Here is a 48,336-nt window from a genome sequence, read left to right on the forward strand (position 1 = left end):
GCGCTGCCCGGCGCCGGCAGATACTCGGCGCCCAACAGTTCGAGACCCAACGATTGCACCGTCGGCGTCAGCAAAGTCGAGATTTGGGTTGCTTTGTCCGTCATCTCTTACCGTGGAAAATCTGCACTCGGGCTGCGTAACGCCCGAAAACAACAAGGGGCCCTTCGGGCCCCTTGTCCGATACCACTGGATTTCGGCGCCGAAGCATGAAGCCTGCTTCGGCAAAGCCCGACTTTTCACTATCAAAAAAGCCTCTTGCAGAGGCTTTTCGTCGACCGCGAAAAGCTGGTAGCGGGGGTAGGATTTGAACCTACGACCTTCGGGTTATGAGCCCGACGAGCTGCCAGACTGCTCCACCCCGCAGCAGAAGCGGAATTATGGTGACTGGGGCCAATGATTGCAAGCCCATGTCTGAATCGCGGCCAGTGCGTGTGGGCGTGCGCGTCGATCGCCGCGGGTGTATCCGAGCAGGCGTTCCGACTGAACGATCCCGCAAACCGCCGCCCTTTCGTCAGGCGGCGAACGCCTTCTGGCACCAATCCATGACCGGGTTCCAGGCCAGTCCCAGCACCAGCAGCGCCAGCGCGTTGACGGCGAACATCGCGCGCAGCGGCCGGTTCGAACGCACCTGCAGCGGCTCGCCGGCCGGCTCGTCGAAATACATGACCTTGATCACGCGCAGGTAGTAGTACGCGCCGATCACCGCGAACACGATCGCGACGATGGCCAGCCAGAGCAGATCGCCCTGCAACGCCGCGCGCAGCACCGCCAGCTTGGCCCAGAAACCGAGGAACGGCGGCACGCCGGCCAGCGAGGCCATGATGCACAGCACCAGCCCCGCCATCCACGGGTTGCGCGCGTTCAAGCCCTTGAAATCGTCGATGCGATCGGCTTCGAAACCGCGACGCGACAGCAGCACGATGGCACCGAATCCAGCCGCCGACATGATCGCGTAGCTGATCGCATAGAACATCGCCGACGCGTAGCCCTGCGCGGTGCCGCTGGCAAGGCCGAGGAACAGGAAGCCGACGTGCGACACCGTCGAGTACGCCAGCATGCGCTTCAGATTGGTCTGCGCGATCGCCAGCAGGTTGCCGATGCCCAGCGACAGCGCCGCGAGACCGGCCAGCAGCAGATGCCATTGCTCGCCCAGCGGGCCGATGCCCGATTCCAGCAGACGATAGGTCATGCCGAACGCCGCCAGCTTGGGCGCGGAACCGATGAACAGCGTGATCGGCGTCGGGGCGCCGTGATAGGTATCCGGCAGCCACATGTGGAATGGCGCGGCGCCGAACTTGAACGCGATGCCGACGACCAGGAACACGGTGCCCGTGAGCAGCAGCAGGCGATCCGCGCCTTCAACGGTACCGGCGGCCACGTTGATGCCGCCCAGATCGAGCGTGTGGCTCGCGCCATACACCAGCGACATGCCGTAGAGCAGCATGCCCGAGGCCAATGCGCCGAGCACGAAGTACTTCATCGCCGCTTCCGACGACAGCGGGCTGTCGCGGTCGATCGCGACCAGCGCGTACGAACTCAGCGCCAGCAATTCGAGGCCGAGGTAGACCGTGGTGAGGTTGCCGGCCGAGACCAGCAGCATCATGCCGGAGGCGGCGAACAAGGTGAGGATCGGCACCTCGCCCTTGTACAACCCGCGCTCGCGCAGGAAGGTCCAGCCGTAGCCGAGCGACAGTGCGCTGGTCAGCAGGATGACGATCTTGAGCACGTCGGCCGCGGTGTCGCGGACGAACATGCCGTCCATCACACTGATTGAAGCCGCCGTGCCCTGCCCGCCCGTGCCGGTGACGATCAACGCCGCGGCGGCCAGCAGCACACCGATGGCGAGGGTCTGGGTGATGATGCGGCGGCGCTCGTCCAGGAACAGATCGAGCATCAGCAGCGCGAACGCGCCGAGGATCACTATCAATTCGGGCGCCAGCGGCGCCACGTCGGCGAGGGTACGGACTTGCGGGGTCATGGCTTCCACGGTCATCGCGACGCGTCCTTCAAAGCTTGCTTGCGGCGAGCTGGCTCGCCAGTTGCGCGATGGCCGGCTCCATCAGATCGGTCAGCGGCTTCGGCCAGACGCCGATCAGCAGCACGCCGGCCGCGAACACACCGAGCACCAGCGACTCGCGCCAGTTGATGTCCTGCAGTTCGGCCACGTGCGCGTTGCCGACCTCGCCGAACATCACACGCTTGACCAGCCACAGCGTGTAGGCCGCGCCGATGATCAGGGTGAAGGCAGCCGCGAAGGCGATCAGCGGACTGTGCTGGAAGCTGGCCAGGATCACCATGAACTCGCCGACGAAACCCGACGTACCCGGCAGACCCGAGTTCGCCATCGCGAACAGCACCATGAAGAAGGCGAACCACGGCATCACATTGGCCACGCCGCCGTAGTCCTTGATCATGCGCGTGTGCATGCGGTCGTAGAGCACGCCGACGCAGGAGAACATCGCGCCGGAGATGAAGCCGTGCGAGACCATCTGCACCATCGCGCCCTGCAGGCCCAGTCGCGCTGCATCGGTATTGCCCCCATCCCGCACCAGCGCGAAGGCGATGAAGGTACCGAGCGTGACGAAGCCCATGTGCGAGACCGACGAATAGGCGATTAGCTTCTTCATGTCGTCCTGCACCAGCGCCACCAGACCAACGTAGATCACCGCGATCAGGCTGAGCGCAATCACCAGCCAGGCCCATTCGTGGCCGGCATCCGGCAGGATCGGCAGGCTGAAGCGCAGGAAGCCGTATCCGCCGATCTTCAGCATGATCGCGGCCAGGATCACCGAACCGCCGGTCGGCGCCTCCACGTGCGCATCCGGCAACCAGGTGTGCACCGGGAACATCGGCACCTTGACCGCGAAGGCGACCAGGAAGGCGAAGAACAACCACATCTGTTCGGTGGCCGTCAGCGGCAGCTGGTACAGGTCCGGCAGCTGCCAGCTGCCGCCCTTCAAATACAGGTAGATCAACCCGACGAGCATGAACACCGACCCGAGGAAGGTGTACAGGAAGAACTTCACCGACGCATATACGCGGCGCGGTCCACCCCAGACGCCGATGATGATGAACATCGGGATCAGCATGCCTTCGAAGAAGACATAGAACAGCATCGCGTCGACGGCCGAGAACACGCCGATCATCAGGCCTTCGAGGAACAGGAACGCGGCGTAGTACTGGCTGACGCGCTTCTCCACCGAGGCCCAGGCACCGATCAGCACCAGCACCGTGGTCAGCGTGGTCAGCACGATCAGCGCCACCGAGATGCCATCGGCACCGAGGTGATACTGGATGTCGTAGGACGGAATCCACTCGCGGCGTTCGAGGAACTGCAGGCCCGCGTTCGCGTAATCGAATCCGGTGAAGAGCGGAATGCTCAACACGAACACGACCAGGGCGATGAGCAGCGACAACCAGCGGGCGGCACCCGGACGCGCGTTTCCGAGCGCGAGCACAAGCGCGCCGCCGATGATCGGCAGCCAGATCAGGAGACTGAGAAGAGGCCAGCTCTGCATAGGGTCGTGTTCTTATCCGTTCTGATCAGCGCCAATACCGGATGAGCACGGCCAACAGCACGATCAGGCCGAGAATCATCGCGAACGCATAGTGGTAGAGGTATCCGGACTGGATGCGGCGCAGCACTCCGGCGAAAAGGTCTGTGACGCGCGCGCTGCCGTTGACGAAGGCACCGTCGATCACCTTCTCGTCGCCCTTGCGCGACAGCTTGCCGAGCAGGACGCCGCCGCCGGCGAAGCCCTTGATCCACAAGTCGTCCATGCCGTACTTGTTGTTGAGGATGCGGATCGGCAGCGCTAGGACTTTCGCGACCTTGGCGGGCAGGTCCGGCTTGATCAAGTACATCAACGTGGCCAGCGCGAAGCCAGCGAGCACCAGCCAGAACGCCGGCGCCGTGAAGCCGTGCAGCGCGAACGCGACCGGCCCGTGGAATTCCTCGGCCAGCTTGCCCATCACGTCATGACCTGCCAGCACGTCGATCGCGCCGGAGAAGAACGACATCGGCAGCTTTTCGTGCCCCATCACATCCGTGCCGAACAGCATCGGGCCGACGGTAAAGAAGCCGACCAGCACCGACGGGATCGCCAGCAGGATCAACGGCAACGTCACCACCCACGGCGACTCATGCGGCTCGACCGGGCCGTGATGACCGTGGTCGTCGTGCGCGTGCTCTTCGTGGACGTGCTCTTCGTGGGCATGCTCTTCGTGCGCATGATCGTCGTGACCGTGCCCATGATCATCGTGGGCATGACGGAAGCGCTCTTCGCCGAAGTACGTCAGATACAGCAGGCGGAAGCTGTAGAACGAGGTCACGAAGGCACCGAGCAGCACCGCCCAATACCCGTAGGTCGCGATCCAGCTGTGCGCCTCGTGCGCGTGCTCGGCCGCGGCCTCGATGATCGTGTCCTTGGAGTAGAACCCGCTGAAGAACGGCGTGCCGATCAGCGCCAGCGTACCGATCACGCTGGTCCAGAAGGTGATCGGCATGTACTTGCGCAGGCCGCCCATCTTGCGCATGTCCTGCTCGTGGTGCATGCCAATGATCACGCTGCCGGCCGCCAGGAACAGCAGCGCCTTGAAGAAGGCGTGCGTCATCAGGTGATAGACCGCGGCCGAATAGGCCGACACGCCCAACGCCACCGTCATGTAACCCAGCTGCGACAGCGTGGAGTACGCCACCACGCGCTTGATGTCGTTCTGCACCATGCCGATCAGGCCGGTGAAGAAGGCCGTGGTCGCGCCGATGAAGAGGATGAAGTTCAGCGCCGTCTCCGACAGCTCGAACAGCGGCGACATGCGCGCCACCATGAAGATGCCGGCGGTCACCATCGTCGCGGCGTGGATCAGCGCCGAGATCGGGGTCGGGCCTTCCATCGAATCCGGCAGCCAGACGTGCAGCGGCACCTGCGCCGACTTGCCCATCGCGCCGATGAACAGGCAGATGCAGATCACCGTCGCGATCGACCAGGAATGGCCGGCAAGGATCTCCACCGTCTGCCCGCCCCCGATCTTGTCGGCGGCGTTGGCGAACACGGTGGCGTAGTCGAGCGTGCCGAACCAGGTCAGCACAGCGGCGATGCCGAGTAGGAAGCCGAAGTCGCCGACACGGTTGACCAGGAAGGCCTTCAGGTTGGCGAAGATCGCCGTCGGCCGCTTGAACCAGAAACCGATCAGCAGGTACGAGACCAGACCCACCGCTTCCCAACCGAAGAACAGTTGCAGGAAGTTGTTGGACATCACCAGCATCAGCATCGAGAACGTGAACAGGCTGATGTAGCTGAAGAAGCGCTGGTAGCCGTCGTCGTCGGCCATGTAGCCGATGGTGTAGATATGCACCAGCAGCGACACGAAGGTCACCACCACCATCATCATGGCGGTGAGCTTGTCGATCATGAAACCGATGTGCGCCTCGAAACCGCCGACCTGGAAGAAGGTGTAGACATTCTCGTTGAACGGCGCGGCACCCTGCCCGGCCAGCTGCCACAGCACGTAGATAGACAGTGCGCAGCTGATCGCCACGCCGAGGATCGTGACGCTGTGCGCGCCGACCCGCCCGACCTGCTTGCGGAACAGGCCGGCGACGATGGCACCGATCAACGGCGCCAGCACGATGGCCAGCAGCACGGACTTGGAGATGGCGTGTTCCATACCCGGCATCGCGTCAGCCCTTCAAAGTATCGATTTCGGCGACGTTGATCGTGCGCCGGTTGCGGAACAGCGTGACCAGGATCGCGAGACCGATCGCGGCCTCGGCCGCAGCCACGGTGAGAATGAAGAACACGAAGATCTGCCCGGCGGCGTCGCCGAACTCGCGCGAGAACGCGACGAAGTTGATGTTGACGGCGAGCAGCATCAGCTCGATCGACATCAGCAGGATGATCACGTTCTTTCGATTGAGAAAGATGCCGGCGACGCTGATGCAGAACAGCACGGCGCCGAGCGCGAGGTAGTGGCCGAGGGCGAGGCCCTGTCCGAAGACTTCCATCACTTCACCTCCGCCTTCGTTTCGGCTTCCGCCGCGGGTGCCTCGTCGACCACGGCCTTCTCCGAGATCATCTGCACCATGCGGAAACGGTCTGACGCCTTCACTCGCGCCTGTTCGCTCGGGTTCTGGTGCTTGGTGTTCTCACGCTTGCGCAAAGTCAGCGTCACCGCCGCAATCACGGCCACGGTCAGGATCAGCGCGGCGACCTCGAACGGCAGCAGGAATTCGGTGAACAGACGGCGCGCCAGCCAGGTGGAATTGGCGATGCCCGCCTCCGCCGCCGGATCGGCGCCGAACGGCGTCGTGCGCGACTTGATGCCGATCAGGGTGAGCATCTCGACCAGCATCACCACCGCGACCAGCAACCCGACCGGCAGATAGCGCACGTAGCCTTCGCGCAGCGGCGCCACGTCGATGTCGAGCATCATCACTACGAACAGGAACAGCACCATCACCGCGCCGACGTACACCAGGATCAGCGCGATGCCGAGGAACTCGGCGCCGGCCAGCAGCCAGGTACAGGCGACCGTGAAGAAGGTCAGCACCAGGAACAACGCGGCGTGCACCGGGTTCCTGACGCTGATCACCGCGACACCGGCAATCACGGTGACGGCGGCGAAGACGAGGAAAGCCAGCAACGAATAATCCATGCAGTCCTCAGCGATATGCGGAATCAGCGGTGCGGCGTTCGGCGATCTCGGCCTCGAGCCGATCGCCCAGCGCCAGCAGCTGCGGCTTGGTGACGATGTTCTCGCCGCGGTGCTCGAAGTGGTATTCGTGGACGTGCGTCTCCACGATCGAGTCCACCGGGCAGGATTCCTCGCAGAATCCGCAGTAGATGCACTTGAACAGATCGATGTCGTAGCGCGTGGTACGGCGGGTACCGTCGGCGCGCTGCTCCGAATCGATGGTGATGGCCAGTGCCGGACACACCGCCTCACACAGCTTGCAGGCGATGCAGCGCTCCTCGCCGTTCGGATAGCGGCGCAGCGCATGCAGGCCACGGAAGCGCGGCGACTGCGGCGTCTTCTCCATCGGGTACATCAGCGTGTACTTCGGGCGCCACAGATATTTGAAGGTCAGCCACAAGCCGCCCATCAGCTCGAGCAGCAGCAGACTCTTGAACCAGTGCACCCCGTTTGAAAGCCGTATCTTGCCCATCACGCGCCCTTCTCGAATACGCCGTAGTACGCCATCAGCGCGGTCACGACGATCCAGGCGATGCTGAGCGGAATGAACACCTTCCAGCCCAGACGCATGATCTGGTCGTAGCGATAGCGCGGGAACGACGCGCGGAACCAGATGAAGCAGCTGGCGAAGAAGAACACCTTGGCGAACAGCCACCACCAGCCGTCGACCGACAGCAGCGGAATGCCCATGCCATGCAACGGCGACAGCCAGCCGCCCATGAAGAAGATCGCGGCCAGGAAGCTGACCAGGATCATGTTGGCGTATTCGGCCAGGAAGAACAGCGCGAACGCCGAGCCCGAATACTCCACCATGTGGCCGGCGACGATTTCCGATTCGCCTTCCACCACGTCGAACGGTGCGCGGTTCGTTTCGGCGACGCCGGACACGAAGTACACGACGAACAGCGGCAGCATCGGCAACCAGAACCACTCGAACAGACCGGCATCGCCCGCCTGCGCCATCACGATGTCGCTGAGATTGAGGCTGCCCGCGCCGACCATCACGCCGACCAGGGCGAAGCCCATCGCGATTTCGTAGCTCACCACCTGCGCGGCCGAACGCATCGCACCGAGGAAGGCGTACTTCGAGTTGGAAGCCCAGCCGGCAAGGATGATGCCGTACACGCCGAGCGAGGTCATCGCCAACAGATACAACAAGCCGGCATTGGCGTTCGACAGCACCAGCTGCGCGTCGAATGGAACCACCGCCCAGGCCGCAAATGCCGGCGCCAACGTCAGCAACGGCGCCAGGATATACAGCGAGCGCTGCGCGCTGCTGGGCTGGATCACTTCCTTGAACAGCAGTTTGAACACGTCAGCGAAGGCCTGGAAGATGCCCATGCCGACATACATCGGCCCGTGGCGCACATGCATCCAGCCGATCAGCTTGCGTTCCCACACCACGTAGAAGGCCACGGCCAGGATCACCGGCACGGCGATCACGAGGATCTTCAGCACGATCCAGAGCACCAGGCCGATCGCGCCCAGCGACAACAGCCAGTCGTGCAGCGGCGCGGTCAGATCGGATAGCAGGTTGGCGGTGTTCATGCGGCCACCACCTTGACGCGGCCTGCACCGAGCGCAGCGGTGGCGCCATAACCGGATTCGATCCAGGCCGCGCCTTTGGCGACGCGATCGCTAATCGCAACCTGCAAGGTGGCCGTACCGACGGCATTGGACACCTTCGCCATCGCATCGGCGCTTACGCCCGCGGCCTTGGCATCATCGGGATGCAGCGTCACGCGCGGACCCACCGTCAGCGGATGCGCCTGCAGCGCTTCGGCACGGCGCGTTACCGCATCGGTGCGATAAATCGCCTGCGAGGCAGCCAGTTCGAAGCCTTCGCCATCCACTGCCACGGCCTCCGACTTCGCCGGCGTGACGACGCGTGCTGCGATACCGCCGCGCAAGCCGCCAAGATCGGTGAACTCGAAACCAGGCAAACCCAGTTCGCCACCCAGCGCGCGCAGCACGCGCCAGCCGGCACGCGCCTCGCCCGGCAGCTTGCCGGCAGGCACGGCGCGCTGGTCGCGACCGTCGAGATTGGTGAGCGTGGCATCAATTTCAGGCAATGCGCCGATCGGCAAGATCACGTCGGCGACCGCGCGCGTGGACTGGCAGGCGAAGTGACTGAACGCCACCACCTGCGCGCCAGCCAGCGCCTTCAACGCCGTCGCCTGATCGGCGAAATCCAGACCCGGCTCGATGCCGTAGATCACATAGCCACTGCGTGGCTGCGCGAGCATCGCCTGCGCATCACGCGAAGCCGGCAGCACGCCGAGACGCGCCAGGCCGAGCGCGTTGGCGCCCTGCGGGATGCGGCACAGCGCGGCGTTGTTCGCCTTGGCGAAATCGGCCGCGGCCTTGCGGATCGCGGCGGCATGCACGCCGTTCTCGGCGACCGCGCCGACGATGACGACGGCGTGCGTCGCGCCCTGCAGCGCCTTGGCGAGTTCGCCCGACGCCAGCGCGCCGGCGATCTGTGATGGGGTCACTATCGCTTGGGACGCCACGTCGAACGCGAATTCGAAATCGACCGGATTGACGACGTGCACCTTGGCGCCGCGATTCCACGCCTTGCGCACGCGCTGATGCAGCAGCGGCACTTCATGGCGCAGATGGCTGCCGACGATCACGATCGCATCGGCCTTCTCGATCTCGGCAACCGGCATCGCGAACGCTTCGGCGACCGCGCCATCGGAAAGATCGCGCTGCGCGATGCGGTAATCGAGATTGCCGGTGCCCAGACCTTCGGCGAAGCGTGCCAGCAAAGCGCCCTCCTCGTTCGAGGTGGCCGGATGCACGAGGATGCCAAGATCATCGGCGGCGTTGTCGCGCAGGATCTTCGCGGCTTTCGCCAGCGCTTCTTCCCACGAAGCTTCACGCCACTCGCTGCCGTCCTTCACCAAAGGCTTGATCGCGCGGTCTTGCGCGTACAGCCCCTGATGCGAATAACGGTCGCGATCCGACAGCCAGCATTCGTTGACGGCTTCGTTGTCGCGCGGCACTGCGCGCAGCACGTCGCCGCGGCGCGCATGCAGGAACAGGTTGCTGCCCAATGCATCGTGATAGCCGAGCGATTCCTTGGCGATCAATTCCCAGGGACGCGCACGGAAACGGAACACCTTGTTGGTCAGCGCACCGACCGGGCACACGTCGATGACGTTGCCGGACAGTTCGGTCGTCAGCGGCTTGCCGTCGTAGGTGCCGATCTGCAGATTCTCGCCGCGCTGCATGCCGCCGAGCTCGTAGGTACCGGCGACTTCAGCGGTGAAGCGCACGCAGCGCGTGCACTGGATGCAGCGCGTCATCTCGGTCGCGACCAACGGACCGAGGTCCTCGTCGGCGATCACGCGCTTGCGCTCCTGGAAGCGGCTCACCGAGCGGCCGTAGCCGAGCGAGAGATCCTGCAGTTCGCACTCGCCGCCCTGATCACAGATCGGGCAGTCGAGCGGATGGTTGATCAGCAGGAACTCCATCACGTTGCGCTGCGCCTTCAGTGCCTTCTCGTTGCGCGTGAAGACTTTCAGGCCATCCATCACTGGCGTGGCGCAGGCGGGCGACGGCTTCGGCGCGGAACGTCCGCCGACTTCGGTGTCGACCAGGCACATGCGGCAGTTCGCCGCGATCGCCAGCTTGTCGTGATAGCAGAAGCGCGGGATCGGAATGCCGGCCTTGTCGGCGGCATGGATGATCATCGACCCCTTGGGCGCGGCCAGCTCGACGCCATCGATGAAGATCGTGACGTGATCCGGTGGCAGGTTGGGATTGACCGGCTGCGCACTCATGCCGCAACTCCGAGTTTCTCGTCGACGATCGAACGCCCGTTGCAGATGAAGTATTCGAACTCATCCCAGTAATGGCGCAGGAAACCTTGCACCGGCCAGGCCGCGGCTTCGCCGAAGGCGCAGATGGTGTGGCCTTCGATCTGGCCAGCAGCGGCCTTGAGCATGTTGAGATCGTCGAGCGTGGCCTGCCCTTCGACGATGCGGGTCAGCACGCGGTACATCCAGCCGGTGCCTTCGCGGCACGGCGTGCACTGGCCGCAGCTTTCCTTGAAATAGAAGCGCGCGATGCGCTGACAGGCGCGCACCATGCAAGTAGTTTCGTCCATCACGATCACGGCGCCGGAGCCGAGGCCGGAACCGGCCTTCTGGATCGCGTCGTAGTCCATCGTCAGGCTCATCATCGTCTCCGCCGGCAGCACCGGCATCGACGAACCGCCCGGGATCACGCCCTTGAGCTTGTGCCCGTTGCGCACGCCGCCGGCCATTTCCAGCAGCTCTGCGAACGTGGTGCCAAGACGAACTTCGTAATTGCCCGGCTTATTGACGTGCCCGGACACCGAGAAGATCTTGCAACCGCCGTTATTCGGCTTGCCAAGTTCCAGGAACCACTGCGCGCCGTTGCGCACGATCGCCGGCACCGAAGCATAGGTTTCGGTGTTGTTGATCGTGGTCGGCTTGCCGAACAGGCCGAAATTGGCCGGGAACGGCGGCTTGAAGCGCGGCTGGCCCTTCTTGCCTTCCAGCGACTCCATCAGCGCGGTTTCTTCGCCGCAGATGTAGGCGCCGGCGCCGAGCGCGTTGTAGAGATCAATGTCCACGCCGCTGCCGAGGATGTTCTTGCCCAGCCAGCCATGCTTGTAGGCTTCGGCGGTGGCTTCCTCGAGATGCTCGAACGGCTCGTGGTGGAACTCGCCACGCAGATAGTTGTAACCAACCGTGCTGCCGGTGGCGTAGCAGGCGATCGCCATGCCCTCGATCACCGCGTGCGGGTTGTAGCGCAGGATGTCGCGATCCTTGGCGGTACCCGGCTCGGACTCGTCCGAGTTGCAGAGGATGTACTTCTGCATGTCACCCTTGGGCATGAAGCTCCACTTCAAGCCAGTCGGGAAGCCCGCGCCGCCGCGGCCGCGCAGGCCGGACTGCTTCACCATCTCGACGACATCGGCCGGCGGGATCTTCTCTTCGAGGATCTTGCGCAGCGCGGCGTAGCCGCCGGTCTTCAGATAATTCTCGTACGACCACGGCTTGTCGAAATGCAGCGTGGTGTACACGGCCTGGTGCGCCTGCGGCGCGGGGCCGACGGGACCATAACCTTCAGAGTGGGACGTGTGATGTGCCATGTGGGGGTCCGGCCTCACTTCCTGCTGTCTAGCGTCAAGCTGTCGAGCAACTCGTCGACCTTCGCGGCGTCGAGCTTCTCGTGGTAATGGCCATTGATGACGACCACCGGCGCGCCACAGCAGCCGGCGACGCATTCTTCCTCGCGCTTGAGGTAGATGCGGCCGTCGGCGGTGGATTCGCCGAGCTTGCAGCCGAGCTTCTTCTCGGCGTGCTTGACCAGATCCTCGGCGCCGTTGAGCCAGCAACTGATGTTCGTGCAGAACGCGACATTGTGGCGGCCGACCTTCTGCGTCTCGAACATCGAGTAGAACGTGGCCACTTCGTACGCCCACACCGGCGGGAGGTCGAGGTACTTGGCGACGCCCGCGATTAGTTCGTCGGTCAGCCAACCGCCATTCTGCTCCTGCGCCGCGTGCAGGCCCTGCAGCACGGCCGAGCGCTTGCGATCCGGCGGAAACTTGGTCAGCCAGTGGTCGATGTGCGCACGCGTCTCGTCGCTCAGCACGACCATCGGGTCGACGTTGCGCGCGTTTTCGAAATTGCCTGTCGCCCTCATCGGTCAATCTCTCCGAACACGATGTCGTACGTGCCGATCATCGCTACCACGTCGGCCAGCATGTGGCCTTTCACGATCTCATCCATCGACGACAAGTGCGCGAAGCCCGGCGCGCGCAGATGCACGCGGAACGGTTTGTTGGCGCCGTCGGAGACGAGGTAGCAGCCGAATTCGCCCTTCGGCGCCTCGACCGCGCTGTACGTCTCGCCCGCCGGCACGCAATAGCCTTCGGAGAACAGCTTGAAGTGATGGATCAGTGCTTCCATGTCGTCCTTCATCTCCTCGCGGGAGGGAGGCGACACTTTGTAGTTGTCGAGCATCACCGGGCCTGGGTTGGCCTTCAGCCACTTCACGCACTGCTCGATGATGCGGGTGGATTGGCGCATCTCGGCGATACGCACCAGATAACGGTCGTAGCAGTCGCCCTTCACGCCCACCGGAATGTCGAAATCGACTTCGGCGTACTTCGCGTACGGCTGCTTCTTGCGCAGATCCCAGGCCACGCCGGAACCGCGCAGCATCGGGCCGGTCATGCCCCAGGCCAGCGCCTGTTCGGGCGGGATCACGCCGATGCCGACGGTGCGCTGTTTCCAGATGCGGTTGTCGGTGAGCAGCGTTTCGTATTCGTCGATGCGATGCACGAAATCCTGGGAGAAGGCCTCCAGGTAATCCAGCATCGAACCTTCGCGCCAGGCGTTGAAGCGCTTGAGCTTGGCGCCCTTCTTCCACGGCGATTCGCGGTACTGCGGCATGCGCTCCGGCAGATCGCGGTAGACGCCGCCGGGGCGGTAGTACGTGGCGTGCATGCGCGCGCCACTCACCGCCTCGTACACGTCCATCAATTCCTCGCGTTCACGGAAGGCGTACAGGAACACCGCCATCGCGCCGAGGTCGAGCGCGTTCGAACCCACCCACATCAGGTGGTTCAGGATGCGCGTGATTTCGTCGAACAGCGTGCGGATCCACTGCGCGCGTTCCGGCGCCTCGATGCCCATCAGCGATTCGATCGCACGCACGTAGGCGTGCTCGTTGCACATCATCGAGACGTAATCCAGGCGATCCATGTAGCCGATCGACTGGTTGAAGGGCTTGGATTCGGCGAGCTTCTCGGTGCCGCGATGCAGCAGGCCGATGTGCGGATCGGCACGCTGCACCACTTCGCCGTCCATTTCCAGGATCAGGCGCAGCACGCCGTGCGCGGCCGGATGCTGCGGGCCGAAGTTCAGCGTGTAGTTGCGGATTTCCTGCTTCGCCTCGCCTTCATTGCTGGCGAAGGCAAGGTGCGAGGGATGCGGATGGTCTTCGGGTTGCGCGCTCATTTCGCGCCCTCCGCCTTGCGTGACATCTGTTCGCCGGCCGCGGTCGCGTAGCGTGCGTCGTCGCGTATCACGCGCGGGACAGCGACGCGCGGCTCGACGGAGGTCACAGGTTCGTACACGACACGCTTCTTCTCGGCGTCGTAACGCACTTCGACATTGCCGATCAACGGGAAGTCCTTGCGGAAGGGATGCCCGACGAAGCCGTAATCGGTGAGAATGCGGCGCAGATCGGGATGGCCCTGGAAAATGATGCCGATCAGATCGAACGCCTCGCGCTCGAACCAATTGGCAACCGGCCAAAGATCGGTGACCGAAGCAACGATCGGAAGATCATCATTAGGCGCATACGCTTTCACGCGCACGCGGCGATTGTTCTGCACGGACAGCAATTGCAGCACCGCGGCGAAGCGGCGCTGCGGCGTCGGCATCGAGGCCTCGCCTTGCGGTTCTGCGACCTGGCGGCTCGGCGTCTCGCCGAACTTGAAGCGGCCGACGTTGCGTCCCTCGACGCCACGGCTGAACCCTTCCGAGGAGACATCGGTGTCCCACTCGTCGCTGCCGTAACCGAGGTAGTCGACGCCGCAGACATCGATCAGCTGCTCGAAACCGAACTCGTCGCGCAGCGCCTTGCAGCCGTCGTGCCAGGCTTCGCTGGAGAACACGATGCCGACCTCGCCGCGCGGTTGCGCGACCGTGACCTCGGCATCGGGGAAGCGCGTGCGCAGGCGCTGGGCGAAAGTGGATGCAGACTCAGCCGTCATACCATCAACCTTCCCGCAGTCCTGTCTTGTTGTCGCCGAAGTTGGTGCTGCGGCGGATCTTCTTCTGCAATTGCAGGATGCCGTACACCAGCGCCTCGGCCGTGGGCGGACAGCCCGGCACGTAGATATCAACCGGCACGATGCGATCGCAGCCGCGCACCACCGAATAGGAATAGTGATAGTAGCCGCCGCCGTTGGCGCAGCTGCCCATCGAGATCACCCACTTCGGGTCGGGCATCTGGTCGTAGACCTTGCGCAGCGCCGGAGCCATCTTGTTGACCAGGGTGCCGGCCACGATCATCACGTCGGATTGACGCGGCGACGGGCGGAACACCACACCGTAGCGATCGAGATCGAGACGCGCGGCGCCCGCGTGCATCATCTCCACCGCGCAGCACGCCAGGCCGAAGGTCATCGGCCACATCGAACCGGTGCGCGCCCAATTCAGCAGCACGTCGGAACTGGTGGTGACGAAACCGCGCTCGAGCAGCGGATTCTCGCCCTGGGGACGCAGGATGTCGTCGACCCGACCTTCCGGCAGCGGGTTGTTCATCAGGCGCGCGACGGTTTGACTCACTCCCATTCGAGCGCCCCTTTCTTCCAGACGTAGATAAAGCCGAGCAGCAGCATGCCGGCGAAGATGCCCATCTCGATCAGGCCGAGCGTGCCGAGGTCGCGGAACACGGTGGCCCAGGGCACGATGAAGATGATTTCCAGATCGAAAATGATGAACTGGATCGCGATCAGGTAATAGCGCACGTCGAACTGCATGCGCGCGTCCTCGAACGCGGCGAAGCCGCATTCGTACGGCGACAGTTTCTCGGGCGTCGGGCGCTTGGGCCCCAGCATGTTGCCAATGATCAGCAATGCAATGCCGATACCGGTGGCAACGAACAGGAACAGTAGGGTCGGCAGGTATTCGGCCAGCACTCTGTGTTCTCTCGGCTTGAGAACGGCAACGAATCAAAGAGGAGTCGGAGTGGAGTCAGGACGCGACCGCTTGCCCTTCCCTCGTATCCAAACTCCTCTTCAGTTCATTTCCGCTCTGTGGCTACGCGTGGAATGAAGCCGGGAAAAGGTAGTCGGGCGAACCTGCTTGCCTGACCTCTTTTCCTGCGGCTCACTCCCGCATTACGTGGTGCCCAAGGGGGGACTCGAACCCCCACGACCTAAGCCGCTACCACCTCAAGGTAGTGCGTCTACCAATTCCGCCACCTGGGCAATTTTTTTCGCTCCGCGCGATACCTCGTACGGAACTTGTCTATTGTAAAGGAACCGCTGAACTTTGTTCAGGCCCTTCGCGATTACTTCTTGTCCTGCGGAGCGGGCTGCGACGGCGCCTGCTGCTGGGACTGCGGCTGCGCATTGGCCGGCTGCGCGCCGGCTTGCGGCACCGGCGCGGATTGCGCGGGAACCTGCGACGGAGCGTTCTGCGCAGGCGCCGAAGGAATTTTGGGCGCGGTGTCGGGCGCCGGCGGGACGACCTGCCCCATCACGCCGAGGTCCTGCTGGCCCGGAGCAACGGGCCTGGCGCTGTGGGTGGCGCTCCACGCCATGTACAGCGTGATCGCGAAGAACGCGATCGCCAGCCACTTGGTGGCCTTGGACAGGAAGTTGGACGAACCGCGCGCGCCGAAGACGGTCGCGGACGCGCCGCCGCCGAAGCCGGAACCGGCCTGCGCGCCGGCGCCACGCTGCATGAGGATCAGCGCGATCATCGCGATGGCGATGAGCACGAATATCACGTTGAGGATCAGCAACAACATCGAGTGGGACTCTCGTCAGAATTCAGTTCGCGGCGGCCGAGACGATGGCCAGGAAATCGGCGGCCACCAGCGACGCACCGCCGATCAGCCCGCCGTCCACGTCCGGCTGAGCGAACAGCGCGGCGGCGTTCTCAGGCTTCACGCTCCCGCCGTACAGCAGCGGCAGCGAATCCGCGATTGTAGCATCGCGGGAAGCGGCCTCGCCACGGATGAAAGCGTGCATGGCCTGGGCCTGCTCCGGGCTGGCGGTGCGGCCGGTTCCGATCGCCCAGACCGGCTCGTAGGCCACCACGGCGCCGTCGAAGGCCTGGGCGCCGGCCAGTTCGAAGACCGGGGCGAGCTGGGCGGCGATCACCGCCTCGGTCTGGCCGGCTTCGCGCTGCTCCAGGGTCTCGCCGACGCACAGGATCGGGGTCAGGCCGGCGTGTTTGGCGGCCAGGAACTTCTGCGCGACCAATTCGTTGCTCTCCTGGTGGTACTGCCGGCGCTCGGAATGGCCGACCAGCCCGTAACGGGCGCCGACATCCACCAGCATCCCCGCCGAGACCTCGCCGGTGTAGGCGCCCTTCTCGTTCTTGCTGACGTCCTGGGCACCGAAGGCCACGGCATGGCCCTGGAAATCGCGGATCAGCTCGCCGAGGTACGGCAACGGCGGCAGCAGCACCGCCTCCACACCCGCCACCGGCAGGCCGACCACCAGTTCTGCCACCAGTTGGGTGGCGAAATCGCGGCTACCGTGCAGCTTCCAGTTCCCGGCGACGATCCTGCGGCGCATCAGCGACTCCTGAACGTTGAAAGGAACAGAATAGCTGATCCCCTCCCACGGCCCGGAACCAAACGATGACGACAGCCCCCTCCGCCGGCTACGCCCTGATTACTGGCGCCTCCAGCGGTATCGGTGAAGCCATCGCCCGTGAATACGCGCGCCGGGGCGTGCCGTTGATCCTGACCGCGCGCCGCTTCGAGCGGCTGCAGACCCTGGCCGACGAGCTGCGCGCCCTGGTGCCGGTGGTGGTGATCGCCGCCGACCTCGCCGACCCGGCCACGCCACGCGCGCTGGTGGCGGAAATCCAGCAGCGCGAGCTGCCGGTGCGCATCCTGGTCAACAACGCCGGTTACGGTGTGCCGGGCCGCTACCTGAGCAAGGACTGGGCGACGCACGCGCATTTCCTGCAGGTAATGATCGGCGCGGTGTGCGAACTGACCTGGCGCCTGCTGCCATCGATCCGCGCACAGGGCGGCCGCATCCTCAACGTCGCCTCGTTCGCGGCGCTGGTGCCGTCGGCGGACGGGCAGACGCTCTATGCGCCGGTGAAGAGTTTCCTGGTCAAGTTCAGCGAGGCTTTGTCGCTGGAGAACGCCGACGCCGGCGTGCATGCCACGGCGCTCTGCCCCGGCTTCACTTGGTCCGAGTTCCACGACGTGACCGGCACGCGCGCGATGATGTCGAAGCTGCCGAAATGGATGTGGTTGAAATCGGAGGACGTGGCCCGCGCCGGCATCGATGCGGCCGAACGCGGGCAGGTCGTGGCGGTGCCGGGGCTGGTTTACAAGCTGATCCGCGGCCTGACCTGGCTGCTGCCCGATGGCCTGCTGCTCAAGCTGATGGCGCGCAATTCGCGCAAGATTCGCCCGATCGACTGACCCATCGCGCTCACGCCGGCCGAACCTGGGACATGGCGCCCGCCACAGAACGGCATGCCCGTTCTATAGTGCGGAGATGCTCGGACAACGCCCCCAACCGCAGCGCCGCCTGCCGATCCTGCCCTACCAGAAGCCGACGCTCGGCCGCGACTATTGGCTGCTGGACGACGCCCTGCCCAATGCCGATGCGATCCGCGCCCGCTGCCTGGCCAAAACCGACTGGCACGAGGGCTACCCCTACAAGCCGGAAAGCTGGCCGGGACTGCGCTCGATTCCCTGCCTCGAGCCGGATGAACTGGCGGCCCTCGAGGCCTGGGTGAAACAGGCCACCGGCGCCAAGAAACTGACGGTGACCACCGCCGCGGACGGCACCCACCTCAACCACAATTGTGTGCAGGTGGTCGGCATCGACGAATGCCAGCCACGACCGCACACCGATTCACGCCACCTGTGCCGCTATGCCGCGGTGCTCTATCTCAACCCCAACGTGCCGGACAGCTGCGGCACCGGCTTCTACCGGCAGCGCATGCCCGGCGGCCAGCTCGGCGGCAACACGGTGATGGCGCCGCATCTGAATCTCGCCGACGCGCTGGGCTCGCGCTTCGTCGCGCCCGACTCGTTCGTCGAGGACATGCGCATCCCGCACCGCTACAACCGGCTGCTGCTGTATCGCGCCAACCTGATCCACAGCGCCACCGGCTATTGGGGGCAGACGCTGCAGGAGAAGCGGATGGCGGCGGTGTTCTTCTGGATGACCTGAGGCAACCCAGGACATGACCCTCCCCCGCTTGCGGGAGAGGGAGTGGCATCCTACTTCCTGCGCGGCAGGTCCGGCCCCTGATGCAGGCTCAGCAGATTGCGGTCGGGATCGACGAAATCCAGCGACAGCCCGCCATCCGGCGATTCGCCGACCGGCACCACGATCTCGACGCCGCGGCCGGCCAGCGCCTCGGCGTAATCGTCGATGCCGCCATCGAGACTGAACACGACCACCGGCGATTCTCCCGCCTTGGCCGCGTGCACGATGAACACCAGCACCAGTTCGCCGACCTGCGCCATCGCGAACGCGCCGTCGTGGCCATCGACGAGATTGACCGGCAGACCGAGCGTATCGCGATAGAAATCGACCGAACGGGAAAGATCGGTGACGAAGAAAACGATGGCGCCTACCTTGCAGTTGGACAGCATGGGAACTCCTCCTGTTGTGTGGTTCCGCCTATCCGTTGCCGCTGGCATCCGAAGTGTGAGCACGGGTGCGGATCACCAGCAGATGACCGTCGCCGTCGTGGGTGCCCAGCCCCTCGCCGCCAGACATCGCGGCCCGCAACGCGCGGCGCACCAGCCCGAACTGCAGATCGGCGCTACGCGCGGGATCGCGCACGTAGGCGAGCGCGAGGCTTTCGCTCCGCTCCGCCGGCCGCAATCCGGCCAGCGCCTTGCGGATGCCGGTCAATCGCTGCCGGAACGCGGCGGGGCTAATGCCGAGGAGCCAGCGGATCTCCTCCGCCGACAGGCCGTGCAATGCAAGGACCGCCACCTTGCGGCTCGCGGGAGGCAGGCGTCGCAACCAATCGGGCGCGGGTGGCGGCGCATCATGATCGGCCGCTTCCGAAACACACTCTTCGACCATCGCTTCCCGGGCGATGGCATCGAGGCTCTCACGGCGGCGGCGCCGTACCGCCGAGCGCGCCTGCAACGCCGCCTGATTGCGCAGCACCCCACTCAGCCAAGGCAGATCGGAGCGACCGGCCTGCAGCGCGGCGAGCAGGGTTTCCTGGACAAGGTCGTCGGCGTCCGCCGGACGCTTCGCTAGCCGGCGGGCCTGCGCGTACAGCTGATCGCAAGTAGCCCGATCCATAGGCGCCGTCGCATCATCCGACCATCAGCACGGCGGCGATGCACAGCGCCACCGCGGACACGCCCCGATACCACCACCGGCCCCTGGCGCGCTTGAACATCGTCAAGCCGGCGATCGCCAGCGTCAGCGCGAGCAGGAGGATGAGTCCGAAAAAAAACAGTGCGATCGGCCCGGCGACATCGCCGATCCGCATGCCATCCACCAGCATGACGGCGGCATAGCCGACCAGTGCGACCGCCGCCAGCAGTTCGAGCGTCGCGAGCAGGCGCTCCCCGATCGGCGACACGTCGCGCGCGGTGCTCACCGGCGCCTTATTTCAGCTTGATCTCGCGCAGCCGCTCTTCCAGATACCCCTGCGCCGTGATCGCCTCGGGATAACGCTTGGGATTATCCGGCGTGATCGTGGACGGCAGCACGTCGATCAGGAAGTCGGGATTCGGATGCAGGAAGAACGGCACCGAATAACGCGGCTTGCGCGCCTGCTCGCCCGGCGGATTGACCACGCGGTGCGTGGTGGACGGATACACGTGATTGGTCAGGCGCTGCAGCATGTCGCCGATGTTGACGACAATGGTGTCGGAGTCCGAGGTGAACGGTACCCACTCGCCCTTCTTCGACAGCACTTCCAGACCGGCGGCGCTGGCGCCGACCAGCAGCGTGATCAGGTTGATGTCCTCGTGCGCGCCGGCGCGCACGTTGGGGATGTCGTCGGCGGTGATCGGCGGATAGTGGATCGGGCGCAGGATCGAATTGCCGAAGTCGGTCTTGTCGGCGAAGTAGTTCTCCGGCAGGCCGATGTGCAGCGCCAGCGCGCGCAGCACCTGCGAGCCGAGCTCGTCGAGCGCGTTGTAGAGCGCGTAGCCCTTTTCGTGGAAGCCTTCGACTTCCTCAGGCCACAGATTCGGCGCCATCACGTCGCGGTACTTGGAGTTGTCGGGAATCTCGCGGCCGATGTGCCAGAACTCCTTCAGGTCGGAGTACTTGGCGCCCTTCGCGGTCTCCACGCCGAACGGCGTGTAGCCGCGCGCGCCGCCGCCGCCGGGGACGTGATACTGCTTCTTGGTCTCCTCCGGCAGCGCGAAGAAGCGCTTGAACACGTCGTAGGAATCGTCGATCAGCGACTGCGGAATGCCGTGGTTGCGGATGCCCGCGAAACCCCATTCGCGATAGGCGGCGCCGAGTTCGTCTACGAAGGCCTGACGATCCTCGGGGCTGGTCGGATGAGTGAAGCGGCGGATGTCGAGTGTGGGGATTTGGGAAGCAGTGGTCTGGCTGGTGCTCATCTGATGTGTCTCTGTCCTTGGCAACCCCGGCGCCCGTGCGTCGGGGCGAAATACTCAGGCGGCTGCCGCGCGCACGGCGTCGGCCAACCGATCCAGCGTAGTCTGCACCAACTCCGCGTCGTCCGCCTCCACCGTCACGCGCACGACCGGCTCGGTGCCGGAAGGCCGCAGGAAGGCGCGCCCCCTGCCCTCCACCGCCCGCTGCGCGTCCGCCAGCGCCGCTTTCACGCTGTCCGCCTCGGTCGGCTTGGCACCGCCGCCGTAGCGCACGTTGATCGTCTTCTGCGGCACCTTGCGCAGCCCGCGCAGCGCTTCCTGCAGGCTGATGCCGCGGCGATGCAGCACTTCCAGCACCTGCAACGCGCTGATGATGCCGTCACCGGTGGTGGCACGGTCCAGGCACAGCAGGTGCCCGGACGCCTCGCCACCGAGGATGCCGCCATGTTCGAGCAGCGCCTGGTGCACGTAGCGGTCGCCGACCTTGGCGCGGATGAAGCCGATGCCGGCATCGGCGAGCGCGCGCTCGAGTCCGTAGTTGGTCATCAGCGTGCCGACTACCGGCCCATGCAGGCGGCCGCTTTCCTTCCAGTCGGACGCGAGCAGGAACAGCAGATCGTCGCCGTCGCGCAGCACGCCGTCGCTGTCGACGAACAGGACACGGTCGCCGTCGCCGTCGAAGGCGATGCCGAGATCGGCGCCGGTCTCGCGCACGCGCGCGGCCAGGCCTTCCGGATGCGTGGAACCGACGCCGTCGTTGATGTTCAGGCCGGAAGGATCCACGCCGATCGTATCGACACGGGCGCCCATCTCGCGCAGCACCAGCGGCCCGATCTGATAGGTGGCGCCGTGCGCGCAGTCGAGCACGATGCGCATGCCGTCCAGCTCGAAATGACGCGAGACCGAACTCTTGCAGGCTTCCACATAGCGGCCGACCGCATCGCGGGTGCGGATCGCCTTGCCGAGCTGTTCCGAGGTCACCGTGCTGAACGGATTCTCCAGCGCCGCCTCGATCGCCAGTTCCGTGGCGTCGTCGAGCTTCTCGCCTTCGGCGGAAAAGAACTTGATGCCGTTGTCGTAATGCGGATTGTGCGAAGCGGAAATCACGATGCCGCCATCGGCGCGCAGCGAGCGCGTCAGATGGGCCACGGCGGGCGTGGGCATCGGTCCCATCAACTGCACGTCGACGCCCGCGGCAACCAGCCCGGCCTCCAGCGCCGCCTCGAACATGTAGTTGGAAATGCGTGTGTCCTTGCCGATGATCACCTGCGGACGGCGCCACTCGCCGCCACGCTTCTCGCCGGCCTGCCGCATCGCCGCGCGCAACGTGTGACCGTAGGCATTGCCCAGGCGCAGCACGAAATCAGCCGAGATCGGGCCTTCGCCGACACGGCCGCGGATGCCGTCGGTTCCAAAATATTGTCTGCTCATACACCTATGCTTCGACGATCACATCGTCTTCGGGTTTGGGGGCCCCTGTAAGTAGCGCAAGCAGATGCGCGAGGCGTTCGCGCAGTTCACGGCGGTCGCAGATCTGATCGATCGCGCCGTGTTCGAGCAGGAATTCGGAACGCTGGAAGCCTTCCGGCAGCGTTTCGCGCACGGTCTGCTCGATCACGCGCGGACCGGCGAAGCCGATCAGCGCTTCCGGTTCGGCGATGTTGATGTCGCCCAGCATCGCGAACGAGGCCGAGACGCCGCCGGTGGTGGGATGCGTGAGCACCGAGATGTAAGGCAGCCCGGCATCGCGCAGGCGCGCCAGCGCGGCCGAGGTCTTGGCCATCTGCATCAGCGAGAACAGGCTTTCCTGCATGCGCGCGCCGCCGCTGGCGGAGAAGCAGATGAAGGGCGAGCCGATTTCCAGCGCGTGTTCGGCGCCGAGCGTGAAGCGCTCGCCGACCACCGAGCCCATCGAGCCGCCCATGTAGGCGAAGTCGAAGGCGCTGGCGACCAGCGGACGCTGCTTCAGCGTGCCCTGCAGCGTGACCAGGGCATCGCGTTCACCCGTGGCCTTCTGCGCGGCCTTGATGCGGTCGCTGTATTTCTTCTGGTCCTTGAACTTGAGCACGTCGGTCGGGCCGAGCGCGGCACCGATCTCCTCCGTGCTGCCGGCGTCAAAGAGCGCCGCCAGGCGCACGCGCGCGCGGATCGGCATGTGGAAGTTGCATTTCGGGCAGACCTCGAGGTTCTCCTCGAGCTCGGGGCGATAGAGCACGGCGCCGCAGCGCTCGCATTTTTCCCACAGCCCTTCCGGCACGCTGCGCTTCTTGGTCGCACCAGCCTCGGTGCGGATGCGCGCGGGCATCAATTTCTTCAGCCAGGACGACATGCGTTCGGAGTAGCCTCATAGCGGCCGGGCCGCGTTCAGGGGAGAAGTTTAACGCACGCACGCTATCAGGCTGATGAGGAACGCACACCTGTGCATTCCTGAAGTCGCTGGCCTGGCGCCGCTCGTTGCCTGACGAATCAAATGCTTGCGGACCTGATTCGCCGGCATTGCCATCCCCTGCCGTACTGTGGAATGTCGCTCGCGGCCGCTATACGGCCGTTCAAAACGTGCGATCCAGCGCCTCCCGCAGCGGCGCGAGGAAGGCCGTGGCCCTGGCGACCGCGTCACCGACGTCCCTGGCATCCGCGAGCGACGCGACCAGCGCGCTGCCGACCACGACGCCATCGGCATCGACCGCCATCGCCGCGGCGCTGGCGGCATCCTTGATACCGAAGCCGGCGACGACCGGCGCGCTGCTGGCGGCGCGGATCGCGCGCAGGCGTTCGGAGGCGGCGGCGGTGTCGAGACGTTCCGAGGCGCCGGTCACACCCGCGAAGCTGACGTAGTACAGATAGCCCTGCGCATGCCCGCACAGCCATGACAGCCGCGCCTCGCTCGTGGTCGGCGATGCCAGCAGGACGAGGGCGATGCCGTGCGCGGTGAAGGCATCGCGGAACGGCGCGGCTTCTTCCGGTGGCAGATCCACCAGCAGGACGCCGTCGACGCCGGCCTGCGCGGCATCGGCGGCGAAGCGTTCGGCGCCGCGAATCTCGATGGGGTTCAGGTATCCCATCAGTACCACCGGCGTGTCGGCATCGCGCTCGCGGAACGCGCGCACGCTCTCGAGCACGAACGCGAGCCCCGCCCCGCGCGCCAGCGCGCGCTCGGAACTGCGCTGGATGGTGGGGCCGTCGGCCATCGGATCGGAGAACGGCACGCCGAGTTCGATCACGTCGGCGCCTGCTTCGACCAGTGCGTGCATCACCGGCACGGTGGCTTCGAGCGAAGGATCGCCCGCGGTGATGAAAGGCACCAGGCCCTTCCGGCTCTCCTGCTTCAGCTTGGCGAAACGAGCGTCGATGCGGTTCATGCGTTATGGAAGCCTTTTTTGAGAACTGTCCGCTTGAGTGGGGACAGGAAGTCCGTGACGTCTATTCGAATACCGGACGGAAGAAGCTACGTTCGTAGCTGAGAAAACACCGAGTCTCTTCCGCATACCGGAATGCCGCCTTGCACTCGGGATCCTCGAACGATTTCGTTCTGTATTCCTCATAAGAGGCAAGCGAGGGAAACGAGAAAAGCGCGAGCGCGATGTTGTTCGCGCCTTCCGACGGCAGGAAATACCCATGATGCTTGCCGCCGAACTTCTCGACGAGCGGAATCCACATCTTTCCGTACCGCTCGAACTCGCTGAGCTTCGCCGGATCGAGAACGTAGCGAATATGGCAGGTGATCATGTCTGGGATGCGCCGCAAGGATGATTACAGGAGAATATTTTCGCGCGCAGCGATGGTGTGCACGTCCTTGTCGCCACGTCCCGACAGGTTGCACAGCACCAGCTTGTCCTTCGGCAATTCGCGCGCCAGCTTGATCGCCTGGGCGATCGCATGACTGGATTCGAGCGCGGCGAGAATGCCTTCGGTTTTCGCCAGCAGATGGAAGGCGGCCAGCGCCTCGTCGTCGGTGACGCCGACGTATTCGGCGCGGCCGGTGTCGGCGAGGAAGGCGTGCTCGGGGCCGACGCCCGGATAATCCAGTCCCGCCGATACCGAATGCGTCTCGGTGATCTGCCCGTCGTCGTCGCAGATCACGTAGGTGCGATTGCCGTGCAGCACGCCTGGACGGCCGGCGGCGATCGAGGCGGCGTGTTTGCCGCTGGCGATGCCCTCGCCCGCCGCCTCTGCACCGACGACGCGCACGTCGCGATCGTTGAGGAAGGCGTGGAACAGGCCGATCGCATTGCTGCCGCCGCCGACGCAGGCGGTGATGGCGTCCGGCAGGCGACCGTACTCGGCCAGCATCTGCGCGCGCGCCTCGCGGCCGACCACGGCGTTGAAGTCGCGCACCATGCGCGGATACGGATCGGGCCCGGCCACGGTGCCGATGATGTAGAAAGTGTCGCGCACGTTGGTGACCCAGTCGCGCATCGCTTCGTTCAAGGCGTCCTTCAGCGTGGCCGAGCCGCTGTGCACCGGCACCACGGTCGCGCCGAGCAGGCGCATGCGGTAGACGTTGATCTTCTGCCGTTCGATGTCGGTGGCGCCCATGTACACCACGCATTCCAGGCCCAGGCGCGCGGCGACGGTGGCGCTGGCGACGCCGTGCTGGCCGGCGCCGGTCTCGGCGATGATTCGGGTCTTGCCCATACGGCTGGCGAGCAGTGCCTGGCCGATGGTGTTGTTGATCTTGTGCGCGCCGGTGTGGTTCAGGTCCTCGCGCTTGAGCAGGATGCGGGCGCCGCCGACGTGTTCGCTGAGCCGCGTGGCCTCGTAGATCGGGCTCGGACGGCCGACGTAATGGGCGAGATCGCGCTCGAAGGCTTCGATGAAGGCCGGATCGACACGCGCGGCGTCGTAAGCGGCGGCGAGTTCCTCCAGCGGGCCCATCAGCGTTTCGGCGACGAAGCGTCCGCCGTAGCGCCCGAAGTGGCCGTTGGCGTCGGGATACTGGTTGTAATCGATCACCGCGCCTGACGCGGCTTGAGGGACATGCTGATGAGGAGCAGGCTTGGGGGACATGATGTTCTCCGGAACCGGTGCGCCGCGGCCACGGCGGACATGATGGGGCCAGACAGGCTGCGGGAGGTTTTACGGTGATCGGCTAATCGGCTGAAAGGCCGATGCCGAGCGCGGTACGTCGAGGCGACGCGGCGGTTATCGAACGGCCGCCGCGGGCACGCGGCGCCAGCGTCGCAAGGAGCGACCGAAGGGCGATGGCGGGCGGTTCGAGGATTTCATGGCGTGGGCATAGCCTACACAATCCCGGGCGTTTTCGTCTTGACACGCCGCCGTCGTCATTTATCCGAACTCAATTGCCGGAAATCGTCGGTTGTCGGGGATCAATTATCGGAATCCGCCGCCCGCACCGCCTCGACGAAGCGCCGCATCTTGTCACCGTCCTTGAAGCCCGGCGCGCTTTCGATGCCGCTGGCGACGTCGACACCCCAGGGCCGCACCGCCCGAATCGCATCGGAGACGTTGTCGGGCGTGAGGCCGCCGGCGAGCAGATAAGGTTTCTGGATGCCGGCCGGAATGCGCGTCCAGTCGAAGGTCTTGCCGCTGCCGCCACTACCGCCGCCGACGTGGCTGTCGAACAGGAATCCGGCCGCCGAGGGATAGCGCACGTGCAAGGTCGCGAGCGCGTGATCGCTGGTCTCGTCGCCCATCGCGATCGCCTTGAGATACGGCACGCCGAAGCTGCGGCAGAACACCTCGTTCTCGTCGCCGTGGAACTGCAACAGGCTCGGCCGCACCTGACGCACGACATTGCGCACTTCATCGGCCGGGTTGTCCTTGAACAAGGCCACCGAATCCACCAGCGGCGCCAGCGCCTGCCGGATCGCCCTCGCCTCCTCGGCCACGACCCGGCGCTTGCTTTCCGGCGCGAACACGAAGCCGACCGCATCCACACCCAATTCGCAGGCCAGTCGCACGTCACCGGCACGGGTGAAGCCACAGAACTTGATGCGTGTGCGAAACAAAGGACGTGCCATCGCTTGACCGATTTTCCGGATGGCGGGAGCGTAACCCCTTTTACGCGGCACCCTTAAAACTCTAGCGACAACAAATAGTTACACCGCCCGGGTCACTTCTTCGGGTAGCCCCCACTGCGGCGGGTATAGCGGCCCGAGGAACACCAGCCCGGTCGGCGGCGCGGTCGGTCCGGCGACGGTGCGATCCCGTCCGGCGAGCAGTTCGGCGATCCATGCTTCCGGCTTCTCGCCGCGTCCGACCATCAACAAGCTGCCGACGATATTGCGCACCATGTGATGCAGGAAGGCGTTGGCCTGGACTTCGACCTCGACGAGATCGCCGTCCCGGCGCACCGAGATCGCCTGCAGATCGCGGCGCGCATGCGGCGCCTGGCAATGCACGGTGCGGAAAGCGGAAAAATCGTTCTCGCCGAGCAGCGCCTGCGCGGCGCGATGCATGGCGTCGGTATCGAGCGGGCGCCGTTCCCAGGTCAGATAGTGGCGCTGCAACGCCGGCCGCATCGGACGGTTGAGGATGCGATAGCGGTAGCGCCGCGCCCGCGCGGAAAAACGTGCGTGAAAATCGTCGGCCACCGGCAGGCACCAGCGCACGCACACCGCGTCCGGAAGCTGCGTGGTCGTGCCGAGCACCCAGGCACGCGGGTCGCGCGGTGCGTCGCTGTCGAAGTGCACCACCTGGCATTGCGCATGCACGCCGGCATCGGTGCGGCCGGCGCAGATGGTGTCGACGCGCGTGTTGGCGACGTAGGACAGCGCCTGCTCCAGTCGCGTCTGGACAGTCCCGTCGTCACCTTCTCCAGGCTGGCTGAGGCGCTGCCAGCCGAGGAATTCGGCGCCGTCGTATTCGACGCCCAACGCATACCGCATCGTCAGCATCCATCCATGCGCGTGCGCAATCGCCTGGTTGGCGATTACAGGTCGCGCAGCATACGCCCGGCTTGGCTGCGGGCGGCCACGTTCTCGCTGGCCGCTACTTCCAGCAGCAGGGTACGAGCGGTGTCGACGTCGCCGAGGTCGATGTAGGCGCGGGCGAGTTCGAGGCGGTCGTCGGCGATGGGTTCGGCATCCGCGATTGTCGCGGTCGAGGCGACCGCGTTGGCGGTAGCAGCAGCGGTGACGGAATCTCCGGCATGCCAGGTGGGCGTGCGCACGGCTGTCCGAGAGCCCGCGCCCGCGGCCGCCACCATGGCCGCGGCACGGTCATCACTGCCTTCATTAGGAGTGTCGCGCGCGGTGATTTCCTCGAGCGTCGGTGCGCTGTCGAAAGACGAACGCCTCGGCTGCGGCACCGGCTTGCGGCGACGGAACAGCAGCCACGCCAGCAATGCGACCACGACGGCACCGGTCAGCCACGGCCACAGTGCGATCGGCGTGTCCTTCGAGGTCGGCGGCGGCGCGGCGGTCGCGGTCTGCTGCTGCGCGGCCAGCTTGCTCTGCGCGGCGGTCAGGGCGCTGTCCTTCATCGCGATCAGCTTTTGCTGATCTTGCTGCAGTTTCTCCAGCTCGGCGACGCGCGCCTTCAGTTCCTGCACCTCGGCCTCGCGCGCGGCAAGCGTTTCCTGCGCCTGTTGCACGTTCTCTTGTCGCAGCATGTCGCCTCCGCCCTTCGCATCGAGCCCGGACTGAGTGCCGGCTTGCTTCCCGCCGTCACCGGACGGCGGCACGATTTCCAACCGCGCGTCGGCGGCGCGCGGCGCGGCCGCGGCCTTGGCCGGCTTGTTTTCAGCCGCCACGGCTTTGTTGGCCGCTGCCTGCGGCGCCGTTTGGCCGGCCGACGCCGGTTTGTCGGCGGCATCGCCTTCCGCGCCAGCCACGGCCACCGGCTGCTGCACCGGCTTGCGCATGCCATCGCGCCATTTGCTGATCTGCTCGCGCACCAGCGTGCGCGCCTCGGCGGCGCTGTGCTCCGACAACTGCCCGGCCTGCGGCACGCGCAAGGTCGCGCCGGTGCGCAGTAGGTTGATGTTGCCGCCGATGAAGGCGTCCGGATTGGCGCGCAGCAGCGCCAGCATGGTCTGGTCGAGCGAATAGCCTTCGACGCCGAGGCTGCCGGCAATGGCGGAGAGCGTGTCGCCCGCCTTGGTCGGGCCGTATTCGTCGCCGGACACCGGCTTCGGTGCCTGCGCTGCCTCGGATTTCACCGCGCCGGAAGCGGGCGCGGCCGGCGTGACCGCGTTGTCGGCCGGCTTTTCGAGCGGCGCGGCGACGACGGGTTTGGATGCGGATGCGGATTCAGCTTCCGGGGATGTCGGCTTGGCTTCCAGCTCCGCGGGCGGCGTTTCCTGCGCGGTCGCAGGTTCGGCCGGGGCCGGTTCGCGCTCGATCGTGTTGGACGCTCCCGAGGTCGGCGCTTCGATCGCCGGCTGCAAGGGTGCCGAGACCGTGCGCGGCGCATCGAGCAGCGCGGAATATTCGCGCACCAGCCTGCCCTGCCCCCAGTCCACTTCGACCAGGAAGGTCAGCAGCGGCTGCTGCACCGGCGCGTCGGTGGTGACGCGGATGACGGGCTGGCCGCGGGCGTCCAGCGCGACGGTGAACTTGAGATCGGAGACCAGCCCGCGCGGCGGCGCCAAGCCGATCCGGGCGAAGGTTTCCGGCGAAGCCAGACGCGCCTGCAGGTTCTCGAGTTCGGAAGGATCGCTGGAGACGATCGGGATCTCGGCCAGCAGCGGCTGCCCCGCCTGCGACTTCACCTGGATCTGCCCGAGCCCGAGCGCGAAGGCAGGGCCGGCCAGCAACGCGAACGTCGCCGCCAGCGCGGCGATCAATGCTTTGCGCATTGCCGCGGTGATCATGTTTCCCCGGGTCATGCGGCGCACTCTAGCCGCGCACGCCATTGATCCGCAACGTTTTCATGGCGCGGGTTTCAGGATTCGCGGCTTCGTGCCGCTTTCGCCTTCGCATGCCATCGCACGCGCGGGCGGGACGGGAATGGCACTCCCGCCCCTCACTCATCGAGCGCCTGCAGCAATCGCGTCGCGGCTTCGCGGGCGGTCTCGTCGTTGCTCTCGGCGACGTCCTGCAGCAGGCGGCGACCCGCCTCGAAATCGCCGAGATCGAGATAGGCCTGCGCCAAACGGATGCGCTTGAGGCCGTCGGATGCGGCCGCGCCGCTCGAGAGCGGGCCCGTGCCGCCACGGCCGTGCCAGGTGGGCGCGGCGGTAGTGAGCGCAGCAGTCGTGGGCGCTTCCGGTTCCGCGACGGCGGGGGACGGTACCGCGTTGGCGAGCGCCTCGGTGTCGAAGCTGCGGCGCGTGGGCGGCGTTGCCGAGCCGCGCAGCCGCGAGATCAGCCAGACCAAGGCAAGGATCACGACCAGGGAGATCATCAGCCAAGGCCAGATCGGCGCGCGGTCGGCGGTGGGGGCGTTCGCGGCTTCGCGCTTCTGCGCAGCGCCGGTGTTGCGCTGGGCGGACGCCAGTTCGGTGCCCTGCAGCTCGATCAGCTTCTGCTGGTCCTGCTGGATCTTCTCCAGGCCGGCGAGGCGGCTCTTCAATTCCTTGATTTCGGCATCGCGCGAGGCCAGCGTTTCCTTGGTCTGTACCAATGTCTGCTGCAATTCGCTGCCACTGCCACCGGCGGCGATGCCGCTGCGCGTGCCCGCCACGGCGCGTTCGGCGGCCGAGGCGGCCGGCACGATCTCGAGACGCGCGCTGGCGACGCGCTTGTCCGGCTTGGCCGGAGCGGCCGCCATGACACCGGGCTTCACGGGCGCGGCGGCCGGCAGCGTCGGCGGACGCGGCGGTTCGCCCGCCAGCGCGGCCGGTTGCGGCGTGGTCGGATGTCCGCCACGCCACTGGTTGATCTGATCGCGCACCATGATCGCGGCCTGGGCGGCGCTGAAGCGCGAGAGTTCGGCTTCGGTCGGCGCGTGCAAGGTCGTGCCCTTGCGGATCAGATTGATGTTGCCGCCGATGAAGGCGCCGGGATTGGTGCGCAGCAAGGCCAGCATGACCTGATCGCGCGAGTAGGTGTCAGGCACCATGGTCGCGGCGATCTTGCTCAGGTTGTCGCCCGCCTTGACCGGGCCGTAATCACCGGACTTGCGCTCGGTCGCGGGCGCGGCGGCCTGCTGCGGTTTCGGCGCGGGCGCGGCGGCGGGCACCGGTTTCTTCGCGGCGACGGCTGGCGCGTCCGGCTTCGCCTTCGGCTCCGGCTTGGGCTCAGGTTTGGGTTTGGGTTCGGGCTTCGGTTCCGGCTTGGGTTTCGGTTTCTCTTTCGGCGCTACCGCGACCTCGTTCTTGGCGACGGCCTGCTCGCGTGGCTTGGCGACGACGGCCGGCGGCGGCGTGACCTGCAGCGGAACGGGTGCCGGCAGCGAAGCCGGCGGCAAGGCCGCTTTCTTGTCCCCCGCCAGCGGAATGGCTTCCGGCAGGGTCGGCGCCGGCTCGGACTGACGGGCGATGAGGTTCGACGGCCCCGCCACTGGCGCCTGGATCACCGGCGGCGTCGACGCCATCAGCGTATTGGGCGTGCCCAGCGACACCGAGTACTCGCGGACCATGCGGCCGCTGCCCCAGTCCACCTCGATCAGGAAGGTGAAGAAGTCCTCCTGCACCGGCGCCGACGTGGTGATGCGGATCACCGACTTGCCGCGCTTGTCCTTCACCACGGCGAAGCGCAGATCGGCCACTACGCCGTGCGGGCGCTGCAGGCCGACGCGCGCGAAGGTCACTGCCGAGGCCAGCTGCGCCTGTACCTTCTCCAGCTCGGCCGGATCGGTGGCGACGATGGGGATCTCGGCCAGCAGCGGCTCCCCGATCCGCGACTTGATCGCGATCTGGTCGACGTCGAGCGCATGTGCTGGTGCAGTCGCAAACGCAGCCGCCACCAGGGCCGAAGCCAATATTCCCCGCTTCCATCCAGTCCCGCTCACGCAGGCCCCTCCTCCTTCGATGCGAGCGTGACTTTAGCCCCTCTCCCACCAGAGCGGGAGAGGGGTTGGGGCGATGGCGTACTGTCGGGCAGGCCTGACGACCTTCCCCGGGCTCACATTCCCCAGCCGTTTGGCATGCGGATTCGCGCTCCCGCGCGCGGGAGCTAGGAGTTCTCTATTCCGCCGCGACCAGCTCGGCGATCTGCACCGCGTTCAGCGCGGCACCTTTGCGGATGTTGTCGGAGACGATCCACAGATTGAGCCCGCGCGGGTGCGACAGATCCTCGCGAATGCGGCCGACGTAGACGGCATCGTTGCCCGAGGCATGCGTCACCGGCGTTGGATAGCCACCCGGCTTGCGCTCGTCCACCACTTCCACGCCCGGCGCCGATTTCAGCAGTTTGCGCGCCTGCTCCGGCGTCACCTTGGTCTTGGTCTCGATGTGTACTGCTTCGGAGTGGCCGTAGAACACCGGCACGCGCACCGCGGTCGGGTTCACCTGGATGCTGTCGTCGGCGAGGATCTTGCGCGTCTCCCAGACCAGCTTCATCTCTTCCTTGGTGAAACCGTTGTCGAGGAATTCGTCGATGTGCGGGATCAGGTTGAAGGCGATCTGCACTGGGAAGCGCTGCGGATCCGCGTCCTGGAAGTTCAGCAGTGCGCCGGTCTGGCGGCCGAGTTCCTCCAGCGCCGAACGGCCGGCGCCCGAGACGGACTGGTAGGTCGCCACGTTGATGCGTTCGATGCCGTACTCGCGATGGATCGGCGCCAGCGCCACCAGCATCTGCATGGTCGAGCAGTTCGGATTGGCGATGATGCCGCGCGGACGCTGACGCGCCGCATCCGGATTCACTTCGCTCACCACCAGCGGGACGTCGTCGTCGTAGCGGAAGGCGGAGCTGTTGTCGATCACCACCGCGCCGGCGGCGGCGAACTTCGGCCCGTATTCCTTGGAGATGGAGCCGCCCGCGGAAAACAGCGCGATGTCCACGCCCTTGGGATCGAACGTCGCCAGGTCCTGCACCACCACGTCGCTGTTGCCGAATTTCACTTTCTCGCCGGCCGAGCGCTCGCTGGCCAGGGCGATGAGTTTGCCGACCGGGAATTTGCGCTCGGCCAGGATGTTCAGCATGGTTTCGCCGACAGCGCCCGTGGCGCCGACGACCGCGACTGTGTAGCGACGACTTTCGTTGCTCATGTGGGAAAAGGAAGTTTGCGGATGGGGGGCGTCGAACTTCGACTCGCTCTCCTCGCCACTGCATCGACGCGGGATTCGGAGGTATCGACGTTTCGACAGCATACGGCACCGCAACCCGTCTGCGCGGGCGCGGCGATAGAAATTTTTGGCATGAGGCAGAAACTCCTGCCCGTGCTGTTTCAGCGCTGGAGCGCGTCCGCGTTCACCGGCGTCGGCGGACGTCCCGCGTCGGGACCAAATCCCAGGGCCGCGATCAGATTGTCCACGGCCAGGCTCACCATCGCCCGCCGCGTCGCCAGGCTGCCGCTGCCGATGTGCGGCGTGAGCACGACATTGTGCAGCGCCAGCAGGCGCGGATTGATCGCCGGCTCGCCTTCGAACACGTCGAGTCCGGCTGCGGCGAGACGGCCGCCGGCCAGCGCGTCGGCCAACGCGTTCTCATCGATCAAGCCGCCGCGGGCGACGTTGCTCAGCGTCGCGTTCGGTTTCATCTTCGCCAGCGCCGCGGCGTCGATGATGTGGTGACTCTGCGCGGAATACGGCAGCACCAGCAGCAGATGATCGGATTGCGCCAGCAGTTCGTCGAAGCCGACGTACTCGGCGCGGTACTCGCGCTCGACCGCTTCCGGCAGCCGACTGCGGTTGTGGTACAGCACGCGCATGCCGAATCCGCCCGCGCGCCGGGCGATGCCCTGCCCGATCCGCCCCATGCCGAGGATGCCGAGCGTGCTGCCGTGGATGTCCGCGCCCAGCAACGTGCTGAACGACCAGCCCTGCCAGTTGCCGGCACGCAGCCACTGCTCGGCCTCGGTGATGCGGCGCGCGGCCGCCATCATCAGGGTGAAACCGAGATCGGCCGTGGTCTCGGTGAGCACGTCCGGTGTGTTGGTGACCAGGATGCCGGCCCTCGACACCGCCGGCAGGTCGAGATTGTTGTAGCCGACCGCGACGGTCGAGAGCACGCGCAGGCGTGATGCGTCCGCGACTTCGGCCGCGCCGATCGGCTCGTTGAGCGTGATCAGCGCGCCGTCCGCATCGCGCAGGGCGGCAGCGATCCGATCCGGCGTGTGATCCACGACTTCGCGATTGGCGTCGACCTCGAAATATTCGTCGAGCCTGCCCACGATGTCGTCGAACAGTGGTTGCGAGACCCAGACTTTCGGTCGTCTATCACTCATTGCTGTTTGCAGGAATCCGAGGTGACACCTCGCCGACGTCTCCACATTGCGCGCGATGCCGCAACGCCTGATCCATCAGCACCAGCGCCAGCATCGCCTCGCAGATCGGCGTGGCGCGAATGCCGACGCAGGGATCGTGGCGGCCGGTAGTCACCACTTCCACTTCTTCGCCATGAATGTCCAGGCCATGTGCCGGCAAGCGCAGACTCGAAGTGGGCTTGAATGCCACCGACACCACTACCTGCTGGCCGGTGCTGATGCCGCCGAGAATGCCGCCGGCATGATTGGACAGAAAACCGGCGTGCGTGGCCTCGTCGCGATGCTCGCTGCCCTTCTGCGCCACGCTGGCGAAGCCGTCGCCGATCTCCACGCCCTTCACCGCGTTGATCGACATCATCGCCGCCGCGAGTTCGCCGTCGAGCTTGCCGTAGATCGGCTCGCCCCAACCGGGCGGCACGCCTTCGGCGACCACGGTGACGCGCGCGCCGACCGAATCGCCGGACTTGCGCAGCGCGTCCATATAGCTTTCCAATTCCGGCACCTGCTCCGCGCACGGCCAGAAGAACGGGTTGTCCTCGACAACATTCCAGTCATGCGCGCGCGGCAGCACGTCGCCGATCTGCGCCAGGTGTCCGCGTACGCGCACGCCGAAGCGCTCGGCCAGCCATTTCTTCGCGATCACCGCCGCGGCCACGCGCATGGTGGTCTCGCGCGCCGACGAACGCCCGCCGCCACGCGGATCGCGGATGCCGTATTTCTGCCAGTAAGTGTAGTCAGCGTGTCCCGGACGGAACTGCTCGACGATGCGGTCGTAATCCTTGCTGCGCGCGTCGGTGTTACGGATCAGCAACGCGATCGGTGTGCCGGTGGTGCGGCCTTCATAGACGCCGCTGAGGATTTCGATCTCGTCGGCCTCGCGCCGCGCGGAGGTATGCCGCGTGCGCCCGGTGGCGCGCCGCGCGAGATCGTGCGCGAAGTCTTCCGCGGCGATGGCGATGCCCGGCGGGCAGCCGTCGACCACGCAGCCGATCGCCGGCCCGTGCGATTCGCCGAAGGTGGTGACACGGAAGAGATGACCGAATGTATTCACGATTCGCCTTTGCTGTTGCTCGTCATTCCCGCGCCGGCGGGAATCGCTCTTCTGTTTTCACCTTCGGGAGCGACATGAACATCCTACCCGACAATCTCGCCCCACAAATCCCGCCACTCCGGATTCGCTTCCTGCACCAGGCGCAATTTCCACTCGCGATTCCATTTCTTCAGCTGTTTTTCCCGAAGCAATGCTGATTCCATGGTCCCGTGAAGCTCATACCAGACCAGCGTCGTGACGTTGTAGCGTTTGGTGAACCCATCGACCAAATGCTCCCGGTGTTGCCAGGTTCTGGCGACCAGATCGCTAGTGACGCCGATGTAGAGGGTGCCTCTTTTACCGGTTGCCAGGATATAGACGGCCGGTTGCTTCATCGCCGTTGTCAGGCTGGTTGAGTGCAAGAGCGATTCCCGCCGGCGCGGGAATGACGAGCCAACACTTACCTCACCCGCGCGCGTTCGCCAGCTCGCGGATGTGCGAGTGGTGCACGATCAGCTCCGAGCATTCCACCGCGAACACGCCCATCTGTCCGACCTTGAACTCGATCCAGGCGAATTCCACGTCCGGCAGCAGCTTCACCAGCGCGCGCTCGGACTCACCCACCTCGCAGATCAGCAGGCCATCCTCGCTCAGATGCAGCGGCGCGTCGCGCAGGATCTTCAGCACCAGGTCGAGGCCGTCGTCACCGGCGCGCAGGCCCATCTCCGGTTCGTAGGAGTATTCCTTCGGCAGCGCGTCGGTTTCGGCGTTGCTGACATAGGGCGGATTGCTGACAATCAGTTCGTAGTGCTGGCCGGACAATCCCGAGAACAGGTCCGACTTCAGCAGCCGCACGTTGTCGGCATGCAGGCGTTCCTTGTTGTCCTTGGCCAACGCCAGCGCGTCGTCGCTGAGATCGACGCCGTCGACGTGCCAGTCCGGGTTGTAGTGCGCCATGGCGATGGCGATGCAGCCCGATCCCGTGCACAGGTCGAGCGCGCGCCGCACTTCGCGGCCGCCGAGCCAGGGCTCGAAACCGTTCTCGATCAGTTCGGCGATCGGCGAACGCGGCACCAGCGCGCGCTTGTCGCTCTTGAAGCTCAGGCCGGCGAACCAGGTCTCGCCGGTCAAATACGAGGCCGGGATGCGCTCGTCGATACGGCGCGCGAACAAGGCCAGGATCTCCGCCTTCTCCGCCGCGGTCACGTGCGACTGCCCGTACACCGGCGGCAGATCGTGCGGCAGATGCAGCGTGTGCAGGACGAGCTGGGTGGCCTCGTCGAGGGCGTTGTCGTAACTGTGACCGAACGTCAGCCCGGCCGCGTTGAAGCGGCTGGCACCGTAGCGGATCAGGTCGATGATCGTGGTCAGTTCTGCGGTCATGGCCGGCGCGCGGCGGTGTCGGCGTTTGCGCCGGGCTCGGCAGTATAAGGGAACCCTCGCAGGAAGCCCTGGAATCGCTTCTCCGGCATGCGGATGCGTTCCGGGGCGTCCGCATGCCCGTCCGCGTATCATGACGGGCTTCGGAAACCGTCCTCATCGCGCACGCCCATGTTCAACCGCACCATCGCCATCGTCCTGATCGTCGCCCTCGCCGCCGGCCTGGGATTGCTGGTCTCGCAGAGGTTCTTCGGTGCGCGGGAAGCCACGGGGCCGGAACTGCAGACGGTCCGGCTGTTCCCGCAGCCGCGCGTGCTGCCGCCGTACTCGCTGCAGCAGTCCGACGGCACGCAACTGGTGCCGGGCGAACTCAAGGGTCATTGGACGCTGGTCTTCCTCGGCTTCACCTTCTGCCCCGACGTCTGCCCGACCACGCTCACCGAGCTGGCGCAGGCGCAGAAGCAGTGGGAATCCATTCCCGAGCCGACCCGGCCGCGCATTCTGTTCGTCTCCGCCGACCCCGAGCGCGACACGCCCGACCGCATCGGCGAATACGCGCACGCCTTCCACCGCGACACGCTGGCCGCCACCGCCGACATTCCGGCGCTGGAGAACTTCGCGCGCTCGCTCTCGCTCGTCTTCGCCAAGGTGCCCGCGCCGGCGGGCGCACCGGCCGACCAGTACACGATCGACCATTCCGCCACGATTGCTTTGCTCGATCCGCAGGGGCGGATGGCCGGCGTGATCCAGCCGCCACTGCAACCCAAGGCGATCGCCGCCGACCTCATCGCGCTGACCAAGGCTCCGGGACGATGAGTCTGGTCACCAGCCTCACCTACGTCCTGCCCCATCGCTTCCTGTCCTCGCTGGCCCGCGGGCTGGCGTATTCGCGCAGCCCTTGGCTCAAGCAGTGGCTGATCGACACGGTGACGAAGCGCTTCGGCGTCGACCTGTCCGAGGCGGCCGAACCCGATCCCAACGCCTACCCCACCTTCAATGCCTTCTTCACGCGCGCCCTGAAGCCCGGCGCGCGCACGCCGGACGCCGATCCGCGCGCGCTGCTGATGCCGGCCGACGGCCACATCAGCCAGTGCGGCGCGATTGAGGGTGGGCGCATCTTCCAGGCGAAAGGACAGTCGTTCACCGCCACCGAACTACTGGCCGACGCGACCGCCGCCGCCCCGTTCTCCGACGGCCTGTTCGCGACCGTTTACCTGTCGCCGCGCGACTACCACCGTGTGCACATGCCCTGGCGCGGCCGGCTGCTGGAAACCGTGCATGTGCCGGGCCGTTTGTTCAGCGTCGGCACCGACGCGGTGAAGCACGTGCCGCGATTGTTCGCGCGCAACGAGCGCCTCGTCTGCCACTTCGAAACCGACTTCGGCCCGATGGCGGTGGTGATGGTCGGCGCGCTGCTCGTCTCCGGCGTGGAAACCGTCTGGAGCGGCGTGGAGATTCCGCGCTATGCCAATGCCGTGACCCGAAAGGATCATCGTGACGAGAACATCGTGCTCGATCGCTTCGCGGAAATGGCGCGCTTCAATTACGGCAGTACCGTGATCGTGCTGCTGCCGCCGCAGGTGGCGCAACTGGCGCCGAATCTGCTCGCGGAATCGCCAGTCAAGCTGGGCGAACGTCTGGCGACGATGACGGTCTGAGCACGCGACAAACGCTGCGGTTCTTCATGCGTCCGAGCGCGCGATCCGTTCGTCCGGCATGACCGAAAGACCGATCAGGACTTGCGCGGTCCAATACGCGCCCAGCACGACCGCGCTGGCGGCGGCGAACGGCGCCGCGAAGCGGTCAATCGCCAGGACCGCATCCGACAACACGAACACTCCGCCACCCAATGCCGCCAACGCCGTGGCGCGTCCTCGGCGATGCCGCCAGACGGCGGCCGCTTGCGCAGCCATGCCGGCAAGCACCATCACATAGATCACGACCGGAACCTGCAGTTGCGCCGGCAACGATGGCCACAGGATCGCCAGCACCGCGCCAGCCACCACGGCGTAGGCCAAGAACGGCCACCATGTGATCGCCAAGCGCGCCCGCCTGGTAAACGCGACGAGATAGGCGAGATGCGCGAGCAGGAAACTCGCCAGACCGTGCACGAACCAGTCCGGCGACAGCATCAGGAAAACATCGCCCAGCGTCGACAGCAGCAGGCCGATGACGATCGCGCGGCGGTATCCCGATTCAGTACTGGCGAAGCTCAGTGCAAGCGCGACGATCAACAGCGTCGTCAGCGGCTTGAAGATCAGATGCAGCCAGCGCAGATCGCCGACGTAGGCACCGACGATCGCCAGCATCGCACTGATCGCGATCGCGACGATCCGCGGTCGCGGCAGTGCGGCCGGCGTCATCGCGCTATTCCCTGCAACCGCTCAGCTTCAACTTCTGCCCGGCATGCACCGCATAACGCGGCGCCTTGATGCCGTTGGCCTTCGCCAGCGACTTGGTATCGCAGGAATATTTCTGCGCGATCGACACCAGCGTGTCACCACGGGAGACACGATGCTCGCGGGGACGCTTGCGCGATGACGAAGCCGGTTTCTCGACTGCCGACTTCGCGGCCGACAACGTCCCTGCGCCGGCATCGGCAGCGCCGATACCGGCCGTGGGTCCGGCGGGCGCACCGACCAGGCCGGTCGGCGGTGCCACCGGCAGCGACTCCACTGGCCCGGTACGCACGATCGCGCTGGCGGGGTCGCTCATCACCAGTTGCTTGGCCAGCTGCGCGCGCGGCCCGCTGACGCAATGGCGGTTGTACAGGCTGACCATGCGCGTGGTCGCGTTCAAGCTCGTGCCCGCGGGCAGCCAGCTGTCGGACTGATAGCGCGGATTGAGATTGCGCAATGCGCGCATGAAGCCTTCGCGCGTGCCGCCGTTGCCGAGGCAGATCGTCAGTTCATAAATCGATGCGGGTTGCTGCAGGCGCAACTGCGCCGGCTTGGTCTCCACCTTCGGGAAGGTCAGACCGTATTTCTTCGGATGCAGGAACAGCCAGGCGGCCGCGATCACCATCGGCACGTAATCGCGCGTCTCGGCCGGGAACTGGTTGTAGACGTCCGCATCCCAGAAACCGCGCCCGCCGCTGTTGTTGTACACGCGCAGCGCCCGACCCTCGCCACCGTTGTAGGCGGCCAGCGCCATTTCGATGCTGCGGTTGAGTTCACCCATGCGCTCGTTGAGATAGGCGGCGCTGGCCTCGGCGGCGGCGTGCGGGTCGTAACGGGTGTCGAAACCGGTGCCGTCGGGGCCGAGACCGAAGCGCAATCCGGTGGCGTACATGAACTGCATCGGCCCGGCCGCGCCCGCGCGCGAGGTGACGTGCACCTTGCCGTTGGATTCCTTGGCCATGATGCCGAACAGCAGCGCCTCGGGCAGGCCCGCGCGCTCGTACGAGGGCCACATCTGCTGGCGCATGTATTCGTAGTTCTCGTAGCTCTGGATCAGCGAGCCGCGCATGTCGGTGAGCCAGCGGCGGATGCCGGCCTGCACCGCCGGGTTGTACTGCACCATCTTGTCGAAGCGATGGCTCCTGTCGTCGAGCAGGCTGGCGGCGCGCGCCGCCTCGGGCACGTCCGCGGTCAGGCCGACGTCGCCGGCGTGGTCGGGATCCGGATTCGTCGGATCGTCGGTATCGCCATCCTCGTCGCTGGCCTGCGCCGCCTCGGCATCGACGTTGAGCTTGAGCAGACGCTTGTAGGTGGTGAGCTGCTGTCCGACCTGACAGCCCTTCTGCTTGATGCAGGCGTCGATCACGTCCTCCATGTCCTCCAGCGCGGCATTGCTCTCGGGCACGCCGGTCGGGTCGTTGTTGCTGATCTTCACCAGCGCGTCGCGGTAGCGCTTCTCCGCGGCCGCCATGCGCTGGTTGATCATCTCGACATTGGTCGTATCACGCTTGGACAACGCCGACACAGCCGGAGAAGCCAGGATCAACACGAAGGCGGCGATCAAGGGCGCGGAGACGCGCTTTACAAGAGCAGGCGCCGAAAGGGCGACAAAAACGGGCATGGACGGCAAGGAAAGCAAAAGGGGGATGGAGGGTAGCCTCGTTACCGGGAGTGCGGCAACCGCAGCAAGTCATTGACGGCGCGGGGCCGGGCGGCCTCCCGGAATGGGCATGGCATAGAATCCTCTCCCTCCCCCAGACAGGCGCTCGTATGGACCCCATCCTCGTTGGCAAGGCCGTCACCACTGCGGACAGCGGCCAGGTCTTCCTGCTGCCGAAATTCGGCAACCGTCACGGTTTGGTCGCCGGCGCCACCGGCACCGGCAAGACGGTCACGCTGATGACGGTCGCCGAAGGCTTCTCGCGCCTGGGCGTGCCGGTCTTCATGGCCGACGTGAAGGGCGACGTGGCCGGCCTGGCCGCCGCCGGCACCAGCAACGAGAAGCTGCAGGAGCGGGTGCAGCAGATCGGCGTGGCCGATTACAAGAACGAAGCCAGCCCGGTCGTGTTCTGGGACCTGTACGGCAAGCTCGGCCATCCCGTGCGCAGCACCATCAGCGAGGTCGGCCCGACCCTGCTGGGACGCATCCTGGAATTGAACGACACCCAGTCAGGCGTGCTCGAGATCGTCTTCAAGCTCGCCGACGACAATGGCCTGCTGCTGCTCGACCTCGAGGACCTGCGCGCCCTGCTCGCCTACGCCAGCGAGAACCGCAAGGACATCTCGGCCAAATACGGCCTGATCAGCACGCAGTCGATCGGCGCCATCCAGCGCGCGCTGCTGCAGATCGAGCAGCAAGGCGGCGACCTGTTCTTCGGCGAGCCCGCTCTGGAACTGGCCGACATCATGCGCACCACCACCGACGGCCGCGGCGTGGTCAACATCCTCGCCGCCGATCAGCTGGTGCTGAAGCCGCGCCTGTATTCGAGCTTCCTGCTGTGGCTGCTCTCGGAACTGTTCGAGAACCTGCCGGAAGTGGGCGATCTCGACAAACCCAAGCTCGTCTTCGTCTTCGACGAAGCACATCTGCTCTTCGACGATGCCCCGCCCGCACTGCAGCAGCGCATCGAGCAGGTGGTGCGCCTGATCCGCTCCAAGGGCGTGGGCGTGTACTTCTGCTCGCAGTTCCCCGACGACGTGCCGGACAACATCCTCGGCCAGTTGGGCAATCGCGTGCAGCACGCACTGCGTGCCTTCACGCCGCGCGATCAGAAGGCGGTGAAGACCGCCGCCGAAACCTTCGTCGCCAATCCCAATCTCGACGTGGCCAAGACCATCGGCCAGCTCGGTACCGGCGAAGCGCTCGTCTCCACGCTGCAGGACAAGGGCGTGCCGATGCCGGTGGAAAAAACCCTGATCGCGCCGCCGCGCTGCCGCATGGGCGCGATCACCGAGGCCGAACGCAAGCAGGTCATCGCCGGGAGCCCGGTCGGCGGCAAGTACGACCAGACCGTGAACCGCGAATCGGCCGCTGAAAAGCTCGCCGCGCGTGTGGGCGGCGCCGAAGCTGGCGACGCATCCGCTCCTGCGCAGGCGCCCGCGCGTGGCCGCTCTGCTCCCGCCGCGCAGCAAGAAGAGGAAGGCGGCATCGGCCAGGTAGTGAAGGATGCCGTGTTCGGCACCAAGCGCCGCCAGGGCATGATCGAGACCATGGCCAAGCAGACCGCGCGCACCGTCGGCAGCCAGGTCGGCCGGCAGATCCTGCGCGGCATCCTCGGCGGCATTTTCGGCGGCAAGCGCTGATCCCTCTCTGGAGAACTCTTCGATGAAGCATTCCCTGATCGCAATCGCCCTGTGCTCCCTGCTTCTGTCGGTTGCCGCATGCAAGCGCGAACCTGCCGAAACGCCGGCCGCCGCCGCGCCCGACACGGCAACCGCAGCACCCACGGCCGACGCGGCAGCCGCCGTCGATGCCGCGCATGACACGGACGTCATTTCGGAAGTCGATCACGCCACGACACCCGCGGGCATCGACGTGAAGGCCTTCGCCGGACATTTCAGCGGCGACGACATCGCGCTCGAACTCAAGGCCGACGGCAACTTCGCATTGAGCGGCGGCGCCGTCGCCGCGCCGATCGACGGCACCTGGACCGCCGAGGACAACGGCAAGCGCATCCGCCTCGACCCGAACAGCAAGTCCGAGAAAGACTGGCTGCTCGCCGTCAACTCCAACGACGAACTGCAGGCGCTCGACGATGAAGGCAAGGTGCCGAAGAACGCGCCCGCCGGCAGTCTCAAGCGCGTGAAATAATCCGGAAAACGCGCTGAAGCGATCGAGCGACCCACGAAAGGCAAGTGGTGCGCCTCGATCGTGAGCCGGGACGAAATCAACCTCCTCGGCAGCAAGAACGCTGCGTACGTCCCGCTCCACAGCATCAAACGCAAACCAACGACCGGACAGGCATGACCCGCTGGCGACCGCCCGCAGAAAAAAGCACCGCACTGATCACGCCGGAAGGCCAGGCGCGGCTGAAGAGCGAACTCGACGAACTCTGGCGCGTGAAGCGTCCGGAAGTGGTGCGCGCACTCGCCGCGGCCGCCGCCGAAGGCGACCGCTCCGAGAACGCCGAATACACCTATCGCAAGAAGCAGCTCGGCGAGATCGATCGCCGCGTGCGTTATCTCAGCAAGCGCCTGGAAACCCTGCGCGTCGTCGACACCCCGCCCTCCGACCGCGAAGCCGTGTTCTTCGGTGCCAATATCGAGTTGGAAGACGCCGCCACTGGCGAGCTTTCGCGCTACCGCATCGTCGGCCCCGACGAAACCGATGCCAAGCGCGGCTGGATCAGCATCGATTCGCCGCTGGCCCGCGCCCTCTTGAAGAAACGCATCGACGACGAACTGGAAGCCGCGCTTCCGGGCGGCATGCGCAAGTTCTACATCGTCGATGTGAACTACGGATCAGGCTGAGGCGCTTCAGTCCGTGGCTTCGACTTCGCCGTAAAGATCGTGCTCGTCGCTGCCCATGATCCGCACCGAGACGAAATCGCCGGGCTTCAGCCCCGCCTCAGCACCATCCTGGATCTGGACCAGCCCGTCGATCTCCGGCGCATCCGCGGTCGAGCGCGCGATCGCAAGCTCGCCATCGATCGCATCCACCAGACACTGCTGCACGGTCCCTACCTTGGCTTCCAGCTTGGCCGTGCTGATCTCGGCCTGGCGCTCCATGAAACGCGCCAGACGCTCCTGCTTCACATCTTCCGGTAGCGCATCCGGCAGATCGTTGGCCTTCGCGCCCTCGACCGGCGAATAAGCGAAGGCGCCGACGCGATCCAGCTGCGCTTCGTCGAGGAAATCCAGCAACTCCTCGAACTCGGCCTCGGTCTCGCCCGGGAAGCCGACGATGAAAGTCGAACGGATGGTGATATCAGGACAAATGTCGCGCCAGCGATGGATACGCTCCAGCGTCTTGCCCACGGCGCCTGGACGCTTCATCAGCTTGAGCACGCGCGGGCTGGCGTGCTGGAACGGAATGTCGAGATACGGCAGCAGCTTTCCTTCCGCCATCAGCGGAATGATCCCGTCCACGTGCGGATACGGATAGACGTAGTGCAGACGCGTCCACACGCCAAGTTCCGACAGCCCTTCGCACAAGGCCTGCATGCGCGTCTGATAGGACTTTCCGCGCCACTCACGCTCGGCGTATTTCACGTCGACACCGTAGGCGGACGTGTCCTGCGAGATCACCAGCAGCTCGCGCACGCCGCCGCGCACGAGACGTTCGGCCTCGCGCAGCACATCGTCGACCGGCCGCGATACCAGGTCGCCGCGCATCGAGGGAATGATGCAAAAGCTGCAGCGATGGTTGCAGCCTTCCGAAATCTTGAGATACGCGTAATGCTTCGGCGTGAGCTTGATTCCGATCTCGTCGTCTTCGGCCACACGGCGCGGCACCAGATCGATGAACGGATCATGCTTCGGCGGCAGCGCGCGATGCACGGCTTCCATCACGCTGCCGTAATCCTGCGGGCCGCTGATCGACAGCACGTCGGGATGCGCCTCGCGAATCACTTCCTGGCGCTTGCCCAAACAGCCGGTGACGATGACCTTGCCGTTCTCGGCCATGGCCTCGCCGATCGCATCCAGCGATTCGGTCACCGCCGAGTCGATGAAACCGCAGGTGTTCACCACCACCACGTCGGCCGCGTCATAGCTCTGCACGATGTCGTAGCCCTCCACGCGCAGCTGCGTGAGGATGCGTTCGGAGTCGACCAGGGCTTTGGGGCAGCCGAGGCTGACGAAACCGACTTTGGGATTGGCTAGGGACATGGGACCGGAGTGTTTGGCGAGGCGAAATTATAGCGGCCCGCGACCGCGAAACCTCCCGTTTCCGCCTCGGCACAGCCAGGACGGCGCCCAACAGGATTTTTCGGGAGGCTTCGCTAGAATCCGCCCATAGCTGAGGTACGCGCATGGGCGAGAAAATCCAAATCGAAGTCGCGGGAATCGGCCAGGTTGACGGCTGGCTGGCCCGGCCATCAGGCTCGCCACGCGGCGCGCTGGTGGTGATCCAGGAGATTTTCGGCGTGAATGCCCACATTCGCGAGGTGACCGACGGATTCGCGGCGGACGGCTATTACGCCCTCGCTCCGGCGCTATTCGATCCGGCCCTGAAAGACGTGGAACTCGCCTACGATGCAGCCGGCGCCGCGCGAGGTGTCGAGCTTCGCAACACGGTCGGATTCGAACGGGCCGTGGCGATCGTCGAGGCCGCGGCGGCGCGATTGCGAGCCATGCCATCGGTACATGCGGTGGGCGCCGTCGGTTACTGCTGGGGTGGCAGCGTCGCCTTTCTCGCCAATACGCGACTGGGATTACCGGCCGTGAGCTATTACGGCGCACGCACCGTTCCGTTCCTGGACGAAACCCTGCGTGCCCCGATGCTGTTCCATTTCGGCGAGCGCGATCGCAGCATCTCTCCCGATGACGTCGAACTGCATCGACTGAAACAACCGACCGCCGCTATCCACCTCTATCCGGCCGATCACGGCTTCAATCGCGACGCCAGCCCAGAGATCTACGCGCCCGAGAGTGCCGATCTCGCGCGCCGCCGCACTCTGAAATTTTTCGAACGCACGTTGCGCTGAGCACTCCTGGGGAGGACACCAATGTCACACAAGCAAGCCCAGCCCACGCGTTATGAACTGCACCCGCAACTGGCCGCCGACACGCATCCCGTCATCGCGCTCGCCTTGTGCGAATTGCGATTGATGGACGACAGCAACTATCCCTGGCTGGTGCTGGTACCTCGCGTTCCCAACGCGCATGAACTGATCGACCTCGACAGCGACCAGCGCCGCCAGCTGACCGAGGAAATCGATCTCGTCTCACGCCTGCTCCGCGACCAGTTCCGCCCCTTCAAACTCAACGTCGCCGCGCTCGGCAACCTCGTGCCGCAACTGCACGTGCACGTCATCGCCCGCTTCGAACACGACCCCGCCTGGCCCGCGCCGGTGTGGGGGCGCGTGACCGCAAAACCCTATACTCCCGAAGCGCTGGTCGATCGCATCAATGCGTTGCGTGAAGGCCTGCTGCTCTGATTCCTGAATAGCGGGACTAGAAAACAAATTTCGGGCAAGATAATTGCACACCGCCGTCGGCGGCGAACAAAGGGGCATGGCCGTTTCGGCCGGACATCAAAATGCAATCAATCCAATCTGCAGCTATTCGAGGCTGGGGCCTCGGCCTTGTGCTGGTTTCTCTGGCTATCACGCCACTTGCACAAGCTCAGGTCGTTGAACCCTATCAAGAATATGGCAAGAAAGTTAAAGCCGCCGAGCGCGTCTCGCCTTTGACAAGCGAGCTTTTCGGGGAACAGATTAGCCTTTATAACGGCAGCACAACTTTCTCGATCGTAGATATCGACATCCCTGGGAACAATGCGTTACCGGTTACTTTGCGCCGCGTCTTTCGCGTTCAGCCCGGTCGAGTCGATAGCAATTTTGGAGGATTTGCGAACTGGGACATCGACGCCCCCTCAGTTGATGGAACTTTTTCTGATCTAAAAGGATGGGTGACCGCTGACTCAGGCCTCAACCGCTGCTCAAATCCAAGCCCACCAAGCCCCAACAATCAATATTTCACATCGAGTGATATTTGGTCGGGAAATAGACTCAACATCCCCGGCCAAGGAGCGAAGGTGCTTTTTAAGAACACTGAAGCAAAGGTTCCCAAGGTCCAAGACGGCAAAACTTACCCTTGGATTTCCCAAGGATATTATCAAGTAAGCTGCCTTTCTCAAATAAAGAATGGCTCTGGTGAAGGATTTTTAGCCTTAGCACCTACCGGCATCAAATACTACTTCGACTGGATGATAAAGCGTGAAGCGACAACACTGAAAAAACCATATATAAATGATGGCGAAGTCGAATCACGAGACCAATTGTTCTTGGCAGCCACAAAAGTAGAGGACCGCTTCGGCAACTGGGTAACTTATACTTACACTGGCGACAAACTCACCAGAATCGAATCAAGTGACGGACGATGGATCAACTTGTCTTACTCTGGAGGACAGATAACATCCGCATCATCATCTGCTGGCACATGGATTTACAACTATACATCTGCCCAATACCAGCAGCCTGGCGTAACATCCAGCTATCTCAGCAGCGTTGTCCGCCCTGATGGATCGAAATGGACCTATACCCTTAGTGGATATTTGTATTCACGATATTCCCCCTCTCTGTCTCCCGTTCCTGACTTCAGCCAAGAACCTGACGTTATGGAGTGCCCATCCCCTGGGGATCCTATAGGCGATCTGTCTTTGGTGATAGGGCATCCTTCCGGAGCGGCGGGAACATTCAAATTTTCTTATATTCGACATTATCGAACACGCGTTCCAAAAATGTGCAACGCATGGGCGATTGGCCCAGAAACTGGTTATTACGAGTTACGAATACCCAATTATTCTGACAATTTCACATTACTAAGCAAATCTATCTCCGGTGTTGGTATTCCCACACAGGAGTGGAAATACCACTACGGCCCTGTTCAGCCATTTGGTTTTTGCAAAAGAGACGGGACATGTGCCGACACAACCTATTGCCCTCCTGGCGAAGAATGCCCCAGTGGAGTGGACTCCAAGTACGTATCTATCACTGCCCCTGATAACACCCGTACTCGCCATAAATTTGGTATTCAATATGGCATCAATGAAGGGCGACTCCTTTCTTCAGATGTATTGGACGCTAGCTTTACTCGAAAATCGACCAATAACAGCTATTACACCCCTACCTCAACAGATCCATTCTCAGAACGGATTGGCGAACAAATCGCAGACCCAACCTTCGATCCTATAGCCAACCTAATCATACCTATCCGCTCCGTAGACATCAGCCAAGACGGGGCATCGTTCAATAGCACTACATCCACTTTCGATGCATTTGCTCGTCCTTTGAACGTGACCAAGTCCAGCTCGCTGGGCTACAGCCGCAGCGAGACGACGGCGTACTCGGATCATTTGTCGAAGTGGGTGCTAGGCCAGGTCAAGTCCGTGACCTGCACAGCCTCGGTACCGGCCAGTTCAGCTTGCGACGGCGATGTGATGTCGCAGACCGACTACGACGCAACGACCGCGCTGCCGCTGCGTAACTACGCCTTCGGCAAGCTCAAGCAGACCTTGACCTACAACACCGACGGCACGGCCGCCACGGTGAAGGACGGCAACAACAACGTCACCACGCTCTCGAG

Annotated in this window: 48 protein-coding genes and 2 tRNA genes (1 of these 50 cut by a window edge); 10 read left to right on the forward strand and 40 right to left on the reverse strand. The window is 65.0% G+C overall.

Going from position 1 to position 48,336, the window contains the following annotated elements; genetic code table 11:
* The 19 genes from rimP to tpiA form a co-directional block, all read right to left on the reverse strand.
* Window positions 1-104, reverse strand: partial view of a ribosome maturation factor RimP gene (rimP, locus tag LG367_RS07875; protein ID WP_226468697.1) — the start only. 499 nt of this gene lie to the left of the window's left edge; only the first 104 of its 603 coding nucleotides appear in the window; it begins with the start codon at window positions 102-104; its stop codon lies beyond the left edge, outside the window.
* Window positions 105-286: 182 nt separating this feature from the next.
* A tRNA-Met gene (locus tag LG367_RS07880) sits at window positions 287-363 on the reverse strand.
* 148 nt (window positions 364-511) lie between these two features.
* Window positions 512-1,993 carry an NADH-quinone oxidoreductase subunit NuoN gene (gene nuoN, locus LG367_RS07885; RefSeq protein WP_425490936.1) on the reverse strand — a complete coding sequence of 494 codons (1,482 nt, stop codon included), beginning with the start codon at window positions 1,991-1,993 and terminating at the stop codon, window positions 512-514.
* Window positions 1,994-2,006: 13 nt separating this feature from the next.
* Window positions 2,007-3,518, reverse strand: a complete 1,512-nt coding sequence (locus LG367_RS07890; RefSeq protein ID WP_226468698.1) for an NADH-quinone oxidoreductase subunit M — start codon at window positions 3,516-3,518, stop codon at window positions 2,007-2,009.
* Between the two features lie 25 nt (window positions 3,519-3,543).
* Window positions 3,544-5,667: an NADH-quinone oxidoreductase subunit L gene (nuoL, locus tag LG367_RS07895; protein WP_226468699.1), complete on the reverse strand. Its 2,124-nt coding sequence runs from the start codon at window positions 5,665-5,667 to the stop codon at window positions 3,544-3,546.
* Window positions 5,668-5,680: 13 nt separating this feature from the next.
* A complete protein-coding gene (nuoK, locus tag LG367_RS07900; RefSeq protein ID WP_226468700.1) occupies window positions 5,681-6,004 on the reverse strand; it encodes an NADH-quinone oxidoreductase subunit NuoK in 324 nt (107 codons plus the stop codon).
* Entirely contained in the window at window positions 6,004-6,654 is a 651-nt protein-coding gene (locus tag LG367_RS07905) for an NADH-quinone oxidoreductase subunit J (RefSeq protein WP_226468701.1), read from the reverse strand. The genes nuoK and LG367_RS07905 overlap by 1 nt, the downstream gene beginning before the upstream one ends.
* 7 nt (window positions 6,655-6,661) lie before the next feature.
* Window positions 6,662-7,165: an NADH-quinone oxidoreductase subunit NuoI gene (gene nuoI / locus LG367_RS07910; protein WP_226468702.1), complete on the reverse strand. Its 504-nt coding sequence runs from the start codon at window positions 7,163-7,165 to the stop codon at window positions 6,662-6,664.
* On the reverse strand, window positions 7,165-8,241 hold the full coding sequence (gene nuoH, locus LG367_RS07915; RefSeq protein ID WP_226468703.1) for an NADH-quinone oxidoreductase subunit NuoH: 1,077 nt from the start codon (window positions 8,239-8,241) through the stop codon (window positions 7,165-7,167). Before nuoH ends, nuoI begins: the two co-directional genes overlap by 1 nt.
* Window positions 8,238-10,481 carry an NADH-quinone oxidoreductase subunit NuoG gene (gene nuoG / locus LG367_RS07920; RefSeq protein ID WP_226468704.1) on the reverse strand — a complete coding sequence of 748 codons (2,244 nt, stop codon included), beginning with the start codon at window positions 10,479-10,481 and terminating at the stop codon, window positions 8,238-8,240. Before nuoG ends, nuoH begins: the two co-directional genes overlap by 4 nt.
* Window positions 10,478-11,821, reverse strand: coding sequence for an NADH-quinone oxidoreductase subunit NuoF (gene nuoF, locus LG367_RS07925; RefSeq protein ID WP_226468705.1), 1,344 nt, complete (start codon window positions 11,819-11,821; stop codon window positions 10,478-10,480). Before nuoF ends, nuoG begins: the two co-directional genes overlap by 4 nt.
* Window positions 11,822-11,835: 14 nt before the next feature.
* A complete protein-coding gene (gene nuoE, locus LG367_RS07930) occupies window positions 11,836-12,378 on the reverse strand; it encodes an NADH-quinone oxidoreductase subunit NuoE (RefSeq protein ID WP_226468706.1) in 543 nt (180 codons plus the stop codon).
* The gene (locus LG367_RS07935; RefSeq protein WP_226468707.1) at window positions 12,375-13,697 is read right to left on the reverse strand and encodes an NADH-quinone oxidoreductase subunit D; all 1,323 of its coding nucleotides are present in this window, start codon (window positions 13,695-13,697) and stop codon (window positions 12,375-12,377) included. Before LG367_RS07935 ends, nuoE begins: the two co-directional genes overlap by 4 nt.
* Window positions 13,694-14,458 carry an NADH-quinone oxidoreductase subunit C gene (locus LG367_RS07940; RefSeq protein WP_226468708.1) on the reverse strand — a complete coding sequence of 255 codons (765 nt, stop codon included), beginning with the start codon at window positions 14,456-14,458 and terminating at the stop codon, window positions 13,694-13,696. Before LG367_RS07940 ends, LG367_RS07935 begins: the two co-directional genes overlap by 4 nt.
* Window positions 14,459-14,462: 4 nt before the next feature.
* On the reverse strand, window positions 14,463-15,041 hold the full coding sequence (locus LG367_RS07945; protein ID WP_226468709.1) for a NuoB/complex I 20 kDa subunit family protein: 579 nt from the start codon (window positions 15,039-15,041) through the stop codon (window positions 14,463-14,465).
* Complete coding sequence (locus LG367_RS07950) at window positions 15,032-15,388, reverse strand: NADH-quinone oxidoreductase subunit A (protein WP_226468710.1); 357 nt, start codon at window positions 15,386-15,388, stop codon at window positions 15,032-15,034. Before LG367_RS07950 ends, LG367_RS07945 begins: the two co-directional genes overlap by 10 nt.
* 206 nt (window positions 15,389-15,594) lie before the next feature.
* A tRNA-Leu gene (locus LG367_RS07955) sits at window positions 15,595-15,679 on the reverse strand.
* Between the two features lie 83 nt (window positions 15,680-15,762).
* On the reverse strand, window positions 15,763-16,224 hold the full coding sequence (secG, locus tag LG367_RS07960; RefSeq protein WP_226468711.1) for a preprotein translocase subunit SecG: 462 nt from the start codon (window positions 16,222-16,224) through the stop codon (window positions 15,763-15,765).
* Between the two features lie 22 nt (window positions 16,225-16,246).
* Window positions 16,247-16,999, reverse strand: a complete 753-nt coding sequence (gene tpiA, locus LG367_RS07965) for a triose-phosphate isomerase (RefSeq protein WP_226468712.1) — start codon at window positions 16,997-16,999, stop codon at window positions 16,247-16,249.
* Between the two features lie 65 nt (window positions 17,000-17,064).
* Between tpiA and LG367_RS07970 the strand changes: the two genes are divergently transcribed.
* A complete protein-coding gene (locus tag LG367_RS07970) occupies window positions 17,065-17,868 on the forward strand; it encodes an SDR family NAD(P)-dependent oxidoreductase (protein ID WP_226468713.1) in 804 nt (267 codons plus the stop codon).
* Window positions 17,869-17,944: 76 nt separating this feature from the next.
* Entirely contained in the window at window positions 17,945-18,628 is a 684-nt protein-coding gene (locus LG367_RS07975; RefSeq protein WP_226468714.1) for a DUF6445 family protein, read from the forward strand.
* Window positions 18,629-18,678: 50 nt separating this feature from the next.
* Here LG367_RS07975 and LG367_RS07980 read toward each other — a convergent pair whose 3' ends face one another.
* The 18 genes from LG367_RS07980 to prmB all read right to left on the reverse strand — a co-directional run bounded on the left by LG367_RS07980 (window position 18,679) and on the right by prmB (window position 36,691).
* Window positions 18,679-19,056: a VOC family protein gene (locus LG367_RS07980; protein ID WP_226468715.1), complete on the reverse strand. Its 378-nt coding sequence runs from the start codon at window positions 19,054-19,056 to the stop codon at window positions 18,679-18,681.
* Between the two features lie 28 nt (window positions 19,057-19,084).
* Window positions 19,085-19,726 (reverse strand): RNA polymerase sigma factor, encoded by a 642-nt coding sequence (locus LG367_RS07985; RefSeq protein ID WP_226468716.1) that lies wholly within the window; start codon window positions 19,724-19,726, stop codon window positions 19,085-19,087.
* Between the two features lie 13 nt (window positions 19,727-19,739).
* Window positions 19,740-20,030 carry a hypothetical protein gene (locus tag LG367_RS07990; protein WP_226468717.1) on the reverse strand — a complete coding sequence of 97 codons (291 nt, stop codon included), beginning with the start codon at window positions 20,028-20,030 and terminating at the stop codon, window positions 19,740-19,742.
* A gap of 7 nt (window positions 20,031-20,037) precedes the next feature.
* Window positions 20,038-21,009 (reverse strand): isopenicillin N synthase family dioxygenase, encoded by a 972-nt coding sequence (locus LG367_RS07995; RefSeq protein WP_226468718.1) that lies wholly within the window; start codon window positions 21,007-21,009, stop codon window positions 20,038-20,040.
* A 54-nt stretch (window positions 21,010-21,063) separates the two neighbouring features.
* A complete protein-coding gene (glmM, locus tag LG367_RS08000; RefSeq protein ID WP_226468719.1) occupies window positions 21,064-22,437 on the reverse strand; it encodes a phosphoglucosamine mutase in 1,374 nt (457 codons plus the stop codon).
* 4 nt (window positions 22,438-22,441) lie between these two features.
* A complete protein-coding gene (gene accD / locus LG367_RS08005; RefSeq protein ID WP_226468720.1) occupies window positions 22,442-23,335 on the reverse strand; it encodes an acetyl-CoA carboxylase, carboxyltransferase subunit beta in 894 nt (297 codons plus the stop codon).
* 220 nt (window positions 23,336-23,555) lie between these two features.
* The gene (gene trpA / locus LG367_RS08010; protein WP_226468721.1) at window positions 23,556-24,365 is read right to left on the reverse strand and encodes a tryptophan synthase subunit alpha; all 810 of its coding nucleotides are present in this window, start codon (window positions 24,363-24,365) and stop codon (window positions 23,556-23,558) included.
* Window positions 24,366-24,426: 61 nt separating this feature from the next.
* Window positions 24,427-24,732, reverse strand: coding sequence for an NIPSNAP family protein (locus tag LG367_RS08015; protein WP_226468722.1), 306 nt, complete (start codon window positions 24,730-24,732; stop codon window positions 24,427-24,429).
* Between the two features lie 24 nt (window positions 24,733-24,756).
* A complete protein-coding gene (gene trpB / locus LG367_RS08020; RefSeq protein ID WP_226468723.1) occupies window positions 24,757-26,013 on the reverse strand; it encodes a tryptophan synthase subunit beta in 1,257 nt (418 codons plus the stop codon).
* 320 nt (window positions 26,014-26,333) lie between these two features.
* Window positions 26,334-26,987 (reverse strand): phosphoribosylanthranilate isomerase, encoded by a 654-nt coding sequence (locus LG367_RS08025; protein WP_226468724.1) that lies wholly within the window; start codon window positions 26,985-26,987, stop codon window positions 26,334-26,336.
* 78 nt (window positions 26,988-27,065) lie between these two features.
* Window positions 27,066-27,854 (reverse strand): tRNA pseudouridine(38-40) synthase TruA, encoded by a 789-nt coding sequence (gene truA / locus LG367_RS08030; RefSeq protein WP_226468725.1) that lies wholly within the window; start codon window positions 27,852-27,854, stop codon window positions 27,066-27,068.
* 44 nt (window positions 27,855-27,898) lie between these two features.
* Window positions 27,899-29,797, reverse strand: coding sequence for a FimV/HubP family polar landmark protein (locus tag LG367_RS08035; protein ID WP_425490937.1), 1,899 nt, complete (start codon window positions 29,795-29,797; stop codon window positions 27,899-27,901).
* A gap of 137 nt (window positions 29,798-29,934) precedes the next feature.
* The gene (locus tag LG367_RS08040) at window positions 29,935-31,818 is read right to left on the reverse strand and encodes a FimV/HubP family polar landmark protein (protein ID WP_319004007.1); all 1,884 of its coding nucleotides are present in this window, start codon (window positions 31,816-31,818) and stop codon (window positions 29,935-29,937) included.
* Window positions 31,819-32,038: 220 nt separating this feature from the next.
* Complete coding sequence (locus tag LG367_RS08045) at window positions 32,039-33,061, reverse strand: aspartate-semialdehyde dehydrogenase (RefSeq protein WP_226468726.1); 1,023 nt, start codon at window positions 33,059-33,061, stop codon at window positions 32,039-32,041.
* Window positions 33,062-33,240: 179 nt separating this feature from the next.
* A complete protein-coding gene (locus tag LG367_RS08050) occupies window positions 33,241-34,239 on the reverse strand; it encodes a 2-hydroxyacid dehydrogenase (RefSeq protein ID WP_226468727.1) in 999 nt (332 codons plus the stop codon).
* Window positions 34,232-35,329 carry a chorismate synthase gene (aroC, locus tag LG367_RS08055; RefSeq protein WP_226468728.1) on the reverse strand — a complete coding sequence of 366 codons (1,098 nt, stop codon included), beginning with the start codon at window positions 35,327-35,329 and terminating at the stop codon, window positions 34,232-34,234. Before aroC ends, LG367_RS08050 begins: the two co-directional genes overlap by 8 nt.
* Window positions 35,330-35,412: 83 nt before the next feature.
* Window positions 35,413-35,703, reverse strand: coding sequence for a GIY-YIG nuclease family protein (locus LG367_RS08060; protein WP_226468729.1), 291 nt, complete (start codon window positions 35,701-35,703; stop codon window positions 35,413-35,415).
* Window positions 35,704-35,773: 70 nt separating this feature from the next.
* Window positions 35,774-36,691: a 50S ribosomal protein L3 N(5)-glutamine methyltransferase gene (prmB, locus tag LG367_RS08065; RefSeq protein ID WP_226468730.1), complete on the reverse strand. Its 918-nt coding sequence runs from the start codon at window positions 36,689-36,691 to the stop codon at window positions 35,774-35,776.
* A gap of 168 nt (window positions 36,692-36,859) precedes the next feature.
* Between prmB and LG367_RS08070 the strand changes: the two genes are divergently transcribed.
* Together LG367_RS08070 and asd are read left to right on the forward strand one after the other, a co-directional pair.
* Window positions 36,860-37,504, forward strand: a complete 645-nt coding sequence (locus tag LG367_RS08070) for an SCO family protein (RefSeq protein ID WP_226468731.1) — start codon at window positions 36,860-36,862, stop codon at window positions 37,502-37,504.
* On the forward strand, window positions 37,501-38,346 hold the full coding sequence (asd, locus tag LG367_RS08075; protein WP_226468732.1) for an archaetidylserine decarboxylase: 846 nt from the start codon (window positions 37,501-37,503) through the stop codon (window positions 38,344-38,346). Before LG367_RS08070 ends, asd begins: the two co-directional genes overlap by 4 nt.
* Window positions 38,347-38,370: 24 nt before the next feature.
* On the opposite strand, the gene LG367_RS08080 is transcribed toward asd, so the two are convergent.
* Together LG367_RS08080 and LG367_RS08085 are read right to left on the reverse strand one after the other, a co-directional pair.
* The gene (locus LG367_RS08080) at window positions 38,371-39,051 is read right to left on the reverse strand and encodes a lysoplasmalogenase (RefSeq protein ID WP_226468733.1); all 681 of its coding nucleotides are present in this window, start codon (window positions 39,049-39,051) and stop codon (window positions 38,371-38,373) included.
* A 4-nt stretch (window positions 39,052-39,055) separates the two neighbouring features.
* Window positions 39,056-40,708, reverse strand: coding sequence for a transglycosylase SLT domain-containing protein (locus LG367_RS08085; protein ID WP_226468734.1), 1,653 nt, complete (start codon window positions 40,706-40,708; stop codon window positions 39,056-39,058).
* Between the two features lie 149 nt (window positions 40,709-40,857).
* Between LG367_RS08085 and LG367_RS08090 the strand changes: the two genes are divergently transcribed.
* The 3 genes from LG367_RS08090 (at window position 40,858) to greB (ending at window position 43,557) form a co-directional block, all read left to right on the forward strand.
* A complete protein-coding gene (locus LG367_RS08090) occupies window positions 40,858-42,390 on the forward strand; it encodes a helicase HerA-like domain-containing protein (protein ID WP_226468735.1) in 1,533 nt (510 codons plus the stop codon).
* 22 nt (window positions 42,391-42,412) lie between these two features.
* The gene (locus LG367_RS08095) at window positions 42,413-42,898 is read left to right on the forward strand and encodes a hypothetical protein (RefSeq protein ID WP_226468736.1); all 486 of its coding nucleotides are present in this window, start codon (window positions 42,413-42,415) and stop codon (window positions 42,896-42,898) included.
* Between the two features lie 152 nt (window positions 42,899-43,050).
* Window positions 43,051-43,557 carry a transcription elongation factor GreB gene (greB, locus tag LG367_RS08100; RefSeq protein ID WP_226468737.1) on the forward strand — a complete coding sequence of 169 codons (507 nt, stop codon included), beginning with the start codon at window positions 43,051-43,053 and terminating at the stop codon, window positions 43,555-43,557.
* Between the two features lie 6 nt (window positions 43,558-43,563).
* Here greB and rimO read toward each other — a convergent pair whose 3' ends face one another.
* Window positions 43,564-44,916, reverse strand: coding sequence for a 30S ribosomal protein S12 methylthiotransferase RimO (rimO, locus tag LG367_RS08105; protein WP_226468738.1), 1,353 nt, complete (start codon window positions 44,914-44,916; stop codon window positions 43,564-43,566).
* Window positions 44,917-45,059: 143 nt separating this feature from the next.
* On the opposite strand from rimO, the gene LG367_RS08110 reads away from it, so the two are divergent.
* The 3 genes from LG367_RS08110 to LG367_RS08120 all read left to right on the forward strand — a co-directional run.
* Window positions 45,060-45,734 (forward strand): dienelactone hydrolase family protein, encoded by a 675-nt coding sequence (locus tag LG367_RS08110; RefSeq protein WP_226468739.1) that lies wholly within the window; start codon window positions 45,060-45,062, stop codon window positions 45,732-45,734.
* Window positions 45,735-45,755: 21 nt separating this feature from the next.
* Window positions 45,756-46,187, forward strand: a complete 432-nt coding sequence (locus LG367_RS08115) for an HIT domain-containing protein (RefSeq protein WP_226468740.1) — start codon at window positions 45,756-45,758, stop codon at window positions 46,185-46,187.
* 101 nt (window positions 46,188-46,288) lie between these two features.
* Window positions 46,289-48,336 (forward strand): hypothetical protein (locus LG367_RS08120; protein ID WP_226468741.1); only part of this gene is annotated, 2,048 nt, incomplete at its 3' end.

The organism is Luteimonas panaciterrae (assembly GCF_020511115.1).
GTDB classification, from domain to species: domain Bacteria; phylum Pseudomonadota; class Gammaproteobacteria; order Xanthomonadales; family Xanthomonadaceae; genus Luteimonas; species Luteimonas panaciterrae.

Coding starts and splice junctions, on each gene's coding strand:
- nuoN (WP_425490936.1), bottom strand. CDS start 1,993: ATGACCGTGGAAGCCATGACCCCGCAAGTCCGTACCCTCGCCGACGTG.
- LG367_RS07890 (WP_226468698.1), bottom strand. CDS start 3,518: ATGCAGAGCTGGCCTCTTCTCAGTCTCCTGATCTGGCTGCCGATCATC.
- nuoL (WP_226468699.1), bottom strand. CDS start 5,667: ATGGAACACGCCATCTCCAAGTCCGTGCTGCTGGCCATCGTGCTGGCG.
- nuoK (WP_226468700.1), bottom strand. CDS start 6,004: ATGGAAGTCTTCGGACAGGGCCTCGCCCTCGGCCACTACCTCGCGCTC.
- LG367_RS07905 (WP_226468701.1), bottom strand. CDS start 6,654: ATGGATTATTCGTTGCTGGCTTTCCTCGTCTTCGCCGCCGTCACCGTG.
- nuoI (WP_226468702.1), bottom strand. CDS start 7,165: ATGGGCAAGATACGGCTTTCAAACGGGGTGCACTGGTTCAAGAGTCTG.
- nuoH (WP_226468703.1), bottom strand. CDS start 8,241: ATGAACACCGCCAACCTGCTATCCGATCTGACCGCGCCGCTGCACGAC.
- nuoG (WP_226468704.1), bottom strand. CDS start 10,481: ATGAGTGCGCAGCCGGTCAATCCCAACCTGCCACCGGATCACGTCACG.
- nuoF (WP_226468705.1), bottom strand. CDS start 11,821: ATGGCACATCACACGTCCCACTCTGAAGGTTATGGTCCCGTCGGCCCC.
- nuoE (WP_226468706.1), bottom strand. CDS start 12,378: ATGAGGGCGACAGGCAATTTCGAAAACGCGCGCAACGTCGACCCGATG.
- LG367_RS07935 (WP_226468707.1), bottom strand. CDS start 13,697: ATGAGCGCGCAACCCGAAGACCATCCGCATCCCTCGCACCTTGCCTTC.
- LG367_RS07940 (WP_226468708.1), bottom strand. CDS start 14,458: ATGACGGCTGAGTCTGCATCCACTTTCGCCCAGCGCCTGCGCACGCGC.
- LG367_RS07945 (WP_226468709.1), bottom strand. CDS start 15,041: ATGGGAGTGAGTCAAACCGTCGCGCGCCTGATGAACAACCCGCTGCCG.
- secG (WP_226468711.1), bottom strand. CDS start 16,224: ATGTTGTTGCTGATCCTCAACGTGATATTCGTGCTCATCGCCATCGCG.
- tpiA (WP_226468712.1), bottom strand. CDS start 16,999: ATGCGCCGCAGGATCGTCGCCGGGAACTGGAAGCTGCACGGTAGCCGC.
- LG367_RS07970 (WP_226468713.1), top strand. CDS start 17,065: ATGACGACAGCCCCCTCCGCCGGCTACGCCCTGATTACTGGCGCCTCC.
- LG367_RS07975 (WP_226468714.1), top strand. CDS start 17,945: ATGCTCGGACAACGCCCCCAACCGCAGCGCCGCCTGCCGATCCTGCCC.
- LG367_RS07980 (WP_226468715.1), bottom strand. CDS start 19,056: ATGCTGTCCAACTGCAAGGTAGGCGCCATCGTTTTCTTCGTCACCGAT.
- LG367_RS07985 (WP_226468716.1), bottom strand. CDS start 19,726: ATGGATCGGGCTACTTGCGATCAGCTGTACGCGCAGGCCCGCCGGCTA.
- LG367_RS07995 (WP_226468718.1), bottom strand. CDS start 21,009: ATGAGCACCAGCCAGACCACTGCTTCCCAAATCCCCACACTCGACATC.
- glmM (WP_226468719.1), bottom strand. CDS start 22,437: ATGAGCAGACAATATTTTGGAACCGACGGCATCCGCGGCCGTGTCGGC.
- accD (WP_226468720.1), bottom strand. CDS start 23,335: ATGTCGTCCTGGCTGAAGAAATTGATGCCCGCGCGCATCCGCACCGAG.
- trpA (WP_226468721.1), bottom strand. CDS start 24,365: ATGAACCGCATCGACGCTCGTTTCGCCAAGCTGAAGCAGGAGAGCCGG.
- LG367_RS08015 (WP_226468722.1), bottom strand. CDS start 24,732: ATGATCACCTGCCATATTCGCTACGTTCTCGATCCGGCGAAGCTCAGC.
- trpB (WP_226468723.1), bottom strand. CDS start 26,013: ATGTCCCCCAAGCCTGCTCCTCATCAGCATGTCCCTCAAGCCGCGTCA.
- LG367_RS08025 (WP_226468724.1), bottom strand. CDS start 26,987: ATGGCACGTCCTTTGTTTCGCACACGCATCAAGTTCTGTGGCTTCACC.
- truA (WP_226468725.1), bottom strand. CDS start 27,854: ATGCGGTATGCGTTGGGCGTCGAATACGACGGCGCCGAATTCCTCGGC.
- LG367_RS08035 (WP_425490937.1), bottom strand. CDS start 29,797: ATGACCCGGGGAAACATGATCACCGCGGCAATGCGCAAAGCATTGATC.
- LG367_RS08045 (WP_226468726.1), bottom strand. CDS start 33,061: ATGAGCAACGAAAGTCGTCGCTACACAGTCGCGGTCGTCGGCGCCACG.
- LG367_RS08050 (WP_226468727.1), bottom strand. CDS start 34,239: ATGAGTGATAGACGACCGAAAGTCTGGGTCTCGCAACCACTGTTCGAC.
- LG367_RS08060 (WP_226468729.1), bottom strand. CDS start 35,703: ATGAAGCAACCGGCCGTCTATATCCTGGCAACCGGTAAAAGAGGCACC.
- prmB (WP_226468730.1), bottom strand. CDS start 36,691: ATGACCGCAGAACTGACCACGATCATCGACCTGATCCGCTACGGTGCC.
- LG367_RS08070 (WP_226468731.1), top strand. CDS start 36,860: ATGTTCAACCGCACCATCGCCATCGTCCTGATCGTCGCCCTCGCCGCC.
- asd (WP_226468732.1), top strand. CDS start 37,501: ATGAGTCTGGTCACCAGCCTCACCTACGTCCTGCCCCATCGCTTCCTG.
- LG367_RS08080 (WP_226468733.1), bottom strand. CDS start 39,051: ATGACGCCGGCCGCACTGCCGCGACCGCGGATCGTCGCGATCGCGATC.
- LG367_RS08085 (WP_226468734.1), bottom strand. CDS start 40,708: ATGCCCGTTTTTGTCGCCCTTTCGGCGCCTGCTCTTGTAAAGCGCGTC.
- LG367_RS08090 (WP_226468735.1), top strand. CDS start 40,858: ATGGACCCCATCCTCGTTGGCAAGGCCGTCACCACTGCGGACAGCGGC.
- LG367_RS08095 (WP_226468736.1), top strand. CDS start 42,413: ATGAAGCATTCCCTGATCGCAATCGCCCTGTGCTCCCTGCTTCTGTCG.
- greB (WP_226468737.1), top strand. CDS start 43,051: ATGACCCGCTGGCGACCGCCCGCAGAAAAAAGCACCGCACTGATCACG.
- rimO (WP_226468738.1), bottom strand. CDS start 44,916: ATGTCCCTAGCCAATCCCAAAGTCGGTTTCGTCAGCCTCGGCTGCCCC.
- LG367_RS08110 (WP_226468739.1), top strand. CDS start 45,060: ATGGGCGAGAAAATCCAAATCGAAGTCGCGGGAATCGGCCAGGTTGAC.
- LG367_RS08115 (WP_226468740.1), top strand. CDS start 45,756: ATGTCACACAAGCAAGCCCAGCCCACGCGTTATGAACTGCACCCGCAA.